This is a genomic window from Planctomycetaceae bacterium, assembly GCA_021371795.1.
GTDB lineage: Bacteria > Planctomycetota > Phycisphaerae > Sedimentisphaerales > UBA12454 > UBA12454.
In genome coordinates this window covers 1-57671 of record JAJFVK010000020.1, presented here as the reverse complement: position 1 = coordinate 57671, position 57671 = coordinate 1, and the positions used below count along the sequence as shown (strand labels likewise).

Sequence of the window (57671 nt, the reverse complement as noted above, 5' to 3'; positions counted from 1 at the left end):
TTTCATATATTCTTATCAGTTTTTCTTTTCGTTTTCTGGTTAATCTTTTAACAGCTATTTCGCCATTCAAAGCACTTTTATAATAGCGGTATTCTTTAGCATAAACCAGCACGGCAGGCAATTTATTTCTTACATATTTTGCGCCCCTGCCGCTGTTGTGCAATGCGACACGGTTTGCAAGATTGTTCGTGTAGCCGGTGTAAAATGTACCGTCATTGCACTTGAGGATGTAAACCCAATATTGCCCTTTGCGTTCCGGCGATTTACCCATTATTTTTTCGCTTTGCTTAAACTTATTAATTCCTTCACATATTTGTGCAGGTGTTTATTGAATTCTTCCGGCCGTTCGAGCATCGGAAAATGGCCGCAGCCGGGCATTATCGCAACCTCGAACGAAGTTATATATTTGCGATTTACTTCCGGATTAGTCGGGTACAAATCGGAGTTTATGCAGCGAACCGGAGCTTTGACCTGTTTGTATGTATTTGCCATTCCGAGATTGTCGTAGCGAGCAACATATTCTTTTACCGCGATTATGCCGACGCGGGGGTTCTGACAGCAAATATCATCGACAATCCATTTTCGCAACTCCGGCTTCATACTTTTGCCGAGCATCGGCTCGATAAATTTCCTGACCTCCGCTTTAAAATCTTTTTCCATTCCGCTGATAAGTTTTTCAAATTCTTCTTTGGGCATACTCTGTTCAAGGTTATTTATATTGTCCACGCCGATAAGACCGATGACCTTTTCAGGCATTAATTTCTCCGCCTCGGCGATAACGCCATCACCCATAGAGTGTCCGATTAAAATAACTTTCGTCGCGTTAATATCATCAACAACAGCCTTAACATCTTTGCCGAAGGCTTCAAGCGTGTACACATCTCGCGTCTGTTCGGAATGGCCTTGCCCTGCGCTGTCGATTGCGACAACTCTGTATTTGCTGACAAAAGCCGGAATCTGATATTTCCAATACCTGCTGTCGCCCGCCCAGCCGTGAACAAATACAAGCGTAACGTCTCCGCTTCCGAACACGTTATAGCTGATTAGCTGGCCGTCAAAAGACTGAACCATAAAATTTCTTGCGCCGCAATAAGATGTCATCGCCGCTACAACAAAAACTAATAATGCCCTGAATTTCATAACAGTATCCTTTGTCTTGCAAAATCAATATTTTAAAACTTCAGCAATTTCAGAAATTATAATGGGTTGGCCGCCATCGTCAAACTTTTTGTCTTGACGAAACTCTAAAATTGGTATATAAATTATACCAATTATACCAATTAGTTGACATGTATCAATGAATAAGGAATTATTACATACTAAACTTGTGCGGGAACTGATTGCCGCGATTGCTTCAGGCTCTTTTGGCGATGGTGCACGTCTGCCGGCAGAACGCCAGCTTTGCAAACAGTATAACTTAAGCCGAGGCACTGTCCGCCAGGCTTTCTACGACCTCGAAAAACTCGGCGTTGTCAAAATCAAGGCCGGCTCCGGCGCGTATGTTCAGAAAGTTTCGCAAAAAAAACTGCCGACACATTTGCTGCCGAGGGATTTTGAGAGCGTTTCTATTGCTGACATCATTTACGCCCGCAAAGCAATTGAAACAGCGGCAATTACTCTTGCCTGCGAAAAAATAAATGACGACCAGCTTGAGTATCTCGAAAAACTTATCGAAAAAATGGAACAGTCGAAGGATAATCTTCTGGATTTCTTCAAGTTCGATATGGAATTTCATCAGACAATCATACACGCGACTGGAAATATGCCCCTGATTACCGCTTTCGCCTCAATCGCGGATTATCATAAATACACACAGGTTTTTTCAAGTATTTATGAGGCGGAAGTTGATTACGCGATTAGTTATCACAAAAAAATGCTTGCGGCTTTGGCATCACGAGATGTCAAAAGTGCCGCCAAAGCCATTGCCAAACATCTGGAACATACGGAACATACAACGGAGTTATCCGAACAGAAAAATACTTCTGCATAATTTTTTTCAGGAATTTAATATGAAGATTGAAAAATATTCCATCGGCACAGGCGACAGATTCGCGCATCAGGGCAAAGCACAACTGGCAGCTATAATAAAAGCAAAACAGCGAGGCTGTAATTTAGTGCCCGTCTGGAACAAGTCGAACCGCGAACATTCCATCATCGGCACAAAGCCTGCCGACCTGCGTGCCGAAGCTGATGCCGCCGTGAAATTCTTCGGCTGGAAAGATTCATATTATGTTGACGCAGACCATATCAATTTGAGCACAGTCGATTCGTTTATCGAGCCGAGCAATTTCTTCACCCTCGATGTCGCGGATTACATCGGCCAGAAATGCGAAGAAAAGACCTTAAACGCATTTATAGCCCAAAACAAGAAATTCCTCGGTACATTGTCGATTCCCGGCATCGACGGAAAATTCAACATCACACAAAGCGACCTTGAAAACATCGGCTCAAAATTTCTGCTTGCCGTAAAAAAGGCAGGCGAGATTTTCAGACACGTCGCCAACAAGAAAGGTGCGGATAATTTCGTTACAGAAGTTTCGATGGATGAATCGAATCAGCCGCAAAGTCCGGTCGAGATGTTTTTCATTCTGTCTGCAATTGCCGCTGAAAAAATACCGGCTCAAACAATCGCACCAAAATTCACAGGCAGATTTAATAAAGGTGTCGATTATGTCGGCGATGTAAAACAATTTGAGAAAGAATTCAACGAGGACATCGCGGTAATTAATTTCGCGATTAAGGAATTCGGTCTGCCCGCTAATCTGAAATTAAGCGTTCATTCCGGCAGCGATAAATTTTCTATTTACGCGCCGATTAAAAGAGTGTTGAAAAAAACCGGCGCGGGACTGCATTTGAAAACAGCAGGCACAACATGGCTTGAAGAAATCATCGGTCTTGCGATTGCCGGCGGAGAGGGTCTTGTCATCGCAAAAGATGTTTACAAACAGGCTCTCGAACATTTCGACGAACTTTGCGGGCCGTACGCGACAGTTATCGACATCAATAAAGCACAACTTCCGACAGCGAGTGAAGTCGCAAAATGGGACAGCGAAAAATACGCAAACACCCTTCGCCACGATTTGGATTGCAAGGACTACAATCTTAACTTCCGGCAGTTAATCCACGTCGGCTATAAAATCGCCGCCAATATAGGTGCACGATACATCAACGCCTTGGAAAAATTTGAGGATACGATTGCCCAAACCGTAACCGAAAACATCTTCGACCGGCACATAAAACGTATATTCATAGATTGATATTTTCGTAGGGGCAGACCTGTGTGTCTGCACAATAAGGGCGAACACATAGGTTCGCCCCTACAACAATACCCATAAGCAAAATCATTCAATGGTATAAAACATGCCAACTAATGAATATGATCCCAAAATACATCATCGTCATTCAATTAGATTAAGGGGGTATGACTATTCAAAAGTCGGTTATTATTTCATTACCATTTGCACTCATTATTGTCAGCCTGCATTCGGCAATATCGAAAAAGGATTTATGGTTTTAAATAATGCCGGCAATATGATTGAGCGTTGGTGGAAAGAAGTAAGCTGCAAGTTCCCCAACGTTCAAACAGACCTTTATGTGATTATGCCGAACCACTTTCACGGCATTATCAATATAATCGACACCAAATTAAATGCTATTGCAAGACCGAACACTAAAGATAAACTTGTAGGGGCAGACCTACGTGTCTGCCCAGAAAATAAAAATGGCGAACACATAGATTCGCCCCTACAACATACACCCATAAGCAAAATTGTTCAGTGGTACAAAACAATGACAACTAATGAATATATCCGTAATGTAAAACAAAACGACTGGAAACCATTCAAGGGAACATTATGGCAAAGAAATTATTATGAACATATCATTCGAAATGAAATTTCATTGGGACAAATCCGCGAATATATTTTGAAAAATCCTTCAAACTGGGAGGACGACGAATTATTCCAAAAATAAAAACAGCAATATTGGCAACCTGTGTATTTGCTCAAAAAATACTAACGTAGGGGCAGACCTGTGTGTCTGCCCAATAAGGGCGAACGCATAGGTTCGCCCCTACAGAATGCATTAATTTAACAAAAATGTTAAATTGATGCATCAAAACCCAAATTAACAATATAAACACCCCTAAATTGCTTTTTTTCTTAACCTTTTCCTTGCCTCTGGAATATAAAAGGTTATACTGCTTGTCTTTAATATATATGGATAGTCTGCCGTAAAGCGGCAATCCTGTAATCCCCGAATCTTCAGGATTTTGCTACTTACAATCCCCCTTGCGGGGACTTGAAGAGCAAAATCAGAGGGGAACAATTTTGATATTTGATTTGCGTTACTATGCCTATTATTGAATACAAATGTGAAAAATGCGGTAAGGTCAATGAATTCCTCGAAAAATCGATGAGTTCCAAAGAATCGCACATCTGCCCTTCCTGCGGCGGTAAAAAACTTACCAAACAGTTTTCAACCTTTTCAGCAGTGGTAAAAACTCCGTCAGCAGGCAGTAAATGTCATACCTGCCCATCGCACGGAACATGCCCTCATTCAGGACACTAAAAAAATGGACGAACCAAAAGGAATTTACAACTTCAACGAAATAGAGAAAAAGTGGCAGACTTACTGGGAAACCGGCAAGACCTTCGCCGCTAAGGATAATTCCGACAAGCCAAAGTATTATGTGCTTGATATGTTCCCCTACCCATCGGCACAGGGTCTTCACGTCGGTCATCCGGAAGGCTACACCGCAAGCGACATTGTCGCGCGTTACAAAAGAATGAACGGCTTCAATGTCCTGCATCCAATCGGCTGGGACGCATTCGGCCTGCCCGCAGAGCAGTATGCCGTCAAAACCGGCACACACCCTGCCATCACAACCCAGCAGAATATCAATAATATGCGAAGGCAAATCAAAGACCTCGGTTTTTCGTACGATTGGGACAGACAGGTTGATACTACCGACCCCGGTTATTATAAATGGACACAGTGGATTTTCCTGAAATTGTTCAACAGCTATTTCGACCAGATGGAACAAAAAGCAAAACCAATTTCCGAGCTTATAAAAAATCTCGAAAACGGAAAATTGTACATCGGTACGGACGGCGAAATTGTTGAGGCAAATCCGATTCCTGCGGTTATGGGAATCGCAGGCGGCGTTCGCAACTGGAGCGAACTGGCAAAAGAAGAACAGGAAGAATTCCTTAACAGTCAGCGTTTAGCGTATGAAGATGAAGTAGCCGTAAACTGGTGTCCGGAGCTTGGCACAGTTTTAGCCAATGAAGAAGTCATCGGCGGCGTCTCCGAACGCGGCGGACATCCTGTCGTTCGCAAACCGATGCGTCAGTGGATGCTGCGAATCACAAAATACGCGGACAGGCTCGAAGACGATTTAAAACTCGTCGATTGGCCGACATCTATAAAAAAACTGCAAACCGACTGGATTGGCAAAAGCATCGGCGCGGAAGTCGATTTTAAAGTTGACGGCTTCGATGAAATAATCACCGTCTTTACGACACGTCCCGATACGCTTTTCGGTGCAACATATATGGTTCTTGCACCGGAACATCCGATTGTCGATGAAATAACTACCGCCGAGCAGAAACAGGCGATTGAAGATTACAAAAAACTCGCGCAAAGCAAGAGCGACCTCGACCGAACAGACCTCGCTAAAGATAAATCAGGCGTATTCACCGGCGCGTATGCGATTAATCCTGTAAATGAAACGAAAATTCCAATCTGGATTAGCGATTACGTTCTGAGTAGCTACGGCACAGGCGCGATTATGAGCGTACCTGCTCATGATGAAAGAGATTTTGAATTTGCTAAGAAATTCAATCTGCCAATAATTCCGGTTGTCGAACCTAAAGACGACAAAGCACTGGCAGAGAAAATCGAAAAAGGCGAATATTGTTTCACTGGCGAAGGCATCGCAATCAACAGCGGTGAATTTAACGGCCTGCCGACAGCGGAATTCAAAGAAAAAATTACAAACTGGCTCGACGAAAACGGGCTGGGCAAAAAAGCGGTTAATTATAAACTTCGCGATTGGCTTTTCAGTCGCCAGCGTTATTGGGGCGAACCGTTCCCCCTGCTGCATCTTGAGGACGGCCGGATAATCGCGCTCGATGAAAAATATTTGCCGCTGACGCTTCCTGAAACTGATAATTTCAAACCGTCGGACAGCGGATTGTCGCCTTTGGCCAAAATTGAAAATTGGCTCAACGTCGAACTGCCAAACGGCAAAAAAGCGAAACGCGAAACCAATACAATGCCGCAATGGGCTGGAAGCTGTTGGTATTATCTGCGGTATCTCGACCCGAAAAACAATCAGGCTGCGTGGGAAAAGCAGAAAGAAAAATATTGGATGCCGGTCGATTTATATATCGGCGGAGCGGAACACGCTGTGCTGCATTTGCTTTATTCACGATTCTGGCACAAACTGCTTTTCGATTTGGGATACGTCAGCACGCCCGAGCCGTTCAAGAAATTAATAAATCAGGGTATGATTCTCGGCCAAGACAATCAGAAGATGAGCAAGTCCCGCGGCAACGTTGTCAACCCGGACAAAGTCATCGACGAGTATGGCGCGGATTCGATGAGACTTTATGAAATGTTTATGGGCCCGCTTGAAGCGACAAAGCCGTGGAGTATGCAGGGCGTCGAAGGCGTACACAGATTTTTGAATAAATTCTGGCGATGCGTCGTTGACGAGCAAACCGGCCTGATACACAGCAGTATAAAAGATGTCGATGCCGATGAAGAAACGCTCCGGCTGCTGCATCAATCTATAAAGAAAGTTACGCAGAATATCGATACGTTCCGCTTCAATACCGCGATTAGTCAAATGATGATATTCGTAAATCATCTGATTAAACTCGAAACAAGGCCGAAAAAGACAATTGAAGCTTTTGTTCTCATTCTGGCCCCTCTTGCCCCGCACATTGCCGAAGAAATCTGGCAGATGCTCGGACATACGAACACGCTGGCTTATGAAACTTGGCCGAAGTTCGATGAAAATCTCGCAAAAGAAAAAGAGATTGAGCTGGCCGTTCAGGTTCTGGGCAAAATTAAGGATAAGATTGTCGTTTCCGCCGAAGCAGATGAAGATGAAATAAAGCAAAAAGCTCTTGCCTGTGAAAAAGTCGCATCGTCAATCGCAGGCAAAGAGATTAAAAAGATAATCGTCATCAAATCTCGTCTGGTAAACATTGTTATAGGATAACTGATGGCTTTAGAAATAGAGATAAAACTAAAAGTTGACGATTTTCAGCAGACTGCGCAAAAATTGCAGCAGCTTGGCGCAAAATTTGAGGGCGATTTTCTGCAAATCGATTCTTATTATGACGACAACAAGGATTCGCTCGTAAAGTCAGACAGGTGCCTGCGAATACGAACGCACATTAATCACATTGGCCGGGCGATTGAACTGACGTACAAAGGCGCAAGAGAAAACCACCGCTTCAAGAGCCGGCGTGAAATCGGATTGAAAGTTGACAAAGCCGATGAGTTGGCGGAATTGTTTGAACAGCTCGGATATACCGCGAGACTTACGCTTGAGAAAAAGCGAAGCCTGTGGGATTATAAGAATTGCAAAGTCGCTCTTGATGAATTGCCGATGCTGGGCAAATTCGTGGAAATCGAAGGGCCGGATGATGTGGTTATTGAGCAGGTACAAAAAGAACTCGGCCTTGAGAATATTCAGCATCAGCCGTTAAGCTACGCTCATCTTATGGAGGAAGCGATTAAAAACGCAGGCCTGAAAACAAGAAGTATTTCATTTGAAAAGAAATAATGAATCCTGAAAATGGTTATATATCTATAATAGTGAACGCAAGCTCCGGCGCAAGCAGTGAAAAGCACGCCGTGAATGAATTCATCGAATATTTATATTCGAAAAAATTTCAGTTGCAGGTCAATCAGACTAAATCGCTTTTGCACGCCCGTTCGCTGGCCGCTGAATCTGCGGTAAAATTCAATTGCATGATGGTAATCGTCGCAGGCGGCGACGGCACGATTCGCGAAGTAGTCCACGGCCTTGAAGGCAGCGACAAACCGCTTATGCTTTTGCCCAGCGGAACTGAAAATCTGCTTGCAAATGAACTTGGCTACAAAAAGTCAGTAAAGCACTGGATTGAAATTTTCGAGGCGAACATTCTCCACCCTCTCGACCTGTGCAAAGCCAACGACACCTTTTTCACTTCTGTCGGCGGTGTAGGTTTTGACGGCGATATCGTTCGGCTTGTTAGCGAAAAAAGACAGGGAAATATCACTCACCTGCATTATTTTTTCCCGATTATGAAAACATTTTTCGGTTATAAATTCCCTGTCATTAACATTGAAATTGACGACCGTGTAGTTTTTTCCGACCGCGGCATCGCCATTTTCGGAAATATTTCACGTTATGCGATCGGCATTCCAATTTTGCAGGCTGCTGATTTCGGTGACGGTCTGCTCGACATTTGTATTTATAAATGTTCGAATCAGATTTCGCTGGCATATCAGTCGCTTATGACTATGTTGAAAAGCCACCGAAGATGCAAAAGCGTAATATATAAGCAATGCAAAAAAATAAAAATTTCGTCCAACAGTTACGTCAGGTCTGAACTTGACGGCGACCCCGGCCCGGAACTGCCTTTGGAAATTTCCATTGTTCCGCAGGCTGTGAAGGTTCTCGTCCCGCCGAAAGGACAACCTATCGGTATGCGTAGAAGAATTTTCAGAATCTTTGAGTAAGTGTTCCCGCGAAAGGCGGTTACAACCCCTGTGGGGGAATCCACGTTTTTTTAGGAAAATAAATCTTATGTTTAACATTGGCAATATAAAAATCGAACCAAACGCCGGATTATTTGTTATCGCCGGCCCGTGCGTAATTGAATCAGAACAAATCTGTCTCGACATAGCGGCCAAACTTCTCGACATCAGCAAAAAAACCGGCGTGCCTGTCATATTCAAAGCGAGTTTCGACAAAGCCAACCGCAGCAGCATCGAAAGTTTCCGCGGCCCCGGAATGGAAAAAGGTCTTGCGATTCTTGATAACGTCAGAAAGAAAACTTCTATGCCGATACTCACTGACGTTCACGAAGTCTCGCAGGTTGTCCAAGTTGCCAAAGTTGTTGACTGCCTGCAAATCCCCGCTTTTCTTTGCCGCCAGACCGACCTGCTGGCCGCTTGCGGAAAAACCGGAAAACCAATCAACGTCAAAAAAGGCCAGTTTATGTCGCCTGATGAAATGAAGAACGCCGTTGATAAAATTCGTTCGACTGGCAATGAAAAGATTATGCTCACCGAACGCGGCACATTTTTTGGCTACAATCGCCTTGTGAACGATATGACGGCTATCCCTGCGATGAAAAAATTCGGCTGCCCTGTCATTTTTGACGCCACCCACAGTACCCAGCAGCCCGGCGGACTCGGCAATGCTTCAGCTGGTTGCCGAGAAATGTCCCCGGTTCTTGCCAAGGCCGCAGTTGCCGCCGGAGCGGATGGTTTGTTCCTTGAAGTACACACCGACCCCAAAAACGCAAAATCCGATGCGTCAACCGTTATGCCGATTGAATGGGTCGAAAAACTGCTTATTCAATGCAGCAAAATTCACGGTATTTAACTATTTACACTCCATAACTCTCTAATTTTTACGGAGTTACGATTAAATTAAGTATAAATTTTATATTTTAACTTTATATTTTAAATCCGGACAGCCTCTCTAACTACCTTTTTTAAAAAGCACTTACAAAATTAATTATTTCAAATCTTTTATGCTTCCCCCTAAAGAATTTGCCTAATGTTCGCCGATAAACCTGTAGAGTTGCTCTATATACAAAAGAGCTAACCCGCGTAATTCGGGTAATTTTGAAAAAAATTAATTTTTCAGTTATCGGTCTGCCCTTTCAGCCCGATAATTATTCGGTAGAAATATTTATTCTGTTCAGGTATTGAGATGCAGAGAAATTTACGACAGCTTGTTCTTACAAAAGGCGACGAAAAGTATGTATTTCGTTATGAGTCTGGCTGTGAAGATTTACTGCTGGATGCCCTTGTTGTTTCCGCAAAGGACAACAAAACTAACTTCGATTGGTTCGATGCCGCAGTCTTGAGTTTCAAACTTACCCAATCCCTAATCACAGAAGCAGATAAATTACTAAACGATAAGGCTCCACAGATGATTGAGCCTAAGGATTAAAAATGTCCCTTCGTCGTGGATTAACGATATGGAGAACAAAATGGCAAATTGTGTTATTATCAATGAGTTTTTGGACTATCTGAAATTTGAAAAGCATTTTTCCGAACACACCGCGAAATGCTATCATGCTGACCTTGAGCAATTTTGTCAGTATATCAGCGGACAGGCTTCACAATCAGATTGGACTGCTTCTGATAATTCAGCCGGCGGAGTAGCTACTCAAACGCAGACGAAGGTCGAGCAATTGCTTCTAACGCTTACGACCGATTTAGTCAGAACCTATATGGCTCACTTGAATGACAAGCAGTATTCAAAGTCCACTTCCGCAAGGAAACTGGCTACACTGCGAAGCTTTTATAAATTTCTGGTAAAAAGAAACTATCTGCAGAACAATCCAGTTACAGCAGTCAGAACGCCAAAGCAGGACAAGAAACTGCCGAAGTTCCTCGAATACGAACAGGTAAAGACACTGCTCGAAACACCCCCTGCCGACAGTTGGCTCGGCGCAAGAGACCGTGCCATTATGGAAACACTCTATGGCACAGGTGTCAGAGTCAGCGAACTGGTCGCGTTGAATATCGAAGACGTTGACTTCCTCGGCGAAGTACTTCATGTTCGCGGCAAAGGCAAAAAGGAAAGAATCTCACCGATTGGCTCCTCTGCCCTGCAATCTATACAGCATTATATGGAATATCGAAACAGACGTGCCCAGAACAATGCCAATTTTGATTCGAAAGTTCTTTTCGTCAATAAGCACGGCAAGAGATTGAGCACAAGAAGCGTACGCAGAAAAATGGACAAGTACCTGAAGATGGCAGGCCTTGACCCGTCAATCAGCCCGCACACATTAAGACACAGCTTCGCAACCCATCTGCTGAATAATGGTGCGGATTTAAGAAGCGTACAGGAGCTTTTAGGCCACCAGTCGCTTTCAACAACGCAGATTTACACGCATTTAACAACAAAGAAAATCAAGGAAGTTTACGATGAAGCTCATCCACGCGACGAGCAGGTCGAAAACCAGCACAACAGCTAATTTCAATGCCCGTTCGGTTGAACGGGCTTTTTTTATGCGCATTTTTTCTGGAAACTCCCATCATATCGCTTATAATATTTCGCAGTATACCCCATCTGGCCACTGGCATACGACAACAATGATTTCGTCTGTTCGACTCGATGGCTCAACTGCCTGTATGGTCGTTGATGGAGATAGTTTTGGATTGAATTTTCTCTTTAAAGAAAATCTTGTAAGTGAGAATAAAGTCAAAAATTTGTTAAATGAAGCAAAAGAACTTACATTAATTCTTTATTCCACAAAAAAAACTCTAAGCAAAAAAAAGTAAAATATAAAATATTAAATCAACTATTGTTCACGTTGACTTTGTCGCCGATATATTCCGGCACAATTTCTTTGATGAAAGAAACAATTTGTTTATGATTCTGCAAATCGGCTATTCCGACGAGATTAGTGATTTTTTCTCTTAACGCTTCCCTGTCCAACGGCTGATTCTTCTGCCAGATACTGATTTTCGGATGGCGTGTCATAACCATATCTTCGCCTTTGATGGACAATTCTTCGAAAAGTTTTTCGCCCGGCCGTGTACCCGAGAAAACAATTTCGATATCTTCACCCGGCCTGAAACCGCTCAAGGTAATAAGTTCTTTCGCAAGGTCAACAATTTTCACCGGCTCGCCCATATCGAGTACGAATATTTCGCCGCCATTGCCCATTGTCGCCGCCTGCAAAACCAGTTGCGATGCTTCGGGAATCGTCATAAAGTATCTTCGCATTTCCGGATGCGTTATTGTAACAGGGCCGCCTGCTGCGATTTGGCTTTTAAATATCGGAACTACCGAGCCGTTTGAGCCCAGCACATTTCCAAACCGCACGGTTACAAACGCCGTCTCGCTCGTTCTGTCCAGGTCTTGAATATACAATTCAGATACACGTTTTGTTGAGCCCATAATGCTTGTCGGATTGACAGCCTTATCGGTGCTTATCATCACAAAGCTTTCGGTGCCAAACCTGTCCGAAGCATCGGCCACCGTCTTTGTCCCTATGATATTATTTTTTAAAGCTTCACCCGGATTAGTTTCCATAAGCGGCACATGTTTATGCGCTGCCGCGTGAATTACAACGTTTGGCTTATACTTTGTGAAAATTTGTTCGACACGTTTTTTGTCTGTGATATCGCAGATAATGGCTTCCATCGCGACCGTTGGAAAACTTTTGCGAAGTTCGCGTTCGATAAAAAACAGTGAATTTTCAGTCTGTTCGACCAGCAGCAAAAGCTCCGGCTTGAAATTACAGACCTGTCTGCACATTTCAGAACCGATTGACCCGCCGGCTCCGGTAACAAGAATTACTTTATCATCGAGATATTTCCCGATTGTCGCAAGGTCAAGCTGAACAGCTTCACGGCCAAGCAAGTCGTTAATATCAACATCTCTTATTTGCGATACTCTGAATCTGCCACTTGCGATATCCGCCACTGAAGGCACTGTTCTGAATCGCGTTTTCGTACCTTCACATATTTGAACTACTTTTCGCAGTTGTTTTGCCGTTGCACTCGGCATAGCTATCGCGATTTCATCTATACTATTATCTTTGCAAACTTTCAGCAGGTCATCGACATTCCCCAGCACAGGAATCCCGTGAATATTTACGCCTCTTTTTGCGGGGTCGTCATCGATAAAACCTATAACATCATATTGTTCAACCTGCATACGATGCAGTTCGCGAAGCAGAGACTCGCCGGCATTACCTGCACCGACAATCAGAAATCTTTTCAGTTTTCCCGCCTGTTCGGTATGAAATTCCTCGTGATAAAGCCGAACAGCCATTCTCATTCCGCCCATCAGAACAATCGTTGCGAACATATCGAGAATAAAAACCGCCTGACTGAATCCGAACAGTTCATTTACCCATTGTCTTATCGGCTCCACTGCCGCCACAGCCACCCAGGCAATTACGATAATCAGCGTACTGACGAGCGAAGCCTTAACTATTGACAGCAAATCGGAAATGCTTACATACCGCCACCACCCCTGGTATTGTTTGAATGCCGCAAAGACAAATATCTTTACAATCACGAAAAACAACAGTGTTTTGGGATACAGCTTTAAAAACCATTCGTTCTGGAACTGCATATTGTTCACAAGCAAAAATGCCATCATCAGGCTTATCGCAAAGATACCGATATGCACAAGTACTATTGCCTGCTTACGAAACCGAAGCACGAAACTCCCGTTTTCGGGTGTTGGGCATGTTTCCTGTTGTGTATCCTGTTTTTCTTGTGTCATAAATTATGCTGACTTTCAATTATATATTAGTTGCTTGTTGCTGTGGATTCTGTGTTGAAACTGGCTCTATAAATACACTATCAAGAGGTATGTTGTCAATTTTTTTCCGCAGTAAACAGTAAATAATTGTACCGGCTGAAAAGTAGAAACTAAGTACAAAAGCCATCACAAGCCCCGACACAATAAGAATCTCGCAATGCACCACCGCAGAGGCAATAGTTTGCGTTACAGGCTTTGAAAAATCGGCTGCCGCACCGAAAAGATTAAAATATTCCGGTTTCGGCCATATAGCGTCGATTTTTTCAATCTGCGCACCTTTTTGGCTTTGCGTCCATATTCCAAAATCCAGGAACCATCGGCTGGTTACGAGCATCATAAACGCGAAAAATCGCACAAATAAATAGCATATCCCGCCGTAAAATCCCGCAAGTATCGTATAAATCGCCAGCCTCCATGGTCGGGAATTTACATAACTGTACGCCCTGCACATCGCGTCAAATGTATCGGTTTTTTCACAGGCTATCGCGCTGTACATCAGGTTCCAACTGCCAATCCCCCAAATTGCGGCATAAGCCATCAGACCGCCACAAATTAACACCAATACGAAGAAAACCGCCAGTACAACCTCACCAGCGTAAGGAATGTTCGCCATCAACCCCAGCATCGACACAATGACAAACCCCAGCAGTGCCGCCAATACCAAAGGCGCCGTCGGCGCAAAGAGCAAAGGTACACATCTTTTTACGGCAAATGCGATACACGCCCCTGCCCCCAGTCGTTCGTCCCGCGTAAAATGAAACGCAGCCCCCCTGCATATCGCCCCGCCCGCAAGCGAGAACACCACAAACAATATCGAAAGGAAAATTATTCCGTAAATAGTATGATATTCCAGAACCCAAACACAAGCCATAAAACAATTACTTATCGCCTGTATCGTTTTGCCAAAGTTCAACTGCACAAAATAAACCGTACCATCGTTAAAATTCGCCAGGCAGAAATTGGAAAACACATTAAATACGCCCTGCCTTTGAGTTTTTGTCCGTTCCGCATAAACCTTTAAGAAATTCTCCATCCTGTCGGGATAAGTTATAAAGCAGTGCAGCTCCGTCGGCCATACCCGTGAGCCGTCGAGAGTCGATGTCCTCAAATCCGATGTCGATAATTTCCCAGACACCACTACCGTCTTACGGAAATCCATCAGCCAGCCGGCAGAATATATGATCGCCAGCGCAAGAAACGCCGTTATCAACCTGGCAGGCTGAATCGCAATCCTGAAAGTCTTAAAAACATTTGGAAAAAGTAAATCCGACACCCGGAACTCAAAATTCTGCTTTTTTTCTTCTGTATTCTGCTCCGTCATCTTTCTGCATCCTTAATATAATGGACTTGACATAGTACTCCCTTTTAACCCCTTATTCCAGCTTATTTTCCAAATCTTTCTTCATTTCATCCGGAATAGGCGAACAAATCGTATAATCGCCGCTAAACCACGAATTAAGGTCAACCAGCTTACACCGTTCGCTGCAGAACGGAAAACAGGCTTCCTTCCTGTCAGCGTCAATCTTCTTTTTACATACCGGACATTTCAATTTCATAAGAGAATTATATATCTATGTTAAAATTTTTCCATAGCCATTTGCCCTGCCTGCAAAGTTCCCGCTGTATAGTCAATAACACAAAATGCGCAAGTAATATCCGCACAGCATAACAAAAAATAAAGACTTACAGCCGGTTTTGCTCAAAATAAGAATGCGCACGTTTTGAGCAGTTTTTCTTCTAACTGTCTGCCAAATATCAGATTATCGTTTTTTGTAATTTTTCAGTTTTTCGCCAAAAACAGCCTTTAAAACGCGCAAGTAATCGGCAAAAGGCAAAAAAACATATCAAAATCAGTCTCAAAAATCAATTTTTTCGAAAAATCACAAAATCGGCGCAAGTCTTCGCTTGCGCAAAATTTCATATACACTATTAGTAGTAGTCAGTAGCCAGTAGCAAATAGAAATTGCGCGTTCTTATCGCAAAATTACGCAAGGCGCAAGTTTCACAAACAAAAAAAATTACTAAATCACAGTAAAATGCACTGAAATCAACTGGAACGATAATAAATGGCAGTGAAATCGTCAGAAATAACAGAAATGAAAAATCGGTGTTTATGAAACTTGCAGATTTTTGAACCGCGGATTCTCGCGGATTAAACCGGATTTTTTGTTAGCCACCCTCTCTAAATTTTATTTTCGAGGCATAAAATTTCTCAAAAACCGAGGGCTTTCGCTTCGCTTCAGCAGAGCGACACAGAGACGCACAGAGGACTATTTTTTTAGACACGGATTTACACGGCTTCGCTTTAAAGGCGTGTCCTGCGGACACTGAAAAAAAATCAAAAGCAACCTCTACCCAAGCGAGCTTTGTCCGAGGTTGTCTTTTTATTTTTTCGCCTGTACAGGCATTGCCTTAAAGCAAATTAGTTGTTAGTTGATGGCTGTTAGTCGTTAGTATAACTATGCCGAGAAACTAAAAACGTAAAACCAAAACGCAAGGTTTAAAATAATAGGTGGCTGTCCCTAATTATTCGATAGCTGTAAACATTGTGAGGACGATTATGCTGGAAGCTGCTGCGGCACAAAATATTGATCCGATCAGAATTAGTTTTGTTTGTAGCGTCAGGACGATTTTATATTTTTCGCCAGCCTTTGCCAGTGAGCCGATATGGCAACTGCCGCAGATATATAAAGCAATGCTTGTGGAAATTGGGACATATCTTGTTCCAGAAAGGCCTGGCAGAAAAGAACCGAGAGCGGTGACACGAGAACGTAAACATTATCCGAAATTACGAAAGACACGAGAGCAATGGAGGGCAGCTTATGCAGCTTAAGGAAACGCCATTAGTGGCTGTCCCTAATTATACATTTCGGATTTTTTACCCATCCATCCGGTCTGTAAGGATGATTATTACTATTATCACTATAAGAAAAATTATCATAAAAAGTACTTGCGAAAATTGTCCAAGTCTTTTAAAAAAAACTTCATGTAATAGTAATAATAAAACTACTGATATTGCAGTTCTCATTGCACAATAACATAAACGTAAATATGTTTTTTGGCATTAAAACACCTTTTCAAAAATCTCTCGTCCTTTGGCGTTTATTTCAACAGGCAAAATTCAATCGCGATCAGTATATAACTGCCTACCCACGTTGAACCGCTGATATTGCTTATATTGGCGGCGGTCAACTGCGAGAGACTATCATACCCGAAAGACGAGGTATGTGCAATAGTGGAGTTATCCGGTTTTGTAAGGGTTTCAGTTGCGGCTTCAACGCTCACGGCTCTGATTTTTTGCATTTTTAGAGATAGCCTTTAAGATTGAAAATTTGAAAATTGAAATTTCAGAAAAACGGAGACGCACGGCCTTGCAACGCCCCCCCGGCAGCAGCTCTTCTAACATCTAACGGGGGACGGCAGAAAATCAACTTCCAATAAGAAAAAGACGTGCAATTTGACAGATTTTTTGGTAAAGTATAATAAGTTTATATAAGACTGAACTTTACTATGCTGCATTACACAGAACGAAAAAACAAAATACACATTATCACACTCGACAGCGTCCTTGCCGATGATATTTACCAGCGAATCACCGAATATTCTGCTATAAAAAATGTCGAATTAATCCTCCCGGCCGGCGGTAAAGAAACTATTACGCCAACGGATATTCTGAAATCCGCCCGCGATACCACCGATTCACGATTATTAATCATCGATGTTCGCACGCAAACCAAACCAAAACTTCAGCAGGCATACAGCGATATAGTCCGGTTCAATCGTCCGGACCTGAATAATTATTGCTATACCGTTCTTATCGGCGACGGCCCTGCCAGCTTTCTGCTGGAAAGCAAAGGCATTAACGCGTTTCAGAGTTATCTGGCGGATTTGCGGCGGGATTACAGCCCTGCGGTTTTCTTCGGCAATCCTTTTTTATATTACACACACAAAGAACTGCTCGATTTGGCGATGTATCACGATAACGCTTTGCCGGACAAAATCCCGCAGCGACTTGAGAAATTTTTCAAGCCGGGAATACCGGTCAAAACTGTGTATGAATTTTTCAGAGCGGCCGGCGAAACACCTGAAAAAAAGAAAAAGCGGCTGAGCAAACTGAAAGAAATATATTTGAAAATCGTAACGCAGGATTTTCCAAATGATGTCGGCCGACTTGAAACCGCATTAAAAAAGCACGGCTGTGATTTTCCTGGTGAAACGCTGAAACTGAATACGTATCCGTTTTATTTTGAGCAGTGGATTGCTGATTTGCTCTTAAAGGCTCAAGCCGCTCAATGATATGGATATTTACTATTCTCTCATACCGCCGAGAATGCGTTCTATTTCCGGCCGGACTTTCTTGAAGTCAAGTTCAAGATTCGTCAGCGTCTGTGCGGCTATTCCATCGTTGAAATAAAGAAGAGCTAAAAGCAAATCTTCGGTTCCAACGCAATTATGCTTCATATCCTTGGATTCTTTGATGGCTCGCATAATTATATCTCTCGATTGCGAACCGTTGTTTTTCTTTTTCGCCTCTTCAGATTGGGCTGCGATTAACCTGCTAATCTCATTTTCAACGTCTGTAAAATTCATTCGCAGATTAAACAAGACTGTGGCCGCAATGCCGCGTTCGCCTTTTATGAGCGCAAGCAGAACATGCTCGGAATCTACATACTGGGAATTAAGCCGTTTGGCCTCCTGACGAGCCAACTGCAGTACCCTTCTGGTACAACGAGAAAACCGCTTCATTCCTATATAGGCTAATATTCTACCAAAAAAAGTTTCATACATAATTCAACCCCTTGCATTCTTGAAAGCGTATGACCCAAAACTCATACTCTGTATCGACACTTATACCGTATGAAAAAAGTTTTTTTAAAAATCGCAAAAAATAAGCATATTATCGGATGAGAAAATATCCCGCCTTCGTGTGGACAAGCATTTTAATATCGCCTTAATACGTCTGCGGCCAGACCGGCGTAAACTTTGTTCGTACTCTTTCTCCCTCAATCATTCGTTCCGCTTCGGCTTTCCATTTATTATAATGAGCGGTTTGCTTGTGCGCTTCGACCCCGCTTTGGTCTGTGTATGCCTCGACGAGAATAAAACGTGTCGGGTCGTCGGCCTGCTGCAGCACATCGAAGCGTTTGACGGCAGGCTCTTTAACACTGTTCTTTGCGTTTTCGATACAGACCTGTTTAAACTCCTCAACGAACTCGTGTTTGACCTTGATATTTATGTGCATTACGAACATTGTTTGACTCCATAGTTTCAGTCCAATTTGCAACACTACCTGACAACTATTTTAACACCCAACATCGAACATTCAACGTCGAACTTTGAATTGATGGAATTTTTCTTATTTTTGACCAAAATGAAATTGGTACAAAAAAAGTACCATTTCAGCAAAATTTGTATTGCAATTAATTCCAGAGACGTTTAAATAGCCCAGTCATTTATATTAAATTTAGGAGTATGAAAAATGTCGTATCTTGAGACCAAATATGGGCTTAAAGGCAAAACAGCAATCATAACCGGCGGCGGCGGAACGCTTTGCAGCGCAATAGCCGAAGGTTTCGCCTGTGCGGGCGCAAATATTATTCTATGGGATATCAACCCGACAAATCTGGCGGCAAAATCCGAAGTAGTCGCAAAGGCCTGCGGCGACAAATCCAGAGTCGCAACGGTCGAAGTAAACCTGATGGACGAAAATTCAATCGTGCAGGCACTCGAGAAATCCGTAAAGATTTTCGGCTCTGCCGAAATACTTTTAAACGGCGCCGGCGGAAACCGCGGGAAAGGTCCATTAGTCGATGTGAAAGCCGAAGATTTTGAATTCGTTTTGAAATTAAATCTCCTGGCCGGCTGCATCCTGCCGACTAAACACATAGCAAAATACTGGATAGACAACAAAATCAAAGGCAGAATTATCAATATCGCTTCGATGGCGGGCTTCAATCCGCTTTCAGGCATCTGGGCATATTCATCCGCAAAGGCCGCTGTGATGAATCAGACTATGGGACACGCAAAGGAACTGGCACCATACGGAATCAGGGTAAACGCGATAGCACCGGGATTCTTCGTTGCCGACCAGAATCGGAAACTCCTACTGAACGATGACGGCACACCGACCCAGCGCGGCAAAGACGTGCTTGCGAGAACTCCGATGGACGGTTTTGGTTTGCCGGAATATCTGACCGGCGCAACGATTTTCCTCGCTTCCGATGCTTCGAATTTTGTTACAGGCGTTACACTGCCAATCGATGGCGGGTACCTTTGTAATAATATTTAGACAAAGTGAAATACAGAAACAAAAAAAGGGACAAGTTTAAATACCTGTCCCTTTTTTATTTTTAAGAGGTTATTAATTTCGCATTGGCTGCGGAATTGCCGGCGGTGTTGGTGTCTGCATTTGCAACTGACGCATAAACATTTCCTTATTTTCAGGAGAAAGCGATTTTTCCATACGCGCCGCGTTTGTTGCGCTGGTTATGGCATCTTCTTTGCTTATCATTCCCCTGAAATACAGTTCGGAAATACTGGCATCCATTTCCTGCATACCCATTTTTCGCGACGTAGTAATAATGTTCGGAATTTCGTGGATTCTGTTTTCGCGAATACAGTTGCGAATAGCAGGATTGCAAATCATAATTTCAATGCCGGGCACCATTCCAGGTTTATCGATTCGTTTAAAAAGCGTCTGTGAAACAACAGCCTGTAATGTATTAGAAAGCATCGCTCGAATCTGGTTCTGCTGGCCGGGCGGATAAATATCTATCGCACGCTCGATTGTCTGCGCGGCGTTCATTGTGTGCAGCGTACTGAAAACAAGGTGGCCTGTTTCTGCGGCTGTTACCGTTGCGCTGGTTGTTTCAAGGTCTCGCATTTCGCCAACGAGTATCACTTCCGGGTCCTGTCTTAAAGCATGTTTAAGGCCAGAAGCGAACGTCGGGCAATCTGCGCCGATTTCACGCTGCTCAATCATAGATTTGTCGTTTGTGAACGAGTATTCGATGGGGTCCTCCATCGTGATAATTCTCTTCGCTGATGTAGCGTTAATTCTTCCTATCATCGCTGCGAGCGTTGTGCTTTTTCCGCTGCCGGTCTGGCCTGTTACAAGAACAAGACCTCGCGGCAAATCAGTCAAATCGATAATTGCCTGTGGGAGATTGATTTTCGCAATATCAGGAATTTTGTTCGGAATCAAACGAAACGAAATCCCGATGGTTTCTTTCTGATAGTGCGCGTTTACTCTAAAACGATAGCCGCCTTCGATGGTTGTCGAAAAATCGAGATCGCAATGTTCCTTAAAAATTTTATATCTGTCGGGGCCGACCATTTCGAGAACCATTTCCTCGACCTGTTTTGATGTAATCGGGTCGTCCTTTGTCAGCGTAAGCTCGGTATGAATTCTCTGCATCGGCGGCATACCAACGTTGATATGCAAATCGCTTGCGCCGGCCGCTACCGCGTCAGCCAATAATCTCTTTATCAATGTCTTTTCAGATGTTTCTGTCGTCATATTCAACTCGTATCTCGTAGTTCGTATCTCGTATCTCGTGGTTCGCTTCACGTTTCACGCTTCACGAGATACTATGTATTTATCGACAGATTTGCGGGGGGACTTATGTAGAGTTTTGCAGTGTTTCGCGGACAAAATAGTGTTATTTTCGGACTTTTGCAAAGTTGTGCGAATTTAGGGACAAACCTGCCGAATGAATCGGCAGGCTAACTGCTATTCGGCTTTCAGCTTTCGTGCCATCAAATCTTCAATAGCAGCCGAGACACTCTTGTTCTCGAAAATGATTTGATATACCGACTCCGTTATGGGCATACTTATAGAATATTTTTTCGCCAAATCGATAACCGATTTGCACGTCGCGATGCCTTCGACAACTGAATTTGTCGCTGCGATGGCGTCTTTTACGCTTGCGCCTTTTCCGATTCGCTGGCCGAAACTTCTGTTGCGTCCCATCGGCGAAATGCACGTAGTAACCAAATCGCCCAGTCCGCTCAAGCCGGAGAAAGTCTGTTCTTTTGCTCCGAGCGCAACGCCGAGCCTTGTGATTTCCGCAAGGCCTCTGCAAAGAAGCGCCGCCTTCGCGTTGTCGCCGATTTTAATTCCGTCAACAATACCGGCGGCAATCGCAATGACATTTTTCATCGCGCCTGCAAGTTCAACGCCTGTAATGTCGCTGTTGCGATAGACGCGAAAATATGGTGCGGTGAAAGTTTCCTGTACTGCGCCGGCAAGTCTTTCGTCTTTTGACGCGGCCGTTGCGGTAGCGGGGAGTTTTTTGGCAATTTCATCGGCGATTGTAGGGCCGGACAATACAACAACTTGCGATTTATTACCAAGAATTTCCTGGATTATCTGACTTGTACAAAGCAATGTATCGTTTTCAATGCCTTTTGTAACCGAAACAATCGGCGTATTCGTGTTGGCGTATTTAGCGAGTCGTTTCCAGACAGACCGTGTAAACTGGCAGGGAATAGCAGAAACAACCAAATCAGCATTTTTGAAGATTTCGGAATCCTGCGGTTCGAATTGCAATGAATCGGGCAGTTTGTAGCCGGGCAGGAATCTGATATTTTCTCTTTTTTCTTTTATCTGCGCAAGCTGATTCGCATCGTATCCCCACATACGAACAGCAAGGCCCTTTTCACAAAGAAGCATCGAGCAGATACTGCTCATCGCCCCGTCACCAATTATCGATATATTTTTAATCATACACGGTATTTAATCAGAAACAGATTTTTTTTCAACGATTAATTTATTTCAATTCTTCTATTTGAATCGGCTTCATTTGCTTAATGTTCGGCATAAGATTTTTGCCGACTTTCACATCCATAACTACGGTGCTGTCGAAATATTCCTGATTGATAATAATCGCGTGCGATTTCAGGAAACTCTGGATTTTGCCGTCGCCGGCGCTTGCGGTTATACGCAAAGATAATATTCCGCCATCGTAAATTTCAATCACCTTCTGCTTGAGCAAATCGAGATTCAGGCCTGACTTTGCGGAAATGCAAATCGCCTCCGGATAAACCGTCTGCATAAATTCAAAATGCGCCTGACTGCGAACAACATCGGCCTTGTTGAGAAGAATAATCGTTTGCTTATCAGCACAGCCGATTTCTTCGAGCACTTTTTTGGCGTTAAGAGCCTGTTGTTCGACGTCTTCATTCGAGACATCAAACACATGCAAAAGCAAATCGGCGTTAATCGCCTCTTCAAGTGTCGCCTTGAAAGACGCGACAAGCTGATGCGGCAAATTTTTAACAAAGCCGACCGTATCGCTGATAAGCACCTTTTTCCCACCGTCGAGCGTCCACTGTCGCGTCCTTGTATCAAGCGTCGCAAAGAGTCTATCCTCAACATAAACGCCGGCGTCTGTCAGTGCGTTCATAAGCGTGCTTTTGCCCGCGTTTGTATAGCCAACCAGACAAATTTTAAACTGCCCCCTTCGCTGATCTATTTCCCTGATAATTCGTTTATCAATTTCCTTGAGCTCACGTTTGAGTTCTGTAATTCTTTTATTGACAAGTCTTCGGTCGATTTCGAGCTGCTTTTCGCCGGGGCCTCTTGTGCCGATAGCGCCGACTGCGCCAGCACCGGGACTGCCTGCCGCGCCGGTTACGGTATCAAGGTGCGACCACATTCGAGTAAGTCTTGGATATGTATATTCGAGCTGCGCAAGCTCGACCTGAAGTTTGGCCTGTTTTGTCTGTGCCCTGCTTGCGAAAATATCGAGAATCAATTCGCTGCGGTCGAGAATTTTTGTTCCAATAATCGATTCAAGTTCCCTGATTTGGCCGGGCGACAAATCGTTGTCGAAAATCACAACGTCGGCCTCATTTTTCTTCACACGCTGCTTGACCATTTCGGCTTTGCCTTTGCCGATGTATGTCGCGGGATTAATGTCTAAAACTCTCTGCTGGACTCTGTCAACAATCACCGCACCGGCACTTTCGACCAGCGCCGACAATTCAGCTAATTCGTCATCATTATGTAATTCACCTTTTAAAATAGCGCCGACAAGAACCGCTCGCTCCCGTCTGACCGCTATATTATCTCGCATTTTTTCCAATTAAACTCCTTAAAGTTTATGCAATATGACATTCATTGTGTTTGATGTTTTGTGATAACAGATGACTTGCTTCAAAAAATGGTTTAGAAAATCAGACATTTAATCAGCAGCAAAGGCAGAATAATAACAACAAAAAACACTACCATAATCGGCAGCACTATCGGCAATACCGCCATGCCAGCGATAAACATCGCCATCGCCGCGACGGCAAGCGCAAATATAACAGGCAGCATAAAAACCGATGCCAAAAGCAGGCAAAACGCCTTTAAAACCAAAAACGCAATCCGAGCGAACACTGCAACAAAAAGCAGCGTCAGCAAAGCAACCGGTAATAATAAAAACATAAGCATAGGACTTATTATAAGTTATAAATCGGCTGTGTCAATACGGCAAAATTCCGTAAACTAACCCCCGGCATAAAGCCGGGGGCTAACGAATTTCAACAGCCAATATCCAATTTATTCAATATCCATCACAACCCTGAAACCGATAATCGGCTGATTGGTTTTTGGACTACGGTTGTTCCTATCCGCAGAACGGCATTTATTCGGCCTTTCGTTCCACGCGCCGCCTCTTAAAACTTTATCGCCATCGTTTACCTTTGGCCCCTGCGGGTCAACTGTAGGCGTTACTTTATAATATTCGTTATCATAGAAATCATTGCACCATTCCCAGGCATTGCCGTGCATATCACACAATCCGAATGCGTTTGGCGGATACGAGCCGACTTTATTTGTACGTTCCAAATCCTTACCTATAATTCCGTCAGCATAAGGAGTAGTAGCTTCGTAGTTGGCGAAATCCGAATCGATAGTTGTGCCGGTATTAAACGCTGTTGTTGTCCCTGCCCTGCACGCATATTCCCATTCCGCTTCGGTTGGAAATCTGAATTTCAAACCGGTCTTGTCGGACAGTTTCTTGAGGAATCTCGCCGCTTCATACCAGTTGACGTTTTCGACCGGCAGATTATCACCACCGAATTTGCTCGGATTTTCGCCCATAACCTCACGGTACTGAAGCTGCGTAACCTCGAACTTGCCCATATAAAAAGGTTTAGTCAGTTTGATATGATGCTGACCTTCGTCGTTGTCGCGTTTGAGTTCATCCATCGGCGAGCCCATCTCGAATTCGCCTGCCGGTATGAATACCACAACCATATTTACTTCGCTGCTGATATCAATTTTCTTTTCAAGAGGCAGATCGGCTTTTTTGACGGCTTCTTTCTGCTGAATTGTCGCCTTTGAAACTTCTTTTGTTTTCTCAACAGCTACAACTGCGGCAGCGACAGAAAAAATGACAACCAGTGCAAATATTTTTCTCATTACGTTCTCCTTAACAAAATTAAATTTTACTTCACGGCTTTAGGCTCACACTTGACATATTTCAGCATAATATCATTTCCATTACCGCCTGCATAAGTCAGTTTATAATTATAACTTCCATCAGCCGCTTGTAAAACAATATTTGTACCTTCCGGAGCCGCCTGTCCGTTTTTACAGCGTCAAAAACACCCGCAACGGCACTTCCGCTCTGTGTTTCAACAACATCATACAAAAAAAAAGCTGCCGGAGATTTCCCCCGACAGCTATAAACTTTATACAAATCAACACTTATGGACAGCTTAAATACCACTGTTCAGCAAAAATGGCAAAATCAGTAAATTCCACATCACCATCACAATCCAGGTCGCCTTCGGCGTATCCGCCTGCCAAGCCAGTCCAGAGCCAATCCGCGACAAATTCTCTTAAATCGAGATAGTTGACCAATCCTGAAAGGTCATAATCTGCGCAGTTTGAACAGCTTTGATCTGCCCAGAAATGATAGTCCTCTGTCTCACCATATTGATAACCACCCAAAGGCCCTGACCCGCCGGCACCGCTCGGCATTGACGGTGTTTCAGAAAGAGTAATTCTCATCCATATCGGCGAATCATCAGCCAACGGATGCCACGTCCTGAACGCAGGCGTCGAAACGGTGTATGTACCGGGAGCAGAGAATGTGAGGAATTGGTCAACAACAGCCCATTCAGGAGCCGAATCAGTTCCGCACATATTCACATCGTCCCAGTCGCCATCTCTGTTGAAGTCAAACCATACGTTGGCGAAAATCGGCTGCGTTATATCAATTACTGTAACGGTATAATTAAAATTCATCAGTCTGCATCGCGGCATACTCAACGGTACCGCAACACCATCATCACCGCCGTCAAGATTTTTGCTGTTTGTCGCGGGAATAATATTATTCGTAGCGTCCATATCCGGCCCCATATCGGCCTCTTTCTCAAACGACACAGTCGTACCAAGATAAAACGCCGATTGGGTATCCTGATGCAGCGGGCCAAAAGGCGGTGCGACAGTTGCATCCATATAAACCGTCGGAAAATTCGCCGTAACGCCGCTCGGATATGTTGTCATAATCACTCCGCTGTTATTTGTACTATCAGGAGCATCGCCGAGGTCTGCTTTCGGTCCTGCGTTGTTGCTGTCGATTGCAAACGCAAGGTCTATTGATTCCGGATAATACTGGTGCTGCGGCGGATATATCAATTCATGCCACGGCCCCATATAAGGTTCAATTCCCATTCCCCAAACAGCATCATCATTCCAATGTTTTAGCGATGTCTTCCAGCCGAATCTTGCGGCTGTCATCTCAAACGGATGCGCCTGCACATCGAGCCAGTAAACTTTCGGATTGGCCGGTGTGCCCTTCTGATAGAAAGCTTCATCAGCAGGAATATGGAATGTGTATTTCCAGCAGACGTGATCGCCGGGGAAAATATATCCCTGCGGATTGTCAGGAGACCACCAGCCTTCGTTAATTTCATACTTTTCAACTTCCACCTCAAATTGTCCCGGCAGGAAATTACGCAGCCACACCGGCTCGGCGGGCATACTGTAATCAAGCGGGTTTTCGAGGTTGGGGTCTGGAATATCTTCGTGAATGCTCAATGTAAAAGTAACATTACCAGCACCTTCAGCGGGCAATATGTCGTTGAGCCAGCTTCCCCACACAACAATTTTTGTTATCAGATTTGGTTTATTACATTGGAAATCATCGGCAAGTATAAACGGCTCTGTCGCATCAACGTCAATACCAGTTTCGCTCAAATCGGGCTTTTGCAGCCATTTATATTGTTTATGCTCGCCAGTCGTCAGTTTAAACGCCATATCCAGCGACTCCGGATAATATGGATGCCCTTCCGGATAACGCAATTCACTCCAGTCGCTGACATACGGATAAAGCGAACCAGTTGCAAAGACCGCATCATCATTCCAGTGAGTATCGGAAGTCTTCCAGCCGAATTCGTTGCCAATGGTTTGATATGGCGTCCACGCTTCAATCTCCAGCCAATACACCATCGGATTTTCCGGCGTACCTTCCTGCACAAACGCATCGGCAGGGTCTATATAAATATCATACTGCCAGATATTCTGGTCGCCGTTTGACAAAATCGCTCCGAAATACGGGTCCCACCACCATTCATACAAACCTCTCGGCAACGTGTAATACAGCGATTCGTCAAATTCGCCCGGTAAAAATGTTCTCTTCCAGAGCGGCTGGTCTGGTTTCGAGTAAATATTTTCCGGGTCGCTTCCACCGAGACCGACAGGGTCATCGCTGTAGAAAGAAATTGTAAAGCCGTTGATTCGACTCTTTTCATCGTTTTTCCACGAACCCCAGAAATGAATATCAGTGATTGGCCCGGCCTTTTTGCACGGGAAATCGTCAGCGATATGCCTTGTAACGCCATCGCCGTCGTCAACACGAATATCGATTCCAGTGGGCGTAGTGTCAGGCCACTGAACATATTTTGTGTTTGGGTCGGGATTTATTTCCTCTTCAATCATAACGGCGTAATCTTCCACTTCGCCATTCGGTGCAAGTCCGGTCGGCATAAGTCCGCCAACACCGCTGAATCTAAACCTCGCGTAAGTCTGTCCGAGCAATGCTGTTGCAGGAACGTTAAATGTAATTGCATTGTTACCCACGACAAGCGGCGTTGAAATTGCGATTTGTTCAGGCAAGCCCATCGTCCACATCCCGTCGCCATTGAAATCTATCCAGGCATCCAAAAATCCCGGCGCAGACGCGGTAACATTTACTGTAGCAGACTGGCCAATGAAAAACGGCGAGAACACAACGCCATCTTCATCGTCCGGCCCCATGAGCGGATTAATATCGTCGCCATCGGCAGGAATTGTTGGTTGGCCGTCCGGCTCGCTATCGACACACAAGCCCAGAAACATTCCCGAATTCATAACGTGCCTTGCTCCGTTATTTGCCAAAAGCGTTGGATAAGGCCCATCGGGCGCATCGCCATAATCTATTATGTCCTCGATGTGATTGCCCGTAATAACAAACGCCAAATCACGTGTTGTTGTTTGCAGTGGAATAATTGGATTCCATGCGGATGCGCCAGGCATTTGCCAACGTGCATTTGCGCCGTAGATAAGACCGGTGTATGGCGGCGGATAAGTCATCAGGTTCGCGGTTTTCCACCCTACCGCAGGCGGCGGCTGAAACGGCAGATTTACTTTTATCACAAGCCAATACATCTGTCCCTGGGTCTGCACCATCGGCTCGTAGAGATTTGTAAAATTAATCTGCCAAACACCTTGATGGTCATTTGGAATTTGCAGCGAAGGCGGACTCGGACAATACCAGCCTTGTATTCCTGAACTCCACTGTCGGATTGCAATGCTTCCGCCGGTGTAGCTCCACAGTATAGGGCCAATATTCCCCGGCGAAACTAAATCATACGCGCGGATTGTAATGTCCCAAATAGACGGGTCGCCCAAATCAACCGGAATATCTCCTTGGAACGAAACCCAGATGTGAATATCATCGATAGTCCCAGTTTCCGTACATAGAAAATCGTCAGCCAAAGACTGACAGCACAGACAAACATCCCATCCATTATCAATTTGCGGATACTGCGGAAAGTGCATTTTGTAAGTGTCGCCTTGGTTCCAGTCCGCGTAAACCAGCGAGGACAGACACAAAATCAAAATTAAACAAATATTTTTTTTCATTTTCATCTCCATTTTCATTCTCCTTAAAACAAAAAAAATGGTCGCCGGCCTTTTTAAATACCGACGACCTTAAAATTACATCGTCCTGCGTCTGATTAAAAGTCCTCCTATCGCTAAGATAGCAATTGTTGCAGGTTCGGGCGTAATAACAAATGACAAATCAATGGATGTACCTGTCGCAGGGTCAATCAATTCCTGCCATGCACCCGTCGGCGACATACGGACTGCGTCATCATTAAAATGATCGGCTGACTCTTTCCAGCCAACATACGGCAGTAGCCCGAAATCAACGACGAGCCAATAAATCGTTCCTTCCCGCTGATAAAATGGTTTATCAATGTTTGTGATGTTAATTTGCTGCCACATTATGTGGTCATTGCGACCATATTCTCCTGTCGATGGGTCGTACCAGCCCTGCAAATCCGGATTCATATCGCGGACAATAATCTGGCTGGATGAAAAGTCCCGCATCCATAACAGTTGACCCGGATGACTAAAATAGTCGTTTGTGCCCGGAACAGCCGGCACATCGGAGTAGATACTTACTGTCATCATCCCGATTGGCTGAACAAGGTTCTGCATCCAGGAAACCCATAAGTGAACATCGCTTACCGCACCGGTTTCCGAGCATTTCCAGTCGTCTCCGAGCATTGATGCACCAAATTCGACATCCCATCCACCTGATTTCGGCAGTTGCGGATAATGCATCTTGTACGGATCGCCCACGTTCCAGTCTCCACATACCATAGATGTCAGGCACAGCGTTGTAACAATAACAAATACAATCTTTCCTGCTCTCATTTTAGTTCTCCCAAAAATACAACACCGAATAATTTTATACACAATATATATTTTCAACTGTCCGCCATGCCAGACAGCTGTTGACAAAAATTACAAAGTGCAAAAAATCGATGCGATATGAGATTGTGAACCAGGATTAAAAGTAGATAAACTCTGCGTGATTAACTGAATATTCCTCAATGACCAAAACTGTTCTTCCGTTTCCCATCTCAACTTCCCTATCAAAATCCTTCTACTCACCATTGCTGAAAAGCAAAGAGCATTATGTAAGTTTATCGCTTATATTAAGAAAGTCAACAGAAATGCCTATATTTTTCACAAATTAACGAATGCTGTAAAACCTTGACTGCTAAGTAGTTAGCCTGGTTTTTCTATTAGAAGTCGTTGCTAAAATCCGGTTTACCGTCGTCAGCGTCATAGCCGACGGAGTCTGATTCTGCGTCTTTGAATTCGAGGCGTTGAATTTTTTCAGCTTTTTTTGTTGAGCTGTCTATTGTAACAACTATGCCGTTGATTCTTAAATCGTCGGTTGCCACTTCAAATGGACAAGGCATAAGCGTCCTGAAATTTTTCAGCACAGATTCTATTTTTCTGCCGAGTACTGAATAATGCGAACCTGTCATTCCAATGTCTGTGATATACGCGGTGCCCTTCGGCAGAATTTTTTCATCTGCTGTCGCGACGTGCGTGTGCGTACCAAATACGCAGCTCACCCTGCCGTCAAGATAATATCCCATCGAAACTTTTTCACTTGTCGCCTCGGCGTGCATTTCCACAATTACAATATCCGCCTTGCTTTCGAGTTTCGGCAAAATGGAATCGACCGCGTCATAAGGACTGTCGGCTGGTTTCATAAAAACTCTGCCAATAAGAGGCACTACCGCAATGACCGGCCCTTTTGCGGTTTTGTACAAAGCGAAATCTTTTCCCGCAGCGTATTTTGAAAAATTCGCAGGGCGTGTGATGTTGTCATTTTTTTCGAGAACGGGAATAATTTCTTTCTTTTTAAATGTATGGTCGCCAAGCGTGATAATATTAACGCCATATTTTAAAAGTTTGTCATATATCTGGAATGTAAGACCTGAACCGCCGGCAGCATTCTCCGCATTTGCGATGACGCAGTCAATTTCACATTGTTTTATAATCGCCGCAAGATTATCGGCAAGCACACGTTTACCCGGCCTGCCGACAATATCACCTATACATAATACATTTAATTTCATATATCTTCGTGTCTTGGTGCCCTAATGGCTATAAACTATCTCGCGTATTCAACGCAGCGAACTTCACGCAGCAGCGTTACTTTAATTTCGCCCGGATAAGTCAATTCATCTTCAACTTTCTTGGCGATATCACGAGCTGTCTTAGCTGCGCTTTCATCGTTTACATTATTTGCGTCAACGATAACGCGTATTTCCCTGCCCGCCTGAATTGCATAGCAGTTTTCAACGCCCGGGAACTGTTTGGCGATTTCTTCGAGCTTTTCAAGTCGTTTGATATATCGTTCAAGTGTTTCGCGTCTTGCGCCCGGACGCGATGCGCTGATTGCGTCGGCGGCGGCAACAAGCGGAGTATATGGATTGTCCGCAGGAATATCGCCGTGATGTGCCGCGACAGCATTGAGCACTATCGAAGACTCACTGAACCTCTTGAGGAAGTTTGCGCCAATTTCCGGATGGCCGCCTTCGATTTCGTGGTCCATCGCTTTGCCGATATCGTGCAGGAAGCCCGCGCGTCGTGCGATTGAACCGTCGAGTCCGAGTTCATCAGCCATTACCTGTGCGAGGAATGCGACTTCAACGCTGTGCCGCAGAACGTTTTGGCCGTAGCTTGTTCTGTAATTCAGCGTTCCGATTTCCATAAGGATTTTATTGTTCAATCCGCGAACGTCAACTTCGACAGACGCTTCTTTGCCGACCTGCATTACTTTGTTAATAACATCTTTCTTTGTTTGAGCGACGAGTTCTTCGATTCTGCTCGGGTGAATTCTGCCGTCCTGAATGAGTTTTTCCATCGACTGGCGGGCAACTTCGCGTCTTATCGGATTAAAGCCGCTGATAACAATAACGCCAGGCGTGTCATCGACGATAACATCAACGCCGGTCGCTTTTTCAAATGCGCGAATATTCCTGCCTTCCCTGCCGATGATTCTGCCTTTCATATCGTCGCTGGGAATGTCGATTGTAGATACCGTTACTTCGCAGGTCTGATCTGCGGCGAACCGCTGAATGGCCGAGCTGATAATTTCTCTGCCTTTGTCCTCTGCTATCTCATTCATCTCCTCCATTTTTCTCTGGATAATGCCGTTCATTTCGTGTTCGCATTCATCTTCAAGTTTCTGGAGCAGCATTTGTTTGGCGTCTTCTGCGCTCATTGCGGAGATTTTCAAAAGCTGATTTTTCTGTTGTGTAATAATACCGTTGATTTCTTTTTCCCGTTCGTCGAGCTGATTCGACCGGTTTTTCAGATTATTTTCTGTCTGTGTCAGACCTTTTTCCCGCTGGCTAAGAATATCATTTTGTCTTTCGATTGCGTCTTCGTGCTTGGTTAGTCGCCGTTCGGCATCCCGTAATTCAGCTTTTGCCTGATTAATTTCGGAGGTAAATTCCTCTTTTTTCTTTAATGCTTCAGCCGTTGCTTCGATTTTCGCGGCCTTGATAATTTCTCCAGCGTCTCTTTTAGCCTGTTCGGTCTGGAGAGCAAGTCTTTTGTTAAGAGTGCTTTGCTTGATTGAACCAATGATCTTGCCTGCGACAACTGCGAGGATTCCGCCGCAGAGCACGCCTGCGACCGCTATAATAACAGATGTGAGACCTGATGCCTGTGCTAATGTAAACATTTTTTTGTACCTTTCCACGTTATCAATTTATTTATCAAGTTGGATAGAACCGGCAGACAACGCAGTCAGGGCAGCGTAAAAGCTACAAGATATGATTATAAGAGCGAAATCCTTTTCAAAATGTGATAACAGAACATCCCTAAATGGTTTTTTTACGAACCCTTAAAGGAATTCTTCGTTTCTCAAACAATTTAACAAGACTAATTTTTACGTTCTTTTGAAACATTTTTAAAATAGGAATTTCATTTCTCTTATTTCACCGATTTTGCCTCGCTAAATTCGACTTGAGATTACTATAAACCTCTATCGCCGATTAAAGCCGGCTCACAGTGCTTTTGTAACTTAACTTTTCAATATGGGCATTAACCGCCCAACCCTTTTTGCGATTATCCGCCTGCAAACTTACACAAGTCCGCATCTTTCCAATCGCTAATGCGTATCATACGGTATATCGGCAAAGCAAGCAAGCCTGTTTTTTAGAAAATATATTTTTTTCGTCTTATAATCCCTTTATACGCAAAACGTTAGGCAATTTACACACACAAAATAATCTTAAAACATATAAAAAAATCCCGCATTCCAGACTGGGAAATACGGGATTTATGTGATAGTTTTGTTGAAATCCGCAGTTTTACAGAATCATTTCAACTGCGATTTCGTCACAGTTTTCCTGCTTGGTACATTTGGAACAATCACTCCAAACCTTCATTGGAAGCGTTTTTTTATCTACAACGACAAATGCCTGTTTTTTGAAAAAATCAGGTGCCAACGTAAGCGCAAATACCTTTTTAACGCCAAGATAACGAGCCTGTTCAGCGGCTTTTTCCACAAGCAAGCGTCCAACGCCTTTATTTTGATACTGCTCGTCCACCGCTAAAGATTTAATTTCCGCCAGGTCTGACCAAATCACCTGCAAAGCACAGCAGCCCACAATTTTTCCGTCAGCGTCAGCGATATTGAACATTTGCAAATTATCGAAAATATACGCCTTTGAACGGAACAACATCATATCCAACTGCGCATAGCGAGTTATCAGCGAATATATCGCATCAACATCGTTAACTGTGGCGTTTCTTACTTTCATAACTTTACATACCAAGTTTTTTCATCATATCCTGAAGTTTTTCGACTTCCTTATTATTTTCCAGATATGATTTAATCAATTTCTGGTGCAGTTCATCGCCGCGGTCATATAATCTTTTCAATCTCTTCGGTTTCGTCGATTGAATCGCATACGCGGTCATCATTGGGAACGCTACCGTAACGTCAAGATACGCAGTTACCGCTTCATCCAGTTTTGTCGGGTCAATCTTGCCCCAGCTTGCGGCTTCTGATGGCGGAGCGCCTGAAAGGCCGCCGGTGTCCGGACGAGCATCCGTTACGTTAATATCATAATCCTGACCGGCTTCAGGTATCATTAAAACTTCCTGAATCTGCGGCTCGGTCTGCAATGTGAAATTCTTTGGAGAACCGCCGCCGATGAGAATAACGCCGGTCTTGCCGTTTTCATATTTCTTTGCGTTCAAAACAATCGCGGTCGTATCATTAACATCAATACTCGGATTAATCTTGAGTTTGAATTTGTTCGTCAATCCCTTTGCCTCTGCCAGCAGTTCCAGACCTGCGATGTTCATACCAATCGTCGAATCGCCCGGCGACGATGTAAATACCGGAATGCCATTCCTGTACGCAGCTGCTAAAATGCTGACCTGGCCGAGATTATATTTTTCTTCAAGCTCGCTTAAAACTTTGCCGAGATGGTGATAAAATTCACGTGTGCCCATTTCTTTCTGGAATTCAGGCCTAAGCATAATTTCGCGGAGTCTTCTGTCTGTTTCCATCAGTACGTCTTCATAGTCAAACAGAATATCGTAAATTCTCGTAATGCCTTTCGCCTTCAAATCAACGTCATCGACAGTGTGCGTGCCTCTGAACATCGGAAGATTGAAAGCATAGTGAATGTCGTGATACATATTCGCGCCAGTCGCAACGAGCCAATCGACAAAGCCGTGGTTCATCAGCGGAATAACCGTTGACGGTCCCAGACCCGCGGGAGTAAGAGCGCCGGCCAAGCTGACGCCGATTGTAACATCGTCCTGCGAATATCTGTCGCGGAGCAGATGGCAGGCAGCGCGGAGTCTGCCGCCGTTGTACGCGTCGAGATTATCAATCACAGACACAATGCTTGAATTCTTGCTAATAGGCTCCGGCAGTACCCTTTTGCCCTGAAGATACTTTGCCTTGCCCGGACAATTTGCTTTTTTGTGTTCCATTTCTATCTTTCCCTAAACAATAAAAGAAAACCGCGTGGGCTTCCGTCTTCGCTAAAGCTACGACGGACAAGAAAGCCCACCCCTACAAATTAAAAGTTTATAAATACCAAGGCTGTTATTTTAGGGCAAGACAGAGATTTTAACAATGAAAAATTTTTACGTCGCGAAATGATTTTTTACGATTTGAGAGACTGATGCGGCGTACAAAGTCATCACAGCAAACCAGCTGCCAGAACACACCACGATAAGTCGTTTTCGTAAGGCAGGCAAACATATTCTGACTGTGGATATAATTAAGCTCGGCCCGCCGGTAAAACCGACCAAATACAGAGACGCAATGTTCGGCGTTGATTATGTCGAGTTGAAGCCAATGTAAATTAAAAGCCCCGTTTAATAGCGGGGCTTTTTTTATTTCAATGAATAGCCCAGTATTCGTTCATAAGCCGACATATAACCGGAAACCATTTTTTTCAGTCCCCAGTTTTCTCTGGCCTCTGTCATAATTCTTTTTGCCTGTTTTTCCCATTCGGGCTGGTCTTTTCTGAAGAACCTGTGAATCTTGACAATCTCGTGCAGGCCATACCACAAGCCGGAAGAATTATAATCCATAAAAAGCATACCGTTGCCGACGTCCTGGGCGGCTCCAAGTTTCTGAAGTTTCAACGGCACAATCTTATCGTGAAAACCGCCGGTATCGCGATTCGTCGCCGTCGCGCCGTAGAGATTTCCAACAATGTCTATCTGCCCGAAAGGCTCATACAGCGAAGCGCCGAAAACGTCGCTCGCCGCTGCATAAGCAAGCATGCTTACGTCATCATTATAAGTCTGATACATAATTTTCCCGTTTGAAGCACAGGCGATTCTGCCGAGTATATCCGCATCGACGCGACTGTCGCCAACCGGATTACCAATAACGGCAATCTGAACATCAGGATGTTCGATAACAAACTTCAAAGCGATATCTTCAAGAAGTTCAATTCCTTTTTGCGTCCTATCGAGCCTTGAAGGCCAATACAACAATATCGCTTCCGGGTCAACTGTCAGGCCGGTCTTTTTCTGAAACTTGACCAAATTGAGTTTTTTGGCCTCTATAACATTATCGTCAACGCCGTATTTTTGGGCAAGGCCTGGCTTATCGACTTGCGGATTTTCAATCTGCTCTTCGGGATAAACTGAAGGTGAAATACCGTTCGGAATCGCAAGTACAGTGCCATATCGATACTTCGCTTTTGTTTCCTGTCTTACACTGTTAGGAATGAAATGTCTGTCGAGGAAATAATCCTGTGTGGTTTCGTCGAGGAATCTTTGCCCGACATAGTTGACAAGCGTCGCGTTTTTAATCGCGGTCGCCTGACAATCAACGCACAAAACGCCGTGATCGTGCGCGAAATACAATTTATTCCAGAGTTCATTCAAATTCACGCCGCCGTACATATCCAGCGGAACATAACCAGTATGCGAGTTGTGAACGGTATGAAGCAATGGTATCTTCATCAGCTTTGCAAAAGAGGATATAATGCCGCCGGCCATCCAGTCGTGTGTATGGATAATTCCCCTGCCTTCGTGACGGGAAATAATATCGCGAATCAGAAAACGTCTTATCTGCCGCTGGAATTCAGCCGCAGTCGCGCGGGGGTCGCCGTCATAAGCGCTTTTATGATTTTCAAACAATGACGAATCAACCGTCTTTATCCTGTCTCGCGGCAGCTGATATTGCTTCCTGATGTATTCTTCTCTGCTAAGCTGCGCTCGTTCGAGGAAAGCACGTTCGAGATTAAGAGTTATAATATATGTCAGAATATTTCTGTTGGACAATCCCCTGCACAACGCCGCAACGACTTCACCCATTCCGCCGCTTTTGCCCGCGACATACTGCGCAAAATCGCCCATACCTTTGGTCGGCAGCCTGTCCGTTTCAGGACTTATTATAATGACAGGAATCCTGCTCGTTTTTTTAAGGATATAAAATCTTTCAACCTCTTTTTCAAGCGTCCATATCTTGTCGGTTACGGTTCTCACCGTTTCGCCAATTGAGCCGTAAGGGCTGAAATACGAATGCACAGCGTGGTCGGAGCCGTCGCTTTCGTGCAGAAAATAGAGATGGTCGGACGTTGTCAAATGCCGCCACTGCGTTAATATTTCTCCGCCGGATGCTTTTGCTTTTTTCTCAAGCCCCTGTATTCTCGAAAAAATTTCCTGCTGCGTTTTATTTCCAAGCCAGCCGAACGTATCTCTGGCCGCATCTGCCCATGAAGACGTTGACAGTCCGTGAATATCCACGACAGGGCAATCGGCGTCTTTAAATAAATCAGCGACTTCGGTCGGATTGGCCATTTTGATACTGTTGTGCTTTGCCAGCATTTTCGGCAGCGCATTCCAGAATTCAAAAATGCCTTTATCTTTCCATATATGCTCGCCAAGGTGTTCGAAATCGTAACCGAGCAGAACCGCCTCGCCGTCAACTTTGGCGATGCTCGATGCGTATTTGTCCGCGGATATCGGCGTGTGCGGAAATCTGAACGCGACATCGTCGCTAAGTTCCCTGTTGCGTGGAATAACAATTAAATTGCTGTCTTTTGCCCTGAATACCGCGTTGGGAGAGATAGGTTTGCCGTCCCTGCGGCCGAACATATCATCCCTTTTCTCGCACAACATCGCTTTGTAGCCCATATCGGCAACAACATACGCAATCTCGTTGTTGAACATAAGCTCGGTATTTCTGAAGGATGTAGGCGCAACAGCGAAAATTTCTTTCATCCTCACTCTGTGATTCAGTACCTGTCCGCGGAATTCCTGCCTGTGCGGGTCATCAAACAGGCCTGTCAGCGAGTGGTAATACGTTTCGTCGAGAAATTCAACCTGATTATTTGCCTTGCCGGCTTCGAGCAGTTCTTTGAGATGTTCTATAACCTGCGGTTTATAATTCAGAGCTTGTTCGAGAAATGTCCCTGACATACTCAATGTAATCTTGAATTCAGGATATTCCTCAATCAACTGCGTAAACATTCTTACGGCAGGCAGATAACATTTCTGTGAAACCTTTTCGAAAACTTCGGCGTTTACACTGTCCCAAAGAAATTTATCTCTGTCCGGATTCAAACGGAACGGCTGATGTAATTGAAAATAAAATGTTACTATCGGCATTGTTTACCTTGTGTCGGGTTATATATTAACGAATCTTTAATGTTGCAAGTGCGAAAGCCGCGAACGCAGCGGCCAGAAGCCAGAAGCGAACGACAACCTGCGGTTCAGACCAGCCGCCAAGATGGAAATGATGGTGAATCGGCGCACAGCGGAAAACTCTCTGCCCGCCTGAATATTTGAAATATCCTACCTGAATCACAACGCTCATAAGTTCCATAACAAAGACGCCGCCGATAATCAAAAGCAGGATTTCATTTCTCGTAACAAGAGCGCCATAACCCATCGCCGCCCCTAACGGCAGCGAACCAGTATCTCCCATAAAAGTCTGAGCCGGATGGCAGTTGAACCACAAAAAGCCCATCGTTGCACCAAGTATCGACGCATAGAAAATGCAAAGCTCGCCCGATTGCGGGATGTGCGGCAGAAGCAGATAACCTGCCCATGTCATTGTCGATGTCCGCGTCATTGATTCCGACGCAACATAACAAAGAATCGCCAGCGTCATACTGGCAATCGCTACGCAGCCGGCGGCAAGGCCGTCCATGCCATCGGTCAGATTAACCGCGTTGCTCGTGGCGGCAATATAAAATATCGCAATCAGAATAAACAGCCAGGCACTGATATGAATACCATATTTATAGAACGGCAACCAAAGGCGCGTTGCATCCGGGATTTTCTGAACATCGAAATATAAAAACGCGGAGATTAGTACCGCCCCGCCTAATTGGAACGCTAATTTTTCCCACGGCTTTAAACCATTTCTGCTGCGGTGTCGGATTTTGCTCGTCAGTTTGAGCCAGTCATCGACTGCGCCAATGCCGCCGTACCAAATCATTAAAATAATCGCTTTCTGAATAAACGGATTGTCGAGCTTTGCCCAAAGGAAAGTACCGGCCATCATAGCGGTAAGAATAATCAGGCCGCCCATTGTCGGCGTGTTCTCTTTTTCCTTGTTGAGCGCGTTTAGTTTTTCGTGGTGAAATTCCGGACGGTCGCCGATTTTTTTCATCATCAGCCAACGGATAATCTTCGGGCCTGTGAACCAGGCGACCATAAGACTTGTCAGTGCGGCTAAAATACAGCGGAATAAAACTTCCTGCCATGCATAAAAACCGAGTGTATGGGTTGTAAAATCCTGTAAGAGCGAAAAAAGATAATATAACATATCCTTATGTTTATCCTGTAAATAATACCTTTAGCTTTTCAACAACCGTTTCGTAACGTTCGCTGCGAGAAGCTTTAATCAGTATTATATCGTCAGGTTTCACAAATTTGTACATATTATCGCAGAGCTGCGAAAGATTTTCAAAAACCTCAACGCTGATGTCATAATCGGCTGTATTATGGGCCGTTTGGGCGGTTTTTGAGCAATCCCCCTTGATTGTCAGCACAACGGGAACCTTATATTTCACAATATCTCTGCCGAGTTGAGTGTGCAGGAATTCGCTCTGGTTTCCGAGTTCGCCCATCCGTCCGAAGATAAAAACAGCGCGTTTCTTTTCCTGCTGCGCGATGAGAGATAATGTTTCCAACGCGTTTGCCATCGAGCCGGGGTTGGCGTTATAGCAATCGGCGAGAATTTTTGCCGAGCCAATATTCAGACATTCCATCCGCATATCGACCGGCTTAACTGTCGCAAGCTCATCGGCAAATTGTGAAGCTGAAATGCCGAGATTTTTGCATACCGTCCAGGCCGCCAAGGCGTTTTCAACATTCGCTCTGCCTGACAAAGGAAGTTTCACTGTTACGCCTTCAATTTCAAAGCTGCTTTCGTAACCGCCAAGTTTTATTTTCTGCGATTTGCAAAATGGTTCGAATTTGATTTTTCCGTCTGCGCAATAATCAAAAAGAGAGTCCGTAACGAAAAATCTGCCGCCGGTTTTTAAACCTTTGGCAATGGACACCTTTTCTTCTTTGATAACATCGAGACTGCCGAAGCCTTCGAGATGCGCGGGCAAAACAGAGGTAACAATCGCAATGTCCGGCTCGATTATTTTCGTCAAATATTCTATTTCGCCGGGATGATTACTGCCAAGTTCCGAAACGAGAATTTCGGTATCGTTCGGCGCGTCAAAAATCGTAAGCGGAACTCCGATATTGTTATTAAAACTTTTCGGCGAGGAATAGCACTTGAATTTGCTCTTCAAAACATGGCTAACCATATTTTTTGTGGAGGTTTTGCCTGCCGAGCCGGTAATGGCGACAACTTTGTATGAAGAGTTCTGCCGAACATACTTCGCCAATCGACCAAGAGCCGTTATCGTATCGGCGACAAAAATCACCGGCTTGCCGGGGATGCTTTTTGAACGGTCAGAAATAACCGCACAGGCCGCCCCGCTTTCAAAGACTTGTTTTAAATAATCGTGGCCGTCGTGATTTTCGCCTTTAATGGCAAAAAACACACTGCCGGAGGTTACTTTGCGTGAATCGATGCAAACGCTGGAAATTTCAGAATTACAGCGTGGGTCAAAGTCCACCCTACATATCTCGGCAAGTTTTTTAATGTCTAATGTTATCACGTTTAGACTAAACTCGCTGAATGCTGCAAAAATTCCGACGCGGTTTCAATATCGCTGAAATGCTGTTTTTCGGAACCGATAATCTGATAATTTTCGTGTCCTTTGCCGGCAATCAAAATAATATCACCCGGCCTTGCTTCAGCGATTGCTTCTTCAATCGCTTTTCTTCTGTCCGGCTCGACGATAATATGTTCCGAATGCGGATTTGCGAAACCGGCAAGAATATCCTCGACAATCGCCATCGGTTTTTCTGAACGCGGATTGTCGCTGGTAACAAAAATACGCTCGGCATACTGACTGACTGCCTGCGCCATTCGCGGTCGTTTGGTTTTGTCCCTGTCGCCGCCACAACCGAAAACCGTAATTAATTTGCCTTTGCACAATGGTTTAAGAGTTGAAAGCACGTGTTTGAGCGCATCGTCAGTATGTGCATAATCGACAAGCACCGTAAAATCCTGCTTCGACGGCACTTTGTGGAGTCTGCCCGGCACAACCTGCAACTTTGAAAGGCCGGCAGCAATGGTTTTTAAATCAAAACCTGCGCCGAGTGCCAAACCAGCCGCAGCCAGATGATTGCTCAAGTTGTGTTCGCCAATGAGAGGCGATTTTACTTTTACCTTTTCATTTTTATATGACAGTTCATAAACTGTACCATTAATGTCCATCGAAATCAGTTTGGCATTCAAATCGCCTTTGCCGCAAATCGAATAGAATATTTTATTCGCCTTTGTCGCCGTTGCCACCAGCTCGCAGACAGGGTCATCTCTGTTAATTACCGCCGTCGCGTCCGGCGAAAGGTTCTCGAACAGTCTCAACTTTGCCGCCAGGTACGCTTCCATCGTCTTGTGATAGTCAAGATGGTCGCCGGTGAAGTTAGTAAACGCAGCGGAGGCGAAATCTATGCCCACAAGCCTGTTCTGCTCGATTGCGTGGCTGCTGGCCTCCATAATCATATACTGCGAACCAAACGCAGCCATCTTTTCAGCTATCGATGCAAGCTCCAGAGCGTCGGGCGTAGTCATTTTCGATTCGATATCGTCCTGCCCGCTGCCGTAATCTATCATCACAGTGCCAATCAGCCCGCATTTTTTGCCGGCGGCGGCGATTATTGAGCGAACAAGATAAGTTGTAGTCGTTTTCCCGTTTGTTCCGGTAACCGCAAGATTCACAAGTTTACTGTTAGGATAATTATAGTACGCCTGCGAAAGCAGTCCCAACGCCCTTGTCGTATCTTCAGTTTGAATAACTTCAGCCGAGGCAACCTGTACCGGCAGTTGGGTCACGATGTAGCGTGCGCCGGAAACGGCTGCCTGACCTATAAAGTTATAGCCATCCATCTTTGAGCCTTTTACGGCAACGAAGATATCGCCCTGCCGAACGTTGCGTGAATCACTGCAAACGCGCGGCCGCCAAACCAACGGTTTTTTCTCAACGAGTTTTAATAATTGTTCAAGCGTCATAGCGCTATATTAAACAATCAGTTTGTTCAATATCAACTATAAATAATGTATAATTAAAAAAAATGTCTGACAAAAGAAAACAGCGATTCGCAAATTAGCAGGACGACAAGATTTTTTTCCACCGGGAAAAGTCCAGTCTCACGGCGTTTTTTATTGCACAAAAAATTTTCTGAAAAAATCATCAAGCTCCCATAATCGGCCTTAAAAAATTCCATCAAAGGCTGTTTTGCGATTTTTAGACAAAAAAGCGGGGTTTTCTTTCAAAAAAACGCGGTTTTGTGCTATAATTCCAGTATGATAACTACAAAAATGGGCGGGACATTACGGTATTTTCTTCTGATTATTTCTTTAGCAGTCTGGTTCGCTATCGGTAAATTTCTGTTCGCACTGGATTCCATAATCGACATCGTTCATTTTGTCGCTGTTCCGGTCGCGGCAAGTTTTTTTTTCATCTTCCGACCAAAAATCCAAAAAACAAACGCCAAATTGTACGGCATATATTTTTCCGTCATCGCCCTGCTTGTTTTGGCGTATTTCATCATTTCCGCCAATGTAATACCAGAAGTCCGGATTAACTGGTTCGAACTGCCGCTGGCCTTATATTTTTTGGTATCAATTTATCTGGTTCTCTGGCTGTTAGACAGATGTGTAAATACAGTTTTCTGGTTTATCTTTGTAAAACTTATTAAAAACAAAACAGCTTTCGCAACTGTAAAAAATACACTGCGGGTTTCAATTCTGATCTTTGCGGTAATGCCTTACATAATCGCGTTTTTCATAACGCACTGGGTTAAATTCACTGACGTCAATAAACCTAAAAGCCTTGCGAATCATCAATACAGCAGAGTTGAGTTTGCCTCGGCTGACGGAGCAAAACTCCAGGGCTGGTTCATTGATTCCCAAAACCACATATCGGATTCCACGGTAATAATAGTCTCCGGCAGAAGCGCAGCAAAAAATCTGTTTTTGCCTTACGCGAAAATATTCAGCGAAAGCGGCTATAACGTCCTTCTATTCGACACAAGGAGCAACGGCAACAGCAGTGGGCATAAGTACAGTTTCGCCATCGACGAAACAAAAGATGTTATCGCAGCGATTGATTTTATTCGTAAAAGCAAACCGGAATTGAGCAATTACATTTTCGGCTACGGCATAAACGAGGGAGCGGCCGCACTTATCGGCGCTGCAGCAATCGACGAACGCTTCACGGCAGTGGTATGCGACAACGCCGGCGGATACGACATCACGTTCCCGGACAGACTCAAAGGCTATATGCCGAAATGGATGGAAAGAAGCCTTTTGAAAATGACAAAGACTTTCGCCTGCATGAACATCGGCCGACAAATTTGGGCAGAAGACGGAATATCTGAAAGAATTTCACAGATAAGCCCATGCCCGGTACTCTTTACCAACAGTGTCAGAAACGACCGGTATGAGCGATTGAAGACAGTTGAGCTTTTCACAAAGGCTCGCGAACCGAAGAAACTATGGCTCGCCCCTTCGGATGACTCGCCGGATACTTACGACCAGTATTTCTTCAATATTATTCAAACCTTTGAAACTGGTAAAACCAAACAACAAAACGGAAACTGGCGAATCAGCCGAAGCAGTATGCATAACTCTAACGCCGGATAAACATCTGCGCACTACGCCATATTACAACCTCCGGTTATGAGTAAAATAAAGCTAAGAAAGAAATCTCTGAACCCTATTAGGTATGTTTCAGTAAATGGCATGAGTAAGTATAATGTAATGGTATTTGCAGGACATTCCAGCTTTGCTACCACCCAGGATTTTTATCTCGCTGTAGCCAGCGATTTAGTTCATCGTGCAAGGGAGGCAACAGCCAAAGGCTTGCGTCAAAAATTGGTGCATTTTGGTGCAGATGTCAAATTAAGCCAAAAAGGAGTTGACAGTACATACAGGAACTCGTTATACTGCAACGACTTAAATCTTGAGCACCCGTAGCTCAGCTGGATAGAGCAACGGATTTCTAATCCGTAGGTCAGAGGTTCGAATCCTCTCGGGCGCATTTTTTCAATTTTCGCAAACCTCTTGCCATATAAAGGATTATGTAATGTTGGCTGCAAGTCATAACCAAAGCAACCATAAAAATCCACCACATAAAATGGATGTGAAAAACTTCATTAAAAGATGGCGGTTTACTCTTATATTACTCGGTGCAGTCGCAATGGGGGCGTTACTCGGATGCCTTCTTAAAGAAAAAGCAGCCAGACTAAAACCGCTTGGCGATGTATTCCTTAATCTTCTTTTCACGGCCGTAGTCCCCCTGGTGTTCTTCTCGCTATCCTCCGCTATCGCAGCACACAGCAATCTAAAACGACTCGGCAAAATCGCAGGCACAATGCTTGTCGTATTCGTTATCACCGGCGTCATATCATCATGCTCTATGCTCTTTACCGTCAAAATTTTTAACCCGGCCAAAGGCATTAGCTTACAGGAAAAAGAAATAATAAATTCTGAAAAAGTGAGTTTCGCCGATAAAGTCGTAAATACAATTTCTGTAAATGATTTCACGGAACTTTTAAATCGGAAAAATATTCTTGCACTAATTATATTTTCAATTCTTGTCGGACTGGCATCGCAGGCGGCAGGCGACAAAGGCGAAAAATTTCGGCAATTCCTCGTCAGCGGCTCTGAAGTTATGGGCCAACTCATCAAAATAATAATGCTCTACGCTCCTGTCGGCCTCGGCGCATATTTCGCCTATCTGGTCGGTACATTCGGCTCGCAAATATTAGGTTCTTATGCCCGCATTGTGGCCATATATTATCCAACCGCCCTGCTGTATTTCGTAATCGGTTTTTCAGTCTATGCCTTTATAGGCGGCGGAATACAGGGTTTTAAAGATTTTTGGAAATATATCTGGCCGCCAGCAATAACAGCGTTCGGAACAGGCAGCAGTCTTGCCGCGCTGCCGGCAAATCTGCAGGCCGCTGAAAAAATTGGCGTGCCGGAAGATATTCGCGAAATCGTTCTGCCGCTCGGAGCTACAATCCATATGGACGGCTCGTGTCTTGCGGCTGTTATGAAAATCGCGGTGCTGTTCACATTGTACGGCAGAGATTTTTCCGGATTTGAAACGCTTGCAGGCGCTGTCGGAGTCGGGATTCTTTGCGGCGTAGTAATGAGCGGAATACCCGGCGGAGGATTTTTAGGCGAAGCCCTTATCGTATCGCTCTATGGATTTGGGCCGGAGGCACTGTTCATCGCGTCAATGATTGGGACGGTCGTGGACTCACCCGCCGCAATGATTAACTCAACAGGCGATACAGCGGCGGCAATGATTGTAAACAGATTTATAAAAACCACGAATAAACACGAAACTACACGAATTTGAGTTTTTACATTAAATTTTTCACGTTGTATTGCGAAAGGGTTTGGCGGTAATTTTCGGTTATCTGCTTCATAACAGCCGATTCATCATCAGGGGCAATCAACGACGCGTTTTTCACGGCATCGTAAATTTCAACCAAATTCAGTTTCTCGGCGATTGTCGTCGGCACGTAACCAACGGCCGGGTCGCTGGTCTTTAATAAAATGTGGGCGTTGACCAAATACTCTAATATCTTCTCCGTAAAATCGCACGGCAGATTCAACTGACTGCTGATAACCTCCGCAGGCACGGGAGCATTTTTATTTTCAAACGCAGTACAAATAAATTTCACCATCCCCGCAACCTGCAAATCCGTGGCGAGGAAATATTCCTGGCTGCGCTTCGTGGCGGCATTTTCCGCTTCTTCTATGGTGTGCAAATGCTGTGTTGTGAATGTCAACTGCAGGCCGAAAAGTACAATCATCCATGCAATGTAAATCCACAAAACCGCAAGAGGAATCAGACCGAGCATTCCATAAACAACATTGTATGGAATCAATTTTATAACATAAAGACCAAACGCCCACTTGGCGGCAGTCCACGCAACGGCAGCGATAAACGCCCCCCAAAGAGCGGATAAATAAGAAACTTTCGCATTGGGCATAAGAACATACAAGACAAATAAACCAAGCCAGGCAATCAGAAACGGCAAAATTTGACCAAAATAAACAAAAAAATTACCCTTGAAATGCGACACTATTCCAAAATGAGCATTCAGAGCAATACCTATGACGAACAACAGAGGGCCAAGCGTCAAAACCGCCCAATAGTTCGCGATACGATGAAGAAAACTGCGGCCGCGAGAAACATTCCATATTCTGTTAAATGTATTCTCGATATTGATGAGCATCGCAATGGCAGCCCAGACAATCGCAATACTGCCGACAATGGTTACCGAGCCGGCGCTTAGACTTTTAAAATATGAATTGGCATATTCATCTATTTTTTCAGCGAGGTTGATTTTTTTGTCCTGGTCATTAGGGTCTGCGGTGTACTGAATGTTTTTTATAAACGTCTGCTCATAAAAGAAATCCCGCAACGGGTCGCCGAACTTTTCGAGAGTCCCAAGCGAATGAAACAACATCATCATCACTATCGCAAGAGGAACAATCGCAAAAATCGAAGTGTACGAAAGAACTGAAGCCTGCTGCATCGCCCTGTTCTTGTAAAGCAGCTGCAGACAGCGAGGCCAGACGCGAATCTGGAAAAATATAAAGTTCGTCGCTCTTCCGATTTTATTAACAGATAAAAGGTTTTCAGTCATAATCACCTTTCAGCCACCGAGTCTCTTTTTAAAAGCCACAGAGTTCACAGAGGCCACAGAGATCTTATTTAAAAAGATTTTGAAGCTGATTCTTAATCTGATTTTCCAATTCGTTTTGGAGCAATTTACCGAAATCAATTTCAGGTTTTGAAAGCGTACCCTTGAGCGGTACAGTAAGATTTTGGCCGCTAAGCTGATACGGAACGGTAACCTGCATATTCACTCTCTCATCCAAACCGATTTGACCGCTAAACGTTACAGTTTTACCGCCAAAACTCATATCCATCCGGTCGTAACTTACAATGCCATCCTTAACCGTAAACGCAGTCGGCGAAATAGTGAAAATTCCGCCCGATGAACCGCCGGCCGCGTTGAGAATCTGATTAAGCAAACCGGCATTGGCCAACTGCAAATTATTAATCTCAAATTTTCCAACTATATAAATTTTGTTTTTATATCCATTTTCAAGCGGAAACGCCATCTCGTTGCAATCAAAATTCAACGTGCCGCTGACATCGAGAACATTAGCGAAAATAGGATTTACATACATCAAAAGCGTATCTGTTGTTTTTTTGTTGATTTGAATTTTATCCAATACTTTCATCGCTTTGGGCATTTTATACATTGACGGCTTTGACGCAAAATCCGCATCTCCGGCAAAATTCAGTTTGCCCTGATTAATCGTGGTTGTGAACGGAGCAATCGTCATCAGGCCTTTGTTTACCGCAAGATTGAAATTCGTTTTGCCAATATCGAAGCCCATATACTGCGCGGTGTCGAAACCAAAAGTGCCTTTGGCGTTAAGATTCGATTTGAATAACGCCGGCTGCTGTTTGGGATACACTGATGAAAATGAAATCGTGTCGCTTCTGTTGCCTGTGGCTGATAATCCCGACGGCATAAACGGCGAGATAAGAGAAGTTACAGAAGCAAGATTGTAATCGGCTTTGAACGCGCCTTCGGTTTTTACGTTCTGTCCGGTTTCGGCGTTAGAGAGTTTGCCGTCAAGTTTTATCTGTGGACTGTCTATTGTAACCCTTTCGATATTGCTGATTTTATTGACGGTATCGAATTTACCGCTGAACGCTATGTTCATATACTCCTGCGTGAAAGTCTGCTGGCCGGGATACGCAAGGCTGATGCCTTTGACTGCAATCTGCTTCGTGGCCGCATTGATAATACCGTCTTTAATCGCAAGCGAAATATCGCCCTGTGCAGAGCCGGCAAGCTGTGCTTTGGGGTCAAAACTTGTGAACGCATTTAAATACTGCTTCGTTTTGGCAAGGTCAATCGCAACATCAGCTTTGACATTAACAGGCGTATCGGCTTTACTGTCGAGCGGAATTGTAGATTCCTTCAAACTGATTTTGCCGGGCGAAGCTGTAAAGTCCGCCGACCTTATAGTGAGCTTTTTGGCATTGAAATCTGCGGTAAAATCGTATTTCGCCAGACCAGTGGATTCGGTAACCTGTTTGCCGTCCGGCATTACCATATTAAAGTTTTTGACAGAACCATTGCCGGTACTGCTGAAGAGATTATCTTTAAACGCGGCTTTGCCGACGAGATTTACATCGCCGAACAACGCCTGTTTAAATGCAACAAACTGGCCGACATCGCTTTGCATTTTCGCCAAATCGAGATTGGCCTGATAGTTCATATTGTCGGTCGTGCCGGTAAGACGGGCTTGGGCAAACGCAGAATCAAAAGCAAGTTTATCGACGGTGATAATATCTTGCTGCGAAGAAATTATGGCATCAATCGTAACCGGCTTTGAAAGCACAATCTTCTTTACAGGAAATTTACCTTCAAGCGCCCAGAGTTTAATATTGCCTGACAATGTTCTTTTGCCGTTTTGAGCTGCTGTAGTTACATCGCCGCTTAAACGACCATAATTAATATCGAAGTTTTCCTTGAAATTCGCAATTGTTTTTACCTGTTTGAATGTTTTAGCGACATCGCAATCGAATTTCGCCTGCAGGGAATCAGGAGAATCGGCCTTCATAAAATCTTCCCAGCTTCCAATTGTTCTGGGAATTGTGCCCTTAACGTCGGCTGTAAGGCCGTCGGTTTCTATTTGCAGACTCTCGATATTTATTGTTTTTTCATTCGTATTCAAGTTTACTGTCGATTGAAGTTTGGCGGTTTGAATGCGGTCGCCTTTGAGTGCCTGGCCTGTAACGTCGAGATTGCTTGCGTTAATATTGCCCTGCAATTTTTCGAACTGTCCTTTTTGAATTTTAGCGTCCATCACCGCCGACACTGTTCCGGCAGCAGACATATTAACGTCCAAAACTTTGAACAACGGTCCGAGTGTCGCCAAATCCAATTCATTCACTTTCAGCGAAAGCTCGCCGCTTGTGTCGGCAAACGACCAGCCATCCGCAGATGTCTTTACCTTGCCGACTGTGCTGACTTCCGAAACTGCCATATCAGACGCAACCGTCATTGAAACATCGAAATTGCTTTCGCTGCCGAGCGGACGAATTGCCAGCGTGCTGTTGATGCTCCTCAACTCAAGTGTTTTTATATCATTATTGGCGTCTGGCGCGGTAATTTTGAAACCGCCATCGCGGACGGTGAGGTCTATGTTCGCTATCGCAAGCAAAGCCGCGGGAGACTGTGAAGAAGAACCCGAAGAAGATGGTGATTCCGTGGTGCCTTCTATTTTAATCGTCTTTTCCTGCGGTTTCTCTGGTGCGCATCGGCCGGTAATATCCATCGTAACCTGCGGCTGGTCTATAACCGCATGACCAATGGAAAGTCTGCCGGCAATCAAATCCAGATAACGCGGACGAGCGGCAAATTCCTTCGCGGTGATTTTTGTGCAGCCGTTCTCGTTTGAAAAGTCGAGTTTGCTGACCTTAACGCCGCTAAACCAGCCCATTGAAAGGGCGTCTATTTTCAATATGCCGGGGACGGCCTTATTGACCTTCGACAAAATCATATTTTTGCCGCTTTCCGACGACAACCACATCGGAATACCAAAAAAAGGTATCAGCAAAAACAAAAATATGAAGAAAAACATCCAGAGAATGACTTTTGTTACTGAAACTTTAGAACGATTCCGCGGTTCATCCTTTTTGGTCTGCATAAACCCCTCATCAAATAAAAATCAAAATTTAAAAATAATCGAACGGCCTAAAGGCCATACTATTTTTAGTCTTTCATAATTTCGTCGGTTTTGGATTTGATAGTGCTTTCAATCTTATCAGTGTAAAGCTTGGTCAAATCGTCCATTTCCTTTTTGGCGTGCTTGAGATCGTCTTCTGTAATAGTCTTCGCCTTTTCAGAGTCTTCGAGCTTTTTGTTCGCGTCACGTCTGATATTACGAATGCTAATCTTTGCCTGTTCGCCAAACTGCTTTACCTGGCCGGCAATCTGTTTTCTGCGTTCTCCTGAAAGAGGCGGAACATTCAGCCTTATAACTTTGCCGTCACTCATCGGCGTAATGGACAAATCACTGTTTTTAATAGCCTTTTCAATTTCCTTAATCGCGCCGATGTCATAAGGCTTAATCATAATCAAATCGCCCTGCGGAGTCGAAAGCGCAGCAAGCTGACGCAACGGAGTAGGTGTGCCGTAATAATCGACTCTCAAATTCTCAACAAGGCCGGTCGAAGCCCTGCCGGTTCGCAATGATTTGAACTCGTTGCCGAGGTGCTCAAACGCTTTTTCCATCATCATCTTATGTTCATTTACAATTTTCTGCGTTGGCATATTAATCTTCCCTTAAATGAAATTGCTGAATAACTTCAAATTGAAGACCGTAGATTGAAGATTGAAGATTTTTGGCATTTTTCCTTACCTAATCTTCATTCTTCAATTTTCAATCTTCATTTAAGATATAATCGTTCCGATTTTTTCGCCGTGAAGCGCCTTAATAATATTGCCTCTCTGGAAAATATTCAAAACAATAATCGGAATTTTACTCTCGCTGCACAAACTCACGGCAGCGTGATCCATCACTTTAAGATTACCAGTGAAAACGTCTTTATAAGTCATTTTTTCAATTAAATTGGCGTTTGGATTCTTTTTGGGGTCGTCATCGTAAACGCCGTCAACCTTCGTGCCTTTAATCAGCAAATCAACATCAAGCTCCGAAGAACGAAGAGCTGCGCACGTGTCGGTCGAAAAGAAAGGATTGCCTGTTCCGCCGGCAAGAATAGCAATTATGCCCTGCTCAAGATACTTGATGGCTTTCCTTCGGATGAACGGCTCGCAAATGGCTGAAACTTCAATGGCACTCAAAACCCGCGTCTGCTGCCCCAGCTTTTCAAGCATTTCCTGCAATGCGCAGGCATTTATAACCGTCGCCAACATTCCCATATAATCGGCAGTGTGCCGCGGAATATGGCTCGTTTTGCTGAAAGTTTCGCCGCGAAGAAAATTTCCGCCGCCGACAACTATCGCTATCTGCATGCCCAAATTTTTAACTTGTATAATTCTTTCAGCTATCGATGCAAGGCTGTCGCCGTCAATGCCGAATCCACCTGTTTTACAAAAACTTTCGCCGCTAATCTTCAGCAGTACTCTTTTATATTTTAATTCGCTCATATTCGGTCAGCTAATCTCCCGTGATTTCTCATACAACGACTTCATTATTTTAATATTCTTAATTCTAAATTTAGTACCGTGATTATGCCCCGTTCTGGCATCAACATCAACATAGACATTACCATTTTCAATCTCATCGATAAATTTATCACCGTCAAAATTTTGGAGCATAAAGATGGTATTATAAGAAAAATACTCAATTCCTTTCTCTTTTTTGCGGTCAACCACAACAAAAAAACAATTTTTTAACTTAGTTCCTGCCTTATGAATTAAATCTTGAAAACCCCAATAAGGTTGCGGATTTAATTCAAGGAGGCCCGCTTTGCTATTCACTTCCTTTTTCCACACTAAATGCACATCATCTATAATTGAAGCATCAAAGGATATTTTAACTTTTTGCTCTTTACGGTCAACAACAACTTTAAAGCCCCTATCACTTCTCGATACCGCATTTATTGTTTGCCTAAAACTTTTCTCGTTCTTCGGATATTTTGCTCCAGCCCCTTTGTGCTGCCAACCATATTGAGGTAAAAAAATTGCGGGAACAAATCTAATCGCACGTGGAGAGGGTTCCATGTGAAAAAGTGTCCCCAACGAAGAACTATCTTTTCTTTGGCATTTTAATTCCCATTCCGCAGCATTTGGAATAGGCAAATTATTTTCTTTTATTCCAAGCAAATCTTCAAGAGTATTTCCAACGCCACCAACATTGCCTTTTCGCTTATCTGCGATCCACCCCATGGCTTTTACTTCTTGAAGCCTATTTATTATTTGTTCTTTTGTTAAAAGTTTCATACAGGAAATCCATTACAATAGAGGGGGGCGCCAAAAATCTAAAAGATATTCAAAAGTAACACCCATAGTAATATAATTACTCGGCCAACCAAAAATACCTATTCCATTCACTATATTAGTTCTGTCCCAAATGATTACATTTCTCAACTCATATCCACGAGTTCTTAATTCCTCTATCAAGGCCACATGTATAGTTATTCTTTTATTTTCCCACCACATATCAGGAACATTTATGACACAGTGCCCTTTGGGCTGAAGTAGAGGCAATAGTTTTTCATAGATGTCTCCCATAGCCTTGGTATAATTCTCTAAAGTCATTGTACCTAAATCACAAGGGTCTTGCGAATACTGTTCGACTTTACCTAATTGCTCATTTTTTCGATCTCGTCTGGATTTATTGCTCCTCTTGCGATTGAGTAAATTGGCATAAGGAGGAGATGTAAAAATACACTTCACCGAATTTGCTTCAAGATATTTTTCTATATTGATCGCATCATCACATATAGCAATTTGTTTCGATTCCTTGAAAAGGCTTGTATGCTCTTTTAATCTGTTTTCAGCAAAACGAACATATTCCTTTTTTAAATCGAACCCAACGGCATTGCGGCCACAATCTTGAGCGGCAAGCAAGGTTGTCCCACTTCCCACAAAGGGGTCTAAAATCAGTTCGCCTTTATGCGAAAAAAGCTCAATAATCTTTCTGGGAAGCGACAAGGGGAAAGTGGCTGGATGAATGGTTTTGTCCCTTATATCCCGTTTTTCATAATTAAACTGCCAAACACCAATCTGGCTTTTCATCCAATCTTTGGCGGTGAGACAATTAATATGCCCATCTTTGCAGTCGCAAGTTCTTCTTGTATTTATTTTTAAAATCGCATTACATTTAGAACATTTATTTGTATTTTCTTTAGTCTTTACCATAGTTTTTTCGTTAGAGATTTTGTGCCCGTTCAGGGAAATTTTATAATCTCTTGAGCCATATCTTGTAATTAGTATTGAGTGACCGGCATGCAGATTATTTTTTTTCACAAATTGTTTAACCCAACTTCTTTCACGAAAAAGCCACCTAGGTTTACCGGTTTTGTTGTCAGTAGGAATGTCAGTTTGAATCGAACGATCCAACCCCTCAACACTTAATGTTATCGGCACTCCATAACCTTTGTTTTTTGAAGGCGCGCCATAAACATCCTTAGGAAAAAAACTGACTCCACAAGAACGGATATTCAGATTTCCATACATACAGGTAGAATCCGTAATTTCAAGTTCCTTGGCTTCCATAGCAATCCATTTATAAAAAAAGCACCGTTTTTAGGCGGTGCCTATATTACATTACCCGATTGCGAATCGGACATAAGATTTTATTTTGGCCGTTCCACCCGCTGTTTTGGCGGTATCGGCAAGTATCTTCTCGACAGAGATTTTTTCATCTTTTACAAAGCCCTGTGACAAGAGGCAATTTTCAGCAAAAAACTTGTTCATCTTGCCGTCAACAATCTTATCAATAATATTTGCCGGCTTGTCTTTTACCTGCTCGGCTGCAATCGCTCTTTCTTTTTCAATAACATCAGCGGCTATGCCGGATTTATCGAGTGAAATAGGATTGATTGCCGCAATGTGCATGCAAATATCTTTTGCGATTGCCTGGAACTGTGCGTTATCCGCAACAGCCTGTGTGCTTGTTTCACATTCGACCATCACGCCGATTTTGCCATTGAAGTGAACATACGTAGCAATATGGCCGGGGCCTTTGAGAGAAACCTTGGCATAGTTGCCGACTTCTGTCTTTTCGCCGGTCTTGCTGACGCTTTCAGTAATCATATCGACAAGCTTCTTGCCGTCTTTTTCAGTATTCAGCAGATTTTCAGCGCCTTTTTCAGCCTTGCAAGCTAAAAGATAACCAACGATAACATCCGCAGTATGAAGGAAAGTTTCACTCTTCGCGACAAAATCCGTCTCACAGCAAAGCGTTGCCATAGCGGCCTCTTTGCCATCCGGAGACGAAACGCAAATCACTTTACCTTCGGTTGTTTCTCTGTCGGCTCTTTTTGTCAGAGTCGCCAGACCCTTCTTCCTTAATAATGTCATAGCCTCTTCGAGGTTGCCATTTGTATCTGCAAGAGCTTGTTTGCAGTCCATCATACCCTGACCGCTCATCTTGCGAAGTTTTACAACTAATGCAGCACCAATCTCTGCCATCTATATAACTCCAATTTTTAATCTTAATTCTAAATTTTTAATTACGCGTTTTCTGCCGGAGCCTGTTCTTTTGCTTCGTCGGCAGCTTCCGGTTCACCAGCTCTTGCGATTGAACGTCTGCGGAGACGCGGCTTATTGCGAGAATCATCGTCTTTTGCGGTGAATCTCTGCGTCGTCTTGCCTTCAACAATGAACGGAAGAAGCTCGTTAATAATCAGGCCTATGCCTTTAACCGAATCATCATTGGCCGGAATTGGAATGTCAACCAAATCCGGGTCAGAATCCGTGTCTATAATCGCAATCGTCGGAACGCCCATCTTTCTGGCTTCACGAAGAGCGAGTATTTCTCTCTTTGCGTCAACGGCAACAATAATGCCGGGTATCTGGCTCATTCTGCGGATACCTTCAAGGTTCGACTTCATTTTGCGAAGCTCGCGTTTGAGAGTCGAAGCGCGTTTCTTGCTTTCCGATTCAATCGAACCGTCATTTGCCATCGCTTCAAGCTGGTCAAGTCTCTGGATTCTTGAATGAATGGTTCTGAAATTTGTAAGCGTGCCGCCCAGCCAGCGGTTTGTAACATAGTGCATACCAGTCGCTTCAGCAGCGGCCTTGACGGCCTTTTGAGCCTGTCTTTTTGTGCCGACAAAGACAACATCTTTGCCTGAAGCCACAATATCCTTCAACATCTTCTGTGCAAGGATAATCCCCTTGAGGGTTTCACGAACATTAATAATGTGAACCATCCCTCTACGTGAATAAACGTACGGTTTTGTTTTGGGGTTCCACCTGCTAACGGTATGCCCAAAATGCACACCAGCACTAATTAAATTCTTCGCCAGATCGTTTGCCACTAAATAGGCCTCCAAAAATAATCAATAATCATCTTTTTTATATTAACCGGTTCAATATTTCAAAGAAAAACAACACCCCTGCTGTTACGCAAGAATATAGAACAAAACAATTTACTGTAAGGTCTCAACGCTGTCAAGCTATTTTGTTCCATATAATCCTTATTATCAACGCTAATATTATGGTTTCTTGTGGATAATCCTCGTTGACATCACAAAGGCCTTTTGTTAAAATAGACGCTTTGGGACATCTATAAAGGTAGAAAATGCCATTTGGGAGTAGAAAAACGGTCAGGGTTTTTGTTGCAATTCTTTTGTTTGCAGGTATTTGCGCATCTGAAACAATCACTCAAACCTATGGCGTTTTCGACGTAACTTTCTATAATACAGGAGATACTGACGGAGCTAAGACCGGCGAACAGGACTGGACAAGCCTGCAAATGGCCGATGCCGCATCCGCCGCTTACGAATGGCAAAGCCATATTTCCAACACCCCCGGCAGGCAAATACAGGTACATATGTTTTGGGGAGAAATGGACAGCCTCGGCACAGGAGTGCTCGGCGGTTCTGCCAGTTACAGAATCGGCAACGGTACACAAATCTGGAATATGGGCGAATATGTCTGGAAAGAAGGATTAGACCCCGGCTTAGTAAGTACAGGATTCGATACTACAATTCAATACGATGTTACAGCAGCAGGATTGAACTGGAATTTCGGAAGTGCCGCTCCTGCATCAGGTACAATTGATTTCAGAAGTATCGTCACTCACGAATTCGGACATTCACTCGGCTGGGATTCAACTTACGACAAAGACTATGACGACTGGGGATGGATGTATGTAAATTATCCTTATGGCAGTTACTACGGCTTGTCGGCGTGGGATAAAAATCTTGTGGACAGCGCAGGCAACAGAGCTATAAGCGGCGGAACGGGCACGCCGAGCAATTTTGACCAGGCTGACAATCCCATTTTCTTTGATGGCGCAAATGCGGTGGCATTATATGGTGACCTTGTCCCCATTTATGCACCGAGCACATATAATTCAGGCTCAAGCCTTGTTCATTTAGACGAGTCTGCCTTGGGCAATTTACTGATGAGTCCGTTTGTCGCTTCAGGTCAAATGATACGCACAGTATCAGAACTTGAATGGGCAATGATGAAAGATATGGGCTGGACTATCGTGCCGGAACCTTCGTCAATTCTGCTGATGCTCTCGGCATTCGGTCTTATCCGACACAAAAGAAAATAAACAACTCAATTTCCCGTTGACCCAAACACCAAACAGATTTATAATCCAAGTATATATTTATCAATGATTTAGGGAATAACGATGGCACAGGAGCAAACGCCGGAAACTGAACGTCGCCAGGATGGGGACGATGCCCTTGTAATGCGGGCACGGTACGACGCTAACGCATTTATTCTTCTTTACGACATCTACTACGACAAAATTTTCCGGTTATGCTTTACCAATCTGGGCGTCAAACAAATCACCGAAGATATCACAAGTGTAGCTTTTCTCATCGCAGCCGAAGAGGTTCGCCAATTCAAAGGGAAAACAAGAAGACAATTCGTCGAATGGCTGTGCAATGTCGCGGCAGTACAAATCAAATCTTATTTGAAAAAAACAAATCTCGAAAACCGCGACGACGAACAAATTGAAATCGATACCAAACACAAAGAACGACTGCGGACAAAAGTGCTTGTCGCTTACGAACAGGGACAAGCCAAAAAGAGCAAAATATTTTTTTATATCGGCGGAGTTGTTCTAATAATTGTCTGCGGGTTAATTCTGCTTAATGTTTTAACAAAAAATACCATCGTTGCCCCCATTGCAAAACCTAAACTGCAAACACAGGCAGAACCCCAAAAGCCGGGCAAAATTATACAGCGAATCCCCGCCCCGCAGCCCAAGCCGGAACCTGTTGAGCCTGAAGAACCAAACGAACATGAAATACAAACGGCAGCAGACGAACCAAATCTAATTTCGCCAATCGTGAAAACAAAATCAGAGGATGGAATCCGAGTCGAGGGGTTTGTTGTCGATTGGGAGCAAAGGCCTTTGCCGGCAACAATAACCAAAGGGCCGTTTCCGCAAACCGCCGCAGACAGAACTATATGCGATTCAATGGGGCATTTCGTTTTTGACGGCATCCAGGAAGGCGTGGAAGTTTTTACTGCCCAATGCGAAGGAACTGCACCGGCAGTAAAAGCTGTCGAAATAAAAGAAGAGATGGAACCGATAACATTCTCACTTTTGCAGCCGAGTGTCATCTCCGGCCAGGTTATCGATATGAACGGAGAGCCGATAGCGGACGCTAACATAAGTGTCGCGAGCTGGCAGGGAATAAACTCGCTTGTTTTCTCGACAGAAACCGACGCGGACGGCTTTTTCCAGTGGGACAGCGCACCGGCTGACGAAGTCCTGTTCGACATACAAAAAAACACCGCAATGAGCCTTCGCAATTATCTGATGCAAAGCGGAGTGGATTATAAAGTAGTAATGATGCGGCCGTTCAGGATTCACGGAAATATAATCAGCGCAGAGCCAACCGTTCCAGTCGAAACATTTATTATGACCATAGGCTACTACTTCGACAAAGATAAGGTTACCTGGCAGGATGCGAATTCAGTAATTTTCACCGGCGATAAATATGAAATAAATATAACCGAGCCGATCGAATTCAAAATGAAAGTACAGGCGGAAGGATTCCAGACTGCCGAATCGCCGATGTTCAATCCGTCAAGCAATTCATTCGATTATAACTTTATAATGCGTAAAGAAAATTAGGCTCTTCCGGCAAATGAGTTGGTAGGGTTGCAAAAAAAGGACATAGCATTATTATAGGTGGAAAAAAATAAACCACCTATTGGAGTATAAAGCTATGTCCACAAGTCTGTTGTATCATACCTTTGGTATTCGTTCTG

50 protein-coding genes, 1 tRNA gene and 1 pseudogene (1 of these 52 running past the window's edge) are annotated in these 57671 nt (G+C 44.1%); 21 read left to right on the top strand and 31 right to left on the bottom strand.

The genetic code is table 11. From position 1 onward, the window contains the following. A protein-coding gene (locus LLF92_10670) for a GIY-YIG nuclease family protein (GenBank protein MCE5341567.1) crosses the window boundary here: on the bottom strand, nucleotides 1-271 show its 5' portion. 26 nt of this gene lie to the left of the window's left edge; only the first 271 of its 297 coding nucleotides appear in the window; its start codon is at nucleotides 269-271; its stop codon lies off the left edge, out of view. Beyond that, nucleotides 271-1140, bottom strand: coding sequence for an alpha/beta hydrolase (locus LLF92_10665; protein MCE5341566.1), 870 nt, complete (start codon nucleotides 1138-1140; stop codon nucleotides 271-273). Before LLF92_10665 ends, LLF92_10670 begins: the two co-directional genes overlap by 1 nt. 157 nt (nucleotides 1141-1297) lie before the next feature. Between LLF92_10665 and LLF92_10660 the strand changes: the two genes are divergently transcribed. The 12 genes and pseudogenes from LLF92_10660 (at nucleotide 1298) to LLF92_10605 (ending at nucleotide 11532) form a co-directional block, all read left to right on the top strand. Beyond that, nucleotides 1298-1990, top strand: coding sequence for a FadR family transcriptional regulator (locus tag LLF92_10660; protein ID MCE5341565.1), 693 nt, complete (start codon nucleotides 1298-1300; stop codon nucleotides 1988-1990). Then, a complete protein-coding gene (locus tag LLF92_10655) occupies nucleotides 1899-3257 on the top strand; it encodes a tagaturonate epimerase family protein (GenBank protein MCE5341564.1) in 1359 nt (452 codons plus the stop codon). Before LLF92_10660 ends, LLF92_10655 begins: the two co-directional genes overlap by 92 nt. Nucleotides 3258-3360: 103 nt before the next feature. Next, nucleotides 3361-3972, top strand: a complete 612-nt coding sequence (locus tag LLF92_10650; protein ID MCE5341563.1) for a transposase — start codon at nucleotides 3361-3363, stop codon at nucleotides 3970-3972. Nucleotides 3973-4350: 378 nt separating this feature from the next. Continuing rightward, nucleotides 4351-4569, top strand: a complete 219-nt coding sequence (locus LLF92_10645) for a zinc ribbon domain-containing protein (GenBank protein MCE5341562.1) — start codon at nucleotides 4351-4353, stop codon at nucleotides 4567-4569. 4 nt (nucleotides 4570-4573) lie between these two features. Further along, nucleotides 4574-5038 (top strand): annotated as a pseudogene (locus LLF92_10640) (class I tRNA ligase family protein). A gap of 108 nt (nucleotides 5039-5146) precedes the next feature. Then, nucleotides 5147-7231, top strand: a complete 2085-nt coding sequence (gene leuS / locus LLF92_10635) for a leucine--tRNA ligase (protein MCE5341561.1) — start codon at nucleotides 5147-5149, stop codon at nucleotides 7229-7231. Between the two features lie 3 nt (nucleotides 7232-7234). Beyond that, complete coding sequence (gene cyaB, locus LLF92_10630) at nucleotides 7235-7801, top strand: class IV adenylate cyclase (protein ID MCE5341560.1); 567 nt, start codon at nucleotides 7235-7237, stop codon at nucleotides 7799-7801. Continuing rightward, complete coding sequence (locus tag LLF92_10625) at nucleotides 7801-8742, top strand: YegS/Rv2252/BmrU family lipid kinase (protein MCE5341559.1); 942 nt, start codon at nucleotides 7801-7803, stop codon at nucleotides 8740-8742. Before cyaB ends, LLF92_10625 begins: the two co-directional genes overlap by 1 nt. Before the next feature lie 67 nt (nucleotides 8743-8809). Beyond that, entirely contained in the window at nucleotides 8810-9613 is an 804-nt protein-coding gene (gene kdsA, locus LLF92_10620) for a 3-deoxy-8-phosphooctulonate synthase (GenBank protein MCE5341558.1), read from the top strand. Nucleotides 9614-9946: 333 nt separating this feature from the next. Then, on the top strand, nucleotides 9947-10189 hold the full coding sequence (locus tag LLF92_10615; protein MCE5341557.1) for a hypothetical protein: 243 nt from the start codon (nucleotides 9947-9949) through the stop codon (nucleotides 10187-10189). A gap of 40 nt (nucleotides 10190-10229) precedes the next feature. Next, complete coding sequence (gene xerC / locus LLF92_10610; protein ID MCE5341556.1) at nucleotides 10230-11225, top strand: tyrosine recombinase XerC; 996 nt, start codon at nucleotides 10230-10232, stop codon at nucleotides 11223-11225. Next, nucleotides 11176-11532 carry a hypothetical protein gene (locus LLF92_10605; GenBank protein MCE5341555.1) on the top strand — a complete coding sequence of 119 codons (357 nt, stop codon included), beginning with the start codon at nucleotides 11176-11178 and terminating at the stop codon, nucleotides 11530-11532. The genes xerC and LLF92_10605 overlap by 50 nt, the downstream gene beginning before the upstream one ends. A gap of 16 nt (nucleotides 11533-11548) precedes the next feature. On the opposite strand, the gene LLF92_10600 is transcribed toward LLF92_10605, so the two are convergent. From LLF92_10600 to yacG, 3 genes are read right to left on the bottom strand one after another with little or no spacing between them, the layout of a single operon-like run. Further along, entirely contained in the window at nucleotides 11549-13492 is a 1944-nt protein-coding gene (locus tag LLF92_10600; protein MCE5341554.1) for a polysaccharide biosynthesis protein, read from the bottom strand. A gap of 19 nt (nucleotides 13493-13511) precedes the next feature. Further along, on the bottom strand, nucleotides 13512-14852 hold the full coding sequence (locus tag LLF92_10595) for a hypothetical protein (GenBank protein MCE5341553.1): 1341 nt from the start codon (nucleotides 14850-14852) through the stop codon (nucleotides 13512-13514). 52 nt (nucleotides 14853-14904) lie between these two features. Further along, nucleotides 14905-15087 (bottom strand): DNA gyrase inhibitor YacG, encoded by a 183-nt coding sequence (gene yacG, locus LLF92_10590; protein ID MCE5341552.1) that lies wholly within the window; start codon nucleotides 15085-15087, stop codon nucleotides 14905-14907. Nucleotides 15088-16091: 1004 nt separating this feature from the next. On the opposite strand from yacG, the gene LLF92_10585 reads away from it, so the two are divergent. Beyond that, nucleotides 16092-16364, top strand: a complete 273-nt coding sequence (locus LLF92_10585; GenBank protein ID MCE5341551.1) for a hypothetical protein — start codon at nucleotides 16092-16094, stop codon at nucleotides 16362-16364. A 269-nt stretch (nucleotides 16365-16633) separates the two neighbouring features. On the opposite strand, the gene LLF92_10580 is transcribed toward LLF92_10585, so the two are convergent. Then, nucleotides 16634-16834, bottom strand: coding sequence for a hypothetical protein (locus LLF92_10580; GenBank protein ID MCE5341550.1), 201 nt, complete (start codon nucleotides 16832-16834; stop codon nucleotides 16634-16636). 207 nt (nucleotides 16835-17041) lie between these two features. On the opposite strand from LLF92_10580, the gene LLF92_10575 reads away from it, so the two are divergent. Further along, nucleotides 17042-17827, top strand: a complete 786-nt coding sequence (locus LLF92_10575; protein ID MCE5341549.1) for a hypothetical protein — start codon at nucleotides 17042-17044, stop codon at nucleotides 17825-17827. Nucleotides 17828-17839: 12 nt separating this feature from the next. Here LLF92_10575 and LLF92_10570 read toward each other — a convergent pair whose 3' ends face one another. Then, nucleotides 17840-18319 carry a hypothetical protein gene (locus tag LLF92_10570; GenBank protein ID MCE5341548.1) on the bottom strand — a complete coding sequence of 160 codons (480 nt, stop codon included), beginning with the start codon at nucleotides 18317-18319 and terminating at the stop codon, nucleotides 17840-17842. Nucleotides 18320-18482: 163 nt separating this feature from the next. Then, the gene (locus tag LLF92_10565) at nucleotides 18483-18782 is read right to left on the bottom strand and encodes an antibiotic biosynthesis monooxygenase (protein MCE5341547.1); all 300 of its coding nucleotides are present in this window, start codon (nucleotides 18780-18782) and stop codon (nucleotides 18483-18485) included. Nucleotides 18783-19010: 228 nt separating this feature from the next. Here LLF92_10565 and LLF92_10560 point away from each other — a divergent pair, with 228 nt between their 5' ends. Continuing rightward, nucleotides 19011-19820 carry an SDR family oxidoreductase gene (locus LLF92_10560; GenBank protein ID MCE5341546.1) on the top strand — a complete coding sequence of 270 codons (810 nt, stop codon included), beginning with the start codon at nucleotides 19011-19013 and terminating at the stop codon, nucleotides 19818-19820. A gap of 72 nt (nucleotides 19821-19892) precedes the next feature. Here LLF92_10560 and LLF92_10555 read toward each other — a convergent pair whose 3' ends face one another. The 15 genes from LLF92_10555 to LLF92_10485 form a co-directional block, all read right to left on the bottom strand. After that, complete coding sequence (locus LLF92_10555) at nucleotides 19893-21050, bottom strand: PilT/PilU family type 4a pilus ATPase (protein ID MCE5341545.1); 1158 nt, start codon at nucleotides 21048-21050, stop codon at nucleotides 19893-19895. Nucleotides 21051-21263: 213 nt separating this feature from the next. Next, a complete protein-coding gene (locus LLF92_10550; protein MCE5341544.1) occupies nucleotides 21264-22259 on the bottom strand; it encodes an NAD(P)-dependent glycerol-3-phosphate dehydrogenase in 996 nt (331 codons plus the stop codon). Nucleotides 22260-22302: 43 nt separating this feature from the next. Continuing rightward, complete coding sequence (hflX, locus tag LLF92_10545; GenBank protein MCE5341543.1) at nucleotides 22303-23610, bottom strand: GTPase HflX; 1308 nt, start codon at nucleotides 23608-23610, stop codon at nucleotides 22303-22305. A gap of 92 nt (nucleotides 23611-23702) precedes the next feature. Further along, nucleotides 23703-23963 (bottom strand): hypothetical protein, encoded by a 261-nt coding sequence (locus tag LLF92_10540; protein MCE5341542.1) that lies wholly within the window; start codon nucleotides 23961-23963, stop codon nucleotides 23703-23705. A 114-nt stretch (nucleotides 23964-24077) separates the two neighbouring features. After that, nucleotides 24078-24941 (bottom strand): formylglycine-generating enzyme family protein, encoded by an 864-nt coding sequence (locus LLF92_10535; protein MCE5341541.1) that lies wholly within the window; start codon nucleotides 24939-24941, stop codon nucleotides 24078-24080. A gap of 288 nt (nucleotides 24942-25229) precedes the next feature. Then, nucleotides 25230-28652 (bottom strand): GEVED domain-containing protein, encoded by a 3423-nt coding sequence (locus LLF92_10530; protein ID MCE5341540.1) that lies wholly within the window; start codon nucleotides 28650-28652, stop codon nucleotides 25230-25232. A 75-nt stretch (nucleotides 28653-28727) separates the two neighbouring features. Further along, a complete protein-coding gene (locus LLF92_10525) occupies nucleotides 28728-29453 on the bottom strand; it encodes a PEP-CTERM sorting domain-containing protein (protein MCE5341539.1) in 726 nt (241 codons plus the stop codon). Nucleotides 29454-29827: 374 nt separating this feature from the next. Continuing rightward, a complete protein-coding gene (locus LLF92_10520) occupies nucleotides 29828-30676 on the bottom strand; it encodes a TIGR00282 family metallophosphoesterase (protein MCE5341538.1) in 849 nt (282 codons plus the stop codon). 35 nt (nucleotides 30677-30711) lie between these two features. Beyond that, nucleotides 30712-32292, bottom strand: a complete 1581-nt coding sequence (gene rny, locus LLF92_10515) for a ribonuclease Y (GenBank protein MCE5341537.1) — start codon at nucleotides 32290-32292, stop codon at nucleotides 30712-30714. A gap of 631 nt (nucleotides 32293-32923) precedes the next feature. Continuing rightward, nucleotides 32924-33376, bottom strand: coding sequence for an N-acetyltransferase (locus LLF92_10510; GenBank protein MCE5341536.1), 453 nt, complete (start codon nucleotides 33374-33376; stop codon nucleotides 32924-32926). A 4-nt stretch (nucleotides 33377-33380) separates the two neighbouring features. Then, the gene (speY, locus tag LLF92_10505) at nucleotides 33381-34565 is read right to left on the bottom strand and encodes a deoxyhypusine synthase (GenBank protein ID MCE5341535.1); all 1185 of its coding nucleotides are present in this window, start codon (nucleotides 34563-34565) and stop codon (nucleotides 33381-33383) included. A gap of 408 nt (nucleotides 34566-34973) precedes the next feature. After that, nucleotides 34974-37709, bottom strand: coding sequence for a glycogen/starch synthase (locus LLF92_10500; GenBank protein ID MCE5341534.1), 2736 nt, complete (start codon nucleotides 37707-37709; stop codon nucleotides 34974-34976). 25 nt (nucleotides 37710-37734) lie between these two features. Continuing rightward, a complete protein-coding gene (gene mraY, locus LLF92_10495; GenBank protein ID MCE5341533.1) occupies nucleotides 37735-38874 on the bottom strand; it encodes a phospho-N-acetylmuramoyl-pentapeptide-transferase in 1140 nt (379 codons plus the stop codon). Between the two features lie 10 nt (nucleotides 38875-38884). Beyond that, on the bottom strand, nucleotides 38885-40228 hold the full coding sequence (murF, locus tag LLF92_10490; protein MCE5341532.1) for a UDP-N-acetylmuramoyl-tripeptide--D-alanyl-D-alanine ligase: 1344 nt from the start codon (nucleotides 40226-40228) through the stop codon (nucleotides 38885-38887). A gap of 2 nt (nucleotides 40229-40230) precedes the next feature. Continuing rightward, entirely contained in the window at nucleotides 40231-41688 is a 1458-nt protein-coding gene (locus LLF92_10485) for a UDP-N-acetylmuramoyl-L-alanyl-D-glutamate--2,6-diaminopimelate ligase (protein MCE5341531.1), read from the bottom strand. Nucleotides 41689-41982: 294 nt separating this feature from the next. Between LLF92_10485 and LLF92_10480 the strand changes: the two genes are divergently transcribed. The 4 genes from LLF92_10480 (at nucleotide 41983) to LLF92_10465 (ending at nucleotide 45049) form a co-directional block, all read left to right on the top strand. After that, nucleotides 41983-43323, top strand: coding sequence for a hypothetical protein (locus tag LLF92_10480; GenBank protein MCE5341530.1), 1341 nt, complete (start codon nucleotides 41983-41985; stop codon nucleotides 43321-43323). A 36-nt stretch (nucleotides 43324-43359) separates the two neighbouring features. Next, nucleotides 43360-43656: a hypothetical protein gene (locus tag LLF92_10475; GenBank protein ID MCE5341529.1), complete on the top strand. Its 297-nt coding sequence runs from the start codon at nucleotides 43360-43362 to the stop codon at nucleotides 43654-43656. Beyond that, nucleotides 43647-43720 (top strand) — tRNA-Arg (locus LLF92_10470). The genes LLF92_10475 and LLF92_10470 overlap by 10 nt, the downstream gene beginning before the upstream one ends. A gap of 45 nt (nucleotides 43721-43765) precedes the next feature. Further along, entirely contained in the window at nucleotides 43766-45049 is a 1284-nt protein-coding gene (locus LLF92_10465; GenBank protein MCE5341528.1) for a dicarboxylate/amino acid:cation symporter, read from the top strand. A gap of 4 nt (nucleotides 45050-45053) precedes the next feature. On the opposite strand, the gene LLF92_10460 is transcribed toward LLF92_10465, so the two are convergent. The 8 genes from LLF92_10460 to rpsB all read right to left on the bottom strand — a co-directional run bounded on the left by LLF92_10460 (nucleotide 45054) and on the right by rpsB (nucleotide 54745). Next, nucleotides 45054-46349, bottom strand: a complete 1296-nt coding sequence (locus LLF92_10460; protein ID MCE5341527.1) for a YihY family inner membrane protein — start codon at nucleotides 46347-46349, stop codon at nucleotides 45054-45056. Nucleotides 46350-46413: 64 nt separating this feature from the next. Further along, a complete protein-coding gene (locus LLF92_10455; protein MCE5341526.1) occupies nucleotides 46414-49440 on the bottom strand; it encodes a hypothetical protein in 3027 nt (1008 codons plus the stop codon). A 65-nt stretch (nucleotides 49441-49505) separates the two neighbouring features. Next, the gene (gene frr, locus LLF92_10450) at nucleotides 49506-50066 is read right to left on the bottom strand and encodes a ribosome recycling factor (protein MCE5341525.1); all 561 of its coding nucleotides are present in this window, start codon (nucleotides 50064-50066) and stop codon (nucleotides 49506-49508) included. 120 nt (nucleotides 50067-50186) lie between these two features. After that, nucleotides 50187-50903 carry a UMP kinase gene (gene pyrH, locus LLF92_10445; protein ID MCE5341524.1) on the bottom strand — a complete coding sequence of 239 codons (717 nt, stop codon included), beginning with the start codon at nucleotides 50901-50903 and terminating at the stop codon, nucleotides 50187-50189. Nucleotides 50904-50909: 6 nt separating this feature from the next. Next, on the bottom strand, nucleotides 50910-51698 hold the full coding sequence (locus tag LLF92_10440; protein MCE5341523.1) for an MvaI/BcnI family restriction endonuclease: 789 nt from the start codon (nucleotides 51696-51698) through the stop codon (nucleotides 50910-50912). Nucleotides 51699-51710: 12 nt separating this feature from the next. Continuing rightward, nucleotides 51711-52976, bottom strand: a complete 1266-nt coding sequence (locus LLF92_10435; protein ID MCE5341522.1) for a DNA adenine methylase — start codon at nucleotides 52974-52976, stop codon at nucleotides 51711-51713. A 51-nt stretch (nucleotides 52977-53027) separates the two neighbouring features. Beyond that, the gene (tsf, locus tag LLF92_10430) at nucleotides 53028-53894 is read right to left on the bottom strand and encodes a translation elongation factor Ts (GenBank protein ID MCE5341521.1); all 867 of its coding nucleotides are present in this window, start codon (nucleotides 53892-53894) and stop codon (nucleotides 53028-53030) included. 41 nt (nucleotides 53895-53935) lie between these two features. Next, the gene (gene rpsB / locus LLF92_10425) at nucleotides 53936-54745 is read right to left on the bottom strand and encodes a 30S ribosomal protein S2 (GenBank protein MCE5341520.1); all 810 of its coding nucleotides are present in this window, start codon (nucleotides 54743-54745) and stop codon (nucleotides 53936-53938) included. Between the two features lie 263 nt (nucleotides 54746-55008). Between rpsB and LLF92_10420 the strand changes: the two genes are divergently transcribed. Together LLF92_10420 and LLF92_10415 are read left to right on the top strand one after the other, a co-directional pair. Continuing rightward, entirely contained in the window at nucleotides 55009-55992 is a 984-nt protein-coding gene (locus tag LLF92_10420; protein MCE5341519.1) for a PEP-CTERM sorting domain-containing protein, read from the top strand. A gap of 81 nt (nucleotides 55993-56073) precedes the next feature. Beyond that, entirely contained in the window at nucleotides 56074-57534 is a 1461-nt protein-coding gene (locus tag LLF92_10415) for a carboxypeptidase regulatory-like domain-containing protein (GenBank protein ID MCE5341518.1), read from the top strand. Nucleotides 57535-57671 lie beyond the last annotated feature (137 nt).

Excerpts from the sequence above, each read along its gene's own strand:
- LLF92_10665 (MCE5341566.1), bottom strand. The coding sequence starts at position 1,140 with ATGAAATTCAGGGCATTATTAGTTTTTGTTGTAGCGGCGATGACATCT.
- LLF92_10660 (MCE5341565.1), top strand. The coding sequence starts at position 1,298 with ATGAATAAGGAATTATTACATACTAAACTTGTGCGGGAACTGATTGCC.
- LLF92_10655 (MCE5341564.1), top strand. The coding sequence starts at position 1,899 with ATGTCAAAAGTGCCGCCAAAGCCATTGCCAAACATCTGGAACATACGG.
- LLF92_10650 (MCE5341563.1), top strand. The coding sequence starts at position 3,361 with ATGCCAACTAATGAATATGATCCCAAAATACATCATCGTCATTCAATT.
- LLF92_10645 (MCE5341562.1), top strand. The coding sequence starts at position 4,351 with ATGCCTATTATTGAATACAAATGTGAAAAATGCGGTAAGGTCAATGAA.
- leuS (MCE5341561.1), top strand. The coding sequence starts at position 5,147 with ATGGGAATCGCAGGCGGCGTTCGCAACTGGAGCGAACTGGCAAAAGAA.
- cyaB (MCE5341560.1), top strand. The coding sequence starts at position 7,235 with ATGGCTTTAGAAATAGAGATAAAACTAAAAGTTGACGATTTTCAGCAG.
- LLF92_10625 (MCE5341559.1), top strand. The coding sequence starts at position 7,801 with ATGAATCCTGAAAATGGTTATATATCTATAATAGTGAACGCAAGCTCC.
- kdsA (MCE5341558.1), top strand. The coding sequence starts at position 8,810 with ATGTTTAACATTGGCAATATAAAAATCGAACCAAACGCCGGATTATTT.
- LLF92_10615 (MCE5341557.1), top strand. The coding sequence starts at position 9,947 with ATGCAGAGAAATTTACGACAGCTTGTTCTTACAAAAGGCGACGAAAAG.
- xerC (MCE5341556.1), top strand. The coding sequence starts at position 10,230 with ATGGCAAATTGTGTTATTATCAATGAGTTTTTGGACTATCTGAAATTT.
- LLF92_10605 (MCE5341555.1), top strand. The coding sequence starts at position 11,176 with ATGAAGCTCATCCACGCGACGAGCAGGTCGAAAACCAGCACAACAGCT.
- LLF92_10600 (MCE5341554.1), bottom strand. The coding sequence starts at position 13,492 with ATGACACAAGAAAAACAGGATACACAACAGGAAACATGCCCAACACCC.
- LLF92_10595 (MCE5341553.1), bottom strand. The coding sequence starts at position 14,852 with ATGACGGAGCAGAATACAGAAGAAAAAAAGCAGAATTTTGAGTTCCGG.
- yacG (MCE5341552.1), bottom strand. The coding sequence starts at position 15,087 with ATGAAATTGAAATGTCCGGTATGTAAAAAGAAGATTGACGCTGACAGG.
- LLF92_10585 (MCE5341551.1), top strand. The coding sequence starts at position 16,092 with ATGCTGGAAGCTGCTGCGGCACAAAATATTGATCCGATCAGAATTAGT.
- LLF92_10580 (MCE5341550.1), bottom strand. The coding sequence starts at position 16,834 with ATGCAAAAAATCAGAGCCGTGAGCGTTGAAGCCGCAACTGAAACCCTT.
- LLF92_10575 (MCE5341549.1), top strand. The coding sequence starts at position 17,042 with ATGCTGCATTACACAGAACGAAAAAACAAAATACACATTATCACACTC.
- LLF92_10570 (MCE5341548.1), bottom strand. The coding sequence starts at position 18,319 with ATGTATGAAACTTTTTTTGGTAGAATATTAGCCTATATAGGAATGAAG.
- LLF92_10565 (MCE5341547.1), bottom strand. The coding sequence starts at position 18,782 with ATGTTCGTAATGCACATAAATATCAAGGTCAAACACGAGTTCGTTGAG.
- LLF92_10560 (MCE5341546.1), top strand. The coding sequence starts at position 19,011 with ATGTCGTATCTTGAGACCAAATATGGGCTTAAAGGCAAAACAGCAATC.
- LLF92_10555 (MCE5341545.1), bottom strand. The coding sequence starts at position 21,050 with ATGACGACAGAAACATCTGAAAAGACATTGATAAAGAGATTATTGGCT.
- LLF92_10550 (MCE5341544.1), bottom strand. The coding sequence starts at position 22,259 with ATGATTAAAAATATATCGATAATTGGTGACGGGGCGATGAGCAGTATC.
- hflX (MCE5341543.1), bottom strand. The coding sequence starts at position 23,610 with ATGCGAGATAATATAGCGGTCAGACGGGAGCGAGCGGTTCTTGTCGGC.
- LLF92_10540 (MCE5341542.1), bottom strand. The coding sequence starts at position 23,963 with ATGTTTTTATTATTACCGGTTGCTTTGCTGACGCTGCTTTTTGTTGCA.
- LLF92_10535 (MCE5341541.1), bottom strand. The coding sequence starts at position 24,941 with ATGAGAAAAATATTTGCACTGGTTGTCATTTTTTCTGTCGCTGCCGCA.
- LLF92_10530 (MCE5341540.1), bottom strand. The coding sequence starts at position 28,652 with ATGAAAAAAAATATTTGTTTAATTTTGATTTTGTGTCTGTCCTCGCTG.
- LLF92_10525 (MCE5341539.1), bottom strand. The coding sequence starts at position 29,453 with ATGAGAGCAGGAAAGATTGTATTTGTTATTGTTACAACGCTGTGCCTG.
- LLF92_10520 (MCE5341538.1), bottom strand. The coding sequence starts at position 30,676 with ATGAAATTAAATGTATTATGTATAGGTGATATTGTCGGCAGGCCGGGT.
- rny (MCE5341537.1), bottom strand. The coding sequence starts at position 32,292 with ATGTTTACATTAGCACAGGCATCAGGTCTCACATCTGTTATTATAGCG.
- LLF92_10510 (MCE5341536.1), bottom strand. The coding sequence starts at position 33,376 with ATGAAAGTAAGAAACGCCACAGTTAACGATGTTGATGCGATATATTCG.
- speY (MCE5341535.1), bottom strand. The coding sequence starts at position 34,565 with ATGGAACACAAAAAAGCAAATTGTCCGGGCAAGGCAAAGTATCTTCAG.
- LLF92_10500 (MCE5341534.1), bottom strand. The coding sequence starts at position 37,709 with ATGCCGATAGTAACATTTTATTTTCAATTACATCAGCCGTTCCGTTTG.
- mraY (MCE5341533.1), bottom strand. The coding sequence starts at position 38,874 with ATGTTATATTATCTTTTTTCGCTCTTACAGGATTTTACAACCCATACA.
- LLF92_10485 (MCE5341531.1), bottom strand. The coding sequence starts at position 41,688 with ATGACGCTTGAACAATTATTAAAACTCGTTGAGAAAAAACCGTTGGTT.
- LLF92_10480 (MCE5341530.1), top strand. The coding sequence starts at position 41,983 with ATGATAACTACAAAAATGGGCGGGACATTACGGTATTTTCTTCTGATT.
- LLF92_10475 (MCE5341529.1), top strand. The coding sequence starts at position 43,360 with ATGAGTAAAATAAAGCTAAGAAAGAAATCTCTGAACCCTATTAGGTAT.
- LLF92_10465 (MCE5341528.1), top strand. The coding sequence starts at position 43,766 with ATGTTGGCTGCAAGTCATAACCAAAGCAACCATAAAAATCCACCACAT.
- LLF92_10460 (MCE5341527.1), bottom strand. The coding sequence starts at position 46,349 with ATGACTGAAAACCTTTTATCTGTTAATAAAATCGGAAGAGCGACGAAC.
- LLF92_10455 (MCE5341526.1), bottom strand. The coding sequence starts at position 49,440 with ATGCAGACCAAAAAGGATGAACCGCGGAATCGTTCTAAAGTTTCAGTA.
- frr (MCE5341525.1), bottom strand. The coding sequence starts at position 50,066 with ATGCCAACGCAGAAAATTGTAAATGAACATAAGATGATGATGGAAAAA.
- pyrH (MCE5341524.1), bottom strand. The coding sequence starts at position 50,903 with ATGAGCGAATTAAAATATAAAAGAGTACTGCTGAAGATTAGCGGCGAA.
- LLF92_10440 (MCE5341523.1), bottom strand. The coding sequence starts at position 51,698 with ATGAAACTTTTAACAAAAGAACAAATAATAAATAGGCTTCAAGAAGTA.
- LLF92_10435 (MCE5341522.1), bottom strand. The coding sequence starts at position 52,976 with ATGGAAGCCAAGGAACTTGAAATTACGGATTCTACCTGTATGTATGGA.
- tsf (MCE5341521.1), bottom strand. The coding sequence starts at position 53,894 with ATGGCAGAGATTGGTGCTGCATTAGTTGTAAAACTTCGCAAGATGAGC.
- LLF92_10420 (MCE5341519.1), top strand. The coding sequence starts at position 55,009 with ATGCCATTTGGGAGTAGAAAAACGGTCAGGGTTTTTGTTGCAATTCTT.
- LLF92_10415 (MCE5341518.1), top strand. The coding sequence starts at position 56,074 with ATGGCACAGGAGCAAACGCCGGAAACTGAACGTCGCCAGGATGGGGAC.